Here is a 57,671-nt window from a genome sequence, read left to right on the forward strand (position 1 = left end):
TCTCAAATATTGTTTTGTTCATTCAATCTTCTGTTTTTGACATTAACCACAACTGGTTTTAACCCCAAGATATAAAATTAAAAACCATCCCCCCTCCGGGATAACAGCAGGTTTGAGGTAGTTTTATCGGGGGGCGGGGTTGCCTCGGGCAGGAGCAGGTCCAGGGGGCTCTGGATGTCCAAGAGGTCCTGGCGGGAGACATGGGTATAGACCATGGTGGTTTCCGGCCGGGCGTGGCCCAGGAGTTCCTGGATGTAGCGGATGTCCACCCCCTGTTCCAGCAGGTGGGTGGCGTAGGAATGTCGCAGCATGTGGGGGGTGACTTTTTTGAGGATGCCGGCCCGGCGGCTGTTGGCTTTTAAAAAGGCCCGGATGCTTGTAGCACTGTACGGCTGCCCGGGGCGGCCTTCGGCCAGGTAGCGCGACGGGGCGTAGGCCGTGAGGTAGTCTCCCAGCAGGGGGAGGAGCCGCTCGGGCAGGACCACGCGCCGGTCTTTGCGGCCCTTCCCGGCCCGGACCAGCAATTGCCGACGCGGGATGTCCACTTCGGCCAGTTGCAGGTTGATGAGTTCGCCCACCCGCAGGCCGCATCCGTAGAGCAGGGCAGTGAGTGTGCGGTGCTTCAGGTTCCGGGTTTGCTGCAGCAGGCGCATCACCTCGGCCTTCCCCAAAACGCCCGGGAGTTTCCGGTCCTTCCTGGGGCTCACAAGCCCCTTGGCCTCCAGGTGGCAGGCGGGCAGGAAAGCCTCCAGTTGTTTCAGGGCGCTGATGGCCTGCCGGTGGGTGCTGACGGAAACCTTCCGCTCGAGTACCAGCCACTGCAGGAAGGCCTCCGCGTCCGTCTGGTCTGCTTTTTCCGGCGGTTTTTCGCCCAGGAATTCCAAAAACTGGGCTGCCATGGTCCCGTAGGAGGCAATGGTGCTTTCGCTGTAGCGCCTTCCCCTCAGGAACTGCCGGTAGGTATCCAGCAGCGTAGGGTTCGCTTCCCGCGCCAGGCGTTCCCTGAATTTTTCCACTTCGCCCTGTCCGGAAACAATATGGCCCGCCTCCCTGAGGTGGCGGATCAGCCCCTTGGCGTGGTTCGGGTCCGGCAGGTGCCAGAAGCCCAGGGTGGGGTCCCAGCGGGTGCCCGGGAATTGTTTGATGCACTCTTTGGCCGCAAAGGAATACCGGAAGGTCACCCGCAGGTAGTCGCGCCCCTTAAACTGATAAGCGGAGAGTCGGAATCGCGTCGGCATGACGGGAAGGTACCTCCATTCCCTGCAGGTGGGTTGCAGTGGGGAAGGGGGCGCCCCGTTCATCCGAGGCTAAGAAGCCAGTTTTTCCCGGAAGTCGTTGATGATGCCCCCCTTGGTGAGGATTTCTACTTGCCGGGGGGTCATTTTATGCGTTAGCGGGAGGTCCACTTCGTTGTTTTTGTTCAGCACCCGCACGGTAATGGGGTTGCCGGACCGGACGCTTTCCTTCAGGTTGCTGAACCGGATGACTGCCCCTTCCTCAATTTGTTCGTAATCTTCCGGGTTGATGAATTCCAATGGGAGGATGCCAAAGTTGATGAGGTTCTGCCAGGCAATCCGCGCGTAGTCCTTGGCAATTACGGCCACCTGCCCGAGGTATTTCGGCCCGATGGCCGCGTGCTCGCGGCTGCTTCCCTGGGCGTAGTTCTCCCCGGCCACCACCACATGGCCCCCGTACTTCTCCTTGGCCTGTATGGCCCGCTTGTAAAAGGTATCGTCGATAACGGTAAAGCTGAATTTACTGATTTCCGGGATGTTGCTCCGGAAGGGGAGGACCTCGGCCCCGGCCTTCATAATCTCATCTGTGGAGATGTTGTCCCCCATTTTCAAGAGCACTGGCACCTCGTATTCCTCTTGCAGCTGGTCCATTTCCGGCAGCGACTGGATGTTGGGCCCTTTCTTGAGTTTGATCTCCGCCTTGTGCTCCGTGGGGGCCACCAGGAGTTCCTCATGGATCTTTTCGGTCTCCGGGGCCTCGTATTGCGGGTAGGACATGCCGTGGGATTCCTCCAGGGTCCGCGGGTCTGTAATTTTACCCGTCAGGGCCGAAGCGGCTGCGGTTTCCGGGCTGCAGAGATACACCTGGTCGTCCTTGGTACCCGAGCGGTCCGGGAAATTCCGGGGCATGGTCCTCAGGCTGATCGTATCGCTTGCGGGGGCCTGACCCATGCCGATGCACCCCATGCAACCGGATTGGTGGAAGCGCCCCCCGGCCTTGATCAGGTTGGCAAAGGCCCGGCTTTCGATCATGTTCTGGATGAGCTGTCGGGAGGTCGGGTTGATGTCGAAGGAGACCTCCGGGTGCACGAGCCGGTCTTTTACGATGGCCCCGGCAATCCAGAAATCCCGGTGCCCGGGGTTGGCCGAGGAACCGATCACCACCTGGCTGATGGGCTTTCCGGCCACTTCCTCCACAGGCACCACGTTGCCCGGGCTTGTGGGGCAGGCAATCAGCGGCACCAGTTCGTCCAGGACAATCTCGTCCTCCAGGTCGTAGGTGCAACCCGCATCGGCGGTGAGCTCCACCCAGTCGGATTCCCGCTCCTGGGATTTCAGGTAGCGCCGGGTTTCCCCGTCACTGGGGAAGACGGTGGTGGTGGCCCCGAGTTCGGCCCCCATATTGGCGATCACATGCCGGTCCATGGCGCTGAGGCCCTGGAGCCCGTCCCCGTGGTATTCGATAATTTTCCCCACGCCCCCCTTCACGCCGTGCCGGCGGAGCATTTCCAGTATTACGTCCTTGGCGCTCACCCAGTCCGGGAGTTTGCCCGTGAGGCGGACCCCCATGATTTTGGGCATCTTCACAAAGTAGGGTTGCCCGGCAATGGCCCCGGCCACGTCCAGGCCCCCGGTCCCGATGGCGAGCATGCCGAGCGCTCCCGCGGCGCAGGTGTGGGAATCCGACCCCACCATGGTAGCCCCGGGCACCCCAAACCGCTGCATGTGCACCGGGTGGCTCACCCCGTTTCCGGGCCGGCTGAACCACAGCCCGAATTTCTGGGCGGCCGAGTGCAGGAACAGGTGGTCGTCCGCATTGCGGAAATCCGTCTGCAACAGGTTGTGGTCCACGTACTGGACGGCTACTTTTGTCTTGGCCCGGTCCAGGCCCATGGCTTCGAGCTCCAGCTGCACGAGCGTCCCGGTGGCGTCCTGCAGGAGCGCCTGGTCGATTTTAAGGCCAATCTCCGAGCCGGGTTCCATTTCGCCCTCCAGCAGGTGGGCGTGAATCAGTTTCTGGGCGACGTTCATTTTTGACATGTTACTGGGATTTGAATATTGGGTTCTTCGGATTTCTTTGTGTTTCCCTCGGGCTTTGTGTTTCCCTCGGGTGATGTGTTTCCCTCGTGTGTTGTGTTTCCCACGGGTATTGTGTTTCTCTCGGGTGCTGTGTTTCCTGCAGGTTTTGTGTTTCCGGCGTATTCTGCAAGCAGACCGCCGGGACAGCGCATGCAGAGGTCCCTATAACTTACAAAATTCCCGGGGGATTTGTGCGCGGTTCCTGCCAATAGTGTGTCCGATTGCAAGGGAAAGTGCCTGCGGGATGATTTTTCCCCCGGGCCTTTGGTGGAATACCGCTATTTTGTTAACATAGGCACCGATTTATGAATGAACTACCCTCACATTCCCATTGGGCCCGGTTCAAGCGGCTTACCCGCCCGCTGTTTTCAGGCGACCTTTCCTACGGCCTGCTGATGGTGGGTGCCGTGGTGACTGCCCTGGTACTGGCCAATTCCCCCTGGGCACACGAATTCCACGCTTTCTGGGAGTACACCCTGGAGGTCCGCGTTGCCGGGGCCAACCTGGAGCTCACCTTCCACGAACTGGTCAACGACGGGCTGATGGCCATTTTCTTTTTTGTCATCGGCCTGGAGATCAAGCGGGAGCTGATTGCCGGGGAACTCTCCAACCTGCGCAAGGCGGCCCTGCCGATTATCTGCGCCCTGGGCGGGCTCCTCTTCCCGGCGCTCATTTTTTTTGGGCTCAACCAGGGCACGGATACCGCAGCGGGCTGGGGGATCCCCATCGCGACGGATATCGTCTTCGCCCTGGTGTTGCTGACGATTATCGGTAATAAAAAGGTACCCTTCGCCCTGAAAATATTCCTGACCGCCCTGGCCGTGGTAGACGACCTCTGTGCCGTGCTGATCATCGCCTTCTTTTATACGGACCAGATTGTCTTTGGCAGTTTGCTTTGGGCCTTTGTCTCGTTTTTCGTCCTGGTGATCGCCAACCGCATCGGGGTGCGGAACCCGTTCTTCTACGGGCTGGTGGGCGTGCTGGGCATTTGGACGGGGTTTTTCCTCTCGGGGGTACACGCCACCATTGCCGGGGTGATTACCGCCGCGGCCATCCCGGCCCGGGCGGGGATGGATGAGGAGCAGTTCGCCCACAATATCGAGAACCTGATCAAAACCTTCCGGGAACGCCGTGCCACTGATTCCGACTTTATCAAAAAGGAGAAGCTGGAATTGGTGCGGATCATCCAGAAGGCCGTCCGCAAGATTGTGCCGCCCCTGCAATCCGTGGAGAAGGCCCTGCAGCCCTTTGTGAATTTCGTGGTGCTCCCGCTGTTTGCCCTGGCCAATACGGGCCTGACCCTGGAAGCCGAAAACCTTGGCCGCCTCCTCGAGCCGCTGTCGCTGGGCATTATCCTGGGGTTGGTGGCGGGTAAATTCGCCGGCATCTCCTTGTTGGCGCGCCTGTCGGTAGCCCTGGGGATTGCCCGCCTCCCGGAACGGGTCACCTGGCCGCAGATCTACGGGGCCGCAGCTTTTGCGGGCATCGGCTTTACCATGTCGATCTTTATCGGGAACCTTGCCTTTAAAAATGCCGATTACCTGCAGCAGGCCAAACTGGCCATCCTGGTGGCCTTTGTGCTGGCCGTTTTGCTGGGTACGTTGATCTTTAGGGTGTTTGTGCGGGCGGAACCCCCCAGATAATCCTTGAGGTTTCCGTTCCCGGGTTCACCGGGCTTTACAAATCTTCAAATCGACAAATCTTCAAATTGCCGTTGGCTGGGGTTGGCTCACTGCGTTCGCCTGACCCGGGCCGAACGCCTGTCAATAGGTCCGGTGGACCTATTGCAGTGAGGAGCCAGCCGGAGCGCTGGCCACCTGCAAATGCAAAACCCCCGCAAGCTGCGCTTGCCGGAAGCTTTGCGATTCCATTTTCAAATCTTCAAATCGACAAATCTTCAAATTGCCAACAGCTGGGGTTGGCTCACTGCGTTCGCCTGACCCGGGCCGAACGCCCGTTAATAGGTCCTGCGGACCTATTGCAGTGAGGAGCCAGCTGGTGCGCTGGCGAACTGCAAATGCAAAACCCCCGCAAGCTGCGCTTGCCGGAAGCTTTGCGATTCCATTTTCAAATCTTCAAATCGACAAATCTTCAAATTGCCAACAGCTGAGGTTGGCTCACAACGTTCGCCTGACCCGGGCCGAACGCCCGTCAATAGGTCCGGTGGGCCAATTGCAGAGAGGAGCCAGCTGGTGCGCTGGCCGCCTGCAAATGCAAAACTGCCGCAAGCTACGCTTGCCGGAAGCGTTACGATTCCATTTTCAAATCTTCAAATCGGCAAATCTTCAAATTGCCAACAGCTGGGGTTGGCTCACTGCGTTCGCCTGACCCAGCCGCCCCGTCCTGCAAATGCAAAACCCTGCCAGGCTCCGCCTGGCGTGTTTTTTTTTCCATCGAAAAGCTCAAGCGAGCTTGGCTTTCCTCTGAAAACAAAAACCCCCGCCATTTCTGGCGGGGGTTTTGCGCTTGATCGTGACCCGGCTGGGGCTCGAACCCAGGACCCTCTCCTTAAAAGGGAGATGCTCTACCAACTGAGCTACCAGGTCGGTTTTATTAAAAAATGAACCGCTGTGAAGCGGTTTTGGGCTGCAAATATAATATCTATTATTCATTTTTCAAGTGAATGGGTAAAGAATTTCCGGTTTGTCCAAAAAGCCGGATATTTGGGGTTTTCACCCCGTGGAGGCACGGGAAAAACGCGGAATTGCATGCGCATTGCACTGGTTGGGTATATGGGAAGCGGGAAAAGTACCGTGGGCCGGCTGTTGGCGGAGAACCTGGGGGTTCCCTTCACGGACCTGGATGATTACATCGTGGCCCGGCTCGGGCAATCCATCCCGGAGGTCTTCCGGGAAAAGGGGGAAATCTATTTCCGGAAACAGGAACACCGGTTGCTGAAGGAGTGGCTGCAGTCCGGGGAGTCCGGGGTCTTGGCCCTGGGGGGCGGTACGCCCTGTTACGCGGGGAATATGGAATTGTTGCTCGCCCAGGCGGATGCTGTTTGCTATTTGCAGGTATCCGTGCCGGAACTGGCCCGCAGGTTGCGGCGGGGGCAGGAAAGCCGGCCGCTGATCGCCCACCTGGAACCGGCGGAGTTGCCGGAATTCATCGGGAAGCACCTGTTTGAACGGGCTCCCTTTTACGCCCGGGCCATGCATGTGTTGCCGGCCGACAAACACAGTCCGGAAGAGTTGGCGGCGCAGATCCTCGAAAAGATATCCTGAGCCTTTTAACAGAATCAATCCAGGAATACCCCGTTTTTGCGCGGGGTGAAATCTACCCGAACGTGCATCTGCAGGGAGGTAGACAGGGAAAGCCCTTTAAAGTCGGCCTTTACCGGGTAGCGCTTGTGGTTCCGGTTGATCAGGACAGCCGTTTTGAGCTGTCGCGTCGGGGTCTTTAAAAAGTGGTGTACCCCGTAGATAAGCGTACTGCCCGAATTCAGGACATCGTCTACCAGCACCACGGAGCGGTTTTCGTATTCCTCGGGTTTCAGGGAGGTGGTAACCCCGCTCTTCAGGGGGTTGGCCTTATCCATTTTTACCTTGCAGAGCAGGATTTCCGCCGGGGTGATCTCCTGGAGCACGGCCTGGATTTTCCGGGCAAAATCGAGCCCGCCTCCTTCAATCCCTGCCAGGACGATTTGTTTTTCTTCCACGTTGCTCTCGTAGATCTGGTAGGCAATCCTGCGGATCTTGTGGCGGATCTGCTCGTGGGTCAGGATCTGGTTTTCCATCGGCGGCTTATTTCTTCTCAAAGATAAAAAACAGTTCGGTACCGGCGCGGGGCGGGATGGAATTCCGGGCGCGCTCCAGTTTGCGGATATGGAACAGGGAGGAAAAGCGGTTGCGGTATTCGGTTTCCGACCCGCCGAACGGGGGGCCGTCTTCCGTGAGCGGGAAGTCAAAAAACAGGCCGGCCAGCCGTCCGCCGGGGACCAGGAGCCGGTGCATGGCCTGCACGTAATCCGGGCGACGGGCAGGGGGGAGGGCGCAGAAAAACGTGTGTTCCAAAATCAGGTCAAAAGGTCCTCCACGGAAGCTGAAAAAATCCGTTTGTTGCAGGGCAGCGGCCGGGAGTTCCGGCAGTCGGCGCCTGAGGTCGTCCAGGGGCCGGCGGGCCAGGTCCACAATCGTCAGGTTCTCAAAGCCCGCCCGGAAGAGGTACTCCGCCTCGTATCCCCGCCCGCCTCCGGGCACCAGGATTCGCAGGTCCTTGTCCGGGAGCCCGTCGATATAAGCCGCCAGGGGCGGGGAAGGTCCCCCGAGGTCCCATCGGTCTGTGCCTGCCCGGTAACGATCTTCCCAGAAATCCCTGTCCAAATCCGTCATATCGTCAGGGTGTCTTTGCGTCCGGGTCCCAGTCGTCATCCGGGTCGTCCCTGTAGGCCTCCAGGTCGCGTCGGTCCTTCTTGGTGGGGCGGCCCGTGCCTTTTTTGCGGTAATACTCTTTGGTGGCCCTGATGAGCTTGTGTTGCTCCAGGTCCTCGGCCGGGGTGGTGTCCTGCCGGTAAATCCCCACCCATTTGGCCCCCACGCGCTGTTGCGGGATGTCCAGCACGGTCAGTTGCATCTCCAGCTGGTTTTTGCGCAGCGTGATTTTATCCGAGGGAAGGACTTCCCGGGAGGGTTTGCACGTGTCCCCGTTTATGCGCACCAGGCCCTTCCGGCAGGCCTCGGTGGCCTTGTTCCGCGTCTTGAAATACCGGGTGCACCAGAGGTATTTATCGATGCGCATCGCTGAAAATCTTTGTTAAGGTTCCCGGCAAAAATAGGGGAAAATTGTATCTTGCGGGCTTTAAGAAAACGGCTATGACCTGGAAAAAATACGGGCTTTGCCTGCTGGCGGCAGCGGGATTGATCGGATGCAGCAATGATGATGACGGAGGGATTGTTGAAGTCCCGCCCCGCACCCTGGCCGAGGTGGCGCCGGAAGACCAGGCCGCCATCCAGGAGTTTTTACAAACGCATTTCTACAATTACGAGGAATTCCAGAACCCGCCGGCGGATTTCGACTACCGGGTTGTGATCGATACGATTGCCGGGGCGAATGCCGACAAGGAACCCCTGAGCGCCCAGGTTTCCAGCAAACAGATTTCGGTTTCTGCCGACGAATTTGGCCTGGAAGACCAGGCGGACGTCCTCCATACGTTTTACTACCTGGAGGCCCGCGTTGGCGGTGGCGGGCCTGAAGAAGCGCCTACCGTGGCCGATTCGGTCTTGCTTACCTATGAAGGCAGCCTGCTCAACGGGGAGTCCTTTGACGGCACCTTCGTGGAGCCCATCTGGTTTGACCTGGCCGGTTTGCAGGGCCCGCTTTCGGGTGCCCGCGGATTTACGGAAGGCATGCCGTTCTTTAAGCCGGCATCGTCCATTACTGCTAACCCGGACGGTACAGTCAGTGCCCAGGATGCCGGGGTAGGCCTGATCATCATGCCCTCCGGCCTGGGGTTTTTCAACAACAGCGCAGGCGGCATCCCCACTTACAGCCCGCTGATCTTTACGGTCCAGGTCTTTTCTGTGAAGCGAACGGACCACGACGGGGATGGGATCCCTTCCATCGACGAAGACCTGGACGGGGACGGTTACCTGTATAACGACAATACGGACGAGGAGGCCGAACGCAACGCATTCGGGGCGTTTCTGACGGTTAATTTCCTGGATTCGGACGATGACGGGGACGGAACGCCCACCCGGGAGGAAATTATCATCAATGCGGACGGCAGCATTACCTATCCGGACTCCAACAACAACGGCATCCCGGATTACCTGGACCCGGATACGAACTAAGGCCCGCTACCTGCCCGAGCCCGGTCCAGGGCCATTCACGCGGGCAGACAAAGCGGCCTGAAAAGTGCCATTAGTCCGGCCCTGAAAGAAGTATCCCCGCCAGTGGCGGGGATTTTCCTTTTTAAGAGATGCCTTGTCGCCGGCCTGAAGGCCGGTTATCCATGCGCTACAACTTAACGGAGAGGCCCAGGATAAACTGGCTGGGGCGCGTGTCGATACGCCCGGATTCCAGCCCTACGGCTTCCGCTTCGTTGCTGCTCAGGCCCCGTTCATACCGCAGGTCGATCCCGATATTCCCCAGGTTCACCCCGGCGCCGATATGCAGGCCAACCGTGAAATCGTTTTCCACGTCCCCCAGGGTGATTTCGTCAAAATCCGTATCCAGGATGTATTGCAGGTCCGGGCCGGCAAATATTTTGACTGGGCCGAGGATCCGGATTCCCACCAGCAGGGGCAGGTCCAGCTTGCTCATATCGAAGTCCGAGCCGTCGTATTCGGATTTTGTCTTGGTATAGATCAGCTCGGGGCGGAAAAAGACTTTATCCCCAAACTGGCCGAAAATCCCGAGGTGGTAACCCATCTTGGTGTCCGAACTCAGGTCGGGGGCCGAATCGAATTTGTAATCCCCGTTCGAGTTGAAGTTCAACCCGGCCTTGATTCCGAATCCGGGGTCTTTTTGTGCGAATGCCGACAGGGCGAAGAGCCCCAGCAGGCAGCTGAGAAGTGTGCGTTTCATAAGGTGTTCGTTTTTATGGCGTGAAGTTAGGCTTCCCTGTTCCCGCCGGTTTGTCGGATGGAAACAAAAAGGATACCAAACTTTCAGGCCTTGCGTTCTAACACCCTTAAAACGGCCTTTTCCACGGCTTTATTGTCAATCCCGTATTTCGCCATCAGGTCGTCCGGCGTTCCGCTTTCCCCAAACGTATCCTGTACGGCCACGAATTCCTGGGGCGTGGGATGCCTGCGCGCCAGCAGCCCGGCGACGCTTTCCCCGAGGCCGCCCAGGTAATTGTGCTCCTCGGCGGTGACCACGCAGCCCGTTTTGGCTACGGAGGCCAGGATGGCTTCCTCGTCCAGGGGCTTAATCGTGTGGATATTGATGACGTCCGCGGAGATGCCCTGCTCGTGGAGCCGCTGGGCGGCCTCCAGGGATTCCCAGACCAGGTGGCCTGTGGCGATAATGGTTACGTCCGAGCCTTCCTGCAGGTGTACGGCCTTCCCAATGTGGAATTCCTGGTCCACCGGGGTGAAGTTGGCTACTTTCGGCCGCCCGAAACGCAGGTACACCGGGCCTTCGTACTCGGCGATGGCCAGGGTGGCCGCCTTGGTCTGGTTAAAATCGCAGGGGTTGATCACCACCATGCCCGGGAGCATCTTCATCAGCCCGATGTCCTCGAGGATCTGGTGGGTGGCCCCGTCTTCCCCCAGGGTGATCCCGGCGTGGGAAGCGCAGATTTTAACGTTCTTGCCGGAATAGGCAATCGATTGGCGAATCTGGTCGTAGACCCGGCCGGTGGCGAAATTCGCAAACGTGCTGGCAAACGGGATGTAGCCGCCAATAGTCAGTCCGGCTGAAATCCCCATCATGTTTGCCTCGGCAATGCCCGTCTGGAAAAACCGCTCGGGGTTTTCCTCAATAAAGGTCTCGATCTTGAGCGACCCCACCAGGTCTGCGCAGAGGGCCACCACCCGGGGGTTTGTCCGCCCGAGCTCGGTCATTCCCGCGCCAAAGCCGCTTCGTGTATCCTGTTTTCCTTGATCCGTGTAAGTTTTCATGCGTGCGTCGGGTTGCTATTAGTAATCGCCCAGGGTTTCCGGGTTCTGCTCCAGGGCCGTGGCCAGTTGTTCGTCGTTGGGGGCTTTGCCGTGCCAGGCATGGGTGTGCATCATAAAATCCACCCCGTGGCCCATCACCGTGTCCATCACAATGGCCACGGGCTTGCCTTTTCCGGTCCGGGATTTGGCTTCCTTCAAGGTGGCGAGGACCGCTTCCAGGTCGTTGCCCTCCGGGAGTTCCAATACCTCCCAACCAAAGGCTTCGAGTTTGACGGAGACATCGCCCAGGGGCATCACCTCTTCGGTGGGCCCGTCAATCTGCTGGCCGTTCCGGTCGATGGTCGAAATCAGGTTGTCCACCCCCTTGCTGCCCGCGTACATGATGGCTTCCCAGTTCTGGCCCTCCTGCAGTTCCCCGTCTCCGTGGAGACTGTATACCAGGTGGTTGTCCTTGTTGAGTTTTTTGGCCAGGGCCGCGCCGATAGCCACGGACATGCCTTGCCCGAGCGACCCGGAGGCCACGCGGACGCCCGGGAGCCCCTCATGGGTGGTGGGGTGCCCCTGCAGGCGCGAATCGATCTTCCGGAAGGTGCCGAGTTCCTCCAGGGGGAAGTAGCCCCGCCGCGCCAGTACGCTGTACCAGACCGGGGAGATATGCCCGTTGGAGAGGAAGAAGAGGTCTTCGCCTTTCCCGTCCATGTCGAACCCGTCCTTCAGGTCCATGATTTCGTAGTAGAGGGCCACGAAAAATTCCGTGCAGCCCAGCGAGCCGCCCGGGTGGCCCGAGTTGACCTGGTGGACCATGCGGAGGATGTCCCGCCGCACCTGGGTCGCCAGCGCCTTTAATTCCTTGGTTTCAGCCATGTCGATCGATTTTCTGAGCCCAAAAATAATGGCATTCCCCCGGCTTCACAACTTCTTTTGCCATTACTTATGAACGGGATGCACGGGCTGGCGTATGCGGGAAGCCCATGCAAACGCCGGGATTGCCCGGCAGAACTTTATTTTTTTATTAAGGGGGAAAGCCGCAGGGGTTGTGTATTTTTGGCCCCAGAGAATCCAGGGCGATTCGCAGAACACAAAACCAGTGGCATTCACGCTTAAACATACCGACCCGGGGAGCAAGGCGCGCGCCGGGGTGCTTCAAACGGCCCACGGGGAAATCCGCACGCCCATCTTCATGCCCGTGGGGACGGCCGGCACCGTCAAGGGGGTCCACCAGCGCGAATTGCGCAACGACGTTGACCCGGATGTGATCCTGGGGAACACCTACCACCTGTTTTTACGTCCCGGGATGGAGATCCTGGAGGCGGCCGGCGGGCTCCACCCGTTTATGGGCTGGGACCGCCCGATCCTCACAGACAGCGGCGGCTACCAGGTGTATTCGCTCTCGGGCACCCGGAAAATTAAGGAGGAGGGCGTAAAGTTCCAGTCGCATATCGACGGGTCCCGCCACCTGTTTACCCCGGAACGCGTCATGGAATTGCAGCGGAGCATTGGGGCGGACATCATCATGGCCTTTGACGAATGTACCCCGTATCCCTGCGATTACCGCTACGCGAAGCGCTCCATGGACATGACGCACCGCTGGCTGGACCGCTGTATGGCCCACCTGGAGGAGGCGCCCCCCCTCTACGGCTTTGACCAGCTGTTTTTCCCGATCGTCCAGGGGTCCGTCTACAAAGACCTGCGGAAGGCTTCCGCCGAATACATCGCGAATGCGGGTGCCCCCGGGAACGCCATCGGGGGCCTCTCGGTAGGGGAGCCGGCCGAGGAACTCTACGGGATGGCCGAGGTGGTCTGCGATATCCTCCCGGCGGAAAAGCCCCGCTACCTGATGGGGGTGGGGACCCCGGCCAACCTGCTGGAATGCATCGCCCTGGGGGTGGATATGTTTGACTGCGTGATGCCCACGCGGAACGCCCGCAACGGGATGCTTTTTACCTCCGAAGGGACCATCAACATCAAGAACAAGAAATGGGAGGCGGATTTTTCGCCCCTGGACCCGATGGGCCACACCTTTGTGGATACCGAGTACACCCGGGCCTACCTGCGGCACCTCTTTGCGGCCAATGAGTATCTTGGCAAGCAAATCGCCACGCTGCACAACCTGGGGTTCTACCTCTGGCTCGTCCGGGAGGCGCGCCGGCGGATTCTGGACGGCACTTTTGCCGGGTGGAAAAGCGAGATGGTGCAAAAACTGGATAAACGCCTGTGATATGCTGACGATCATCGACCGGTACATCCTGAAAAAATACCTGTCCACCTTCGGGCTCATGCTGCTGTTATTCGTGCCCATCGGCATTATGCTGAACCTGGCCGAGCAGATCGGCAAGATGATCGACAACGAGGCCCCCCTGGTGGAAATCCTGATCTATTACGGGAATTTCACCATCTATATCGGCAGCCTGTTATTCCCGATATTCCTGTTCCTCTCCATCATCTTTTTTACCTCCAAGATGGCCAATAACACGGAGATCGTGGCGATTTTGAGCTCCGGGGTTTCCTTCGGGCGGTTTTTGAGGCCCTACTGGATCGGCGCCAGCATCATCGCGGTGCTGATGTTCCTCATGGGGATGTTCATCGTCCCCTCGGCTAGCAAGGGCTTTAACGAGTTCAAGTTCAAATACCTGAAAAAAGGCTCCAAGGACCGCGTAACCAGCAACATTTTCAACCAGCTTGGGGAGAGCGACTACATTTACGTGAGCAGCTTTGACCCGGCCCGGCAGATCGGCTACAATTTTACCTACGAGCACTTTGGGGAGGACGGGGAACTCGAGTACAAGATTTCTTCGGCAAATATCCGCTGGCTGGAAGAGGACAGCCTCTACCGGCTCACGAGCTACACGCGCCGGAACCTGCGGGGCGACACGGAGATCGTGGAGACCCGGCGCCGCCTGGACACGCTGTTCGCCTTCCAGATAGACGACCTCACCCCGGTATCCTATATCGCCGAAACTAAGAACCTCTTTGAACTGAACCAGTTTATCGCCGACCAGCGGCGCAAAGGAGCCTCGAATGTAAATACCTACGTGATGGTCAAATACAAGCGGTGGGCCCTGCCCGTCACTGCCTTTGTACTCACCATTATCGGGGTGGCCGTCTCCTCGATCAAGCGGCGCGGCGGGATGGGGGTGAACCTGGCCTTCGGGATCGGGGTGGCCTTTATCTATATTTTTATGGACAAGGTTTTCGGGACGCTGGCCGAGCAATCCGGGTTCCCGCCCCTGCTGGCAGTGGGGATCCCGAATATATTCTTCCTGGTCCTCGGGTATTTTATGCTGCAGAAGGCCAAGCGGTAAGGTTGATATGGCGCAAGCTCCAGGCCGGATGTGCTTTTTTGCGAATATCGTTTATCTTTGCCCCGGAGAACCCCCTAACGGAACACTACATGGAATACCTGGATTTTGAACTCCCGATCAAAGAGCTCGAAGAGCAACTCGAGAAGTGTCAGATCATCGGTGAGGAAAGCGACGTGGACGTCACCGAAACCTGCAAGCAGATTGAGAAAAAGCTCGATGAGACCCGGAAGGAGATCTTCAAAAACCTGTCCCCCTGGCAACGGGTACAGCTCTCCCGCCATCCCAACCGCCCGTATACCATGGATTACGTCCGCGCCATTTGCGGGGATACCTTCCTGGAACTCCACGGCGACCGCACCGTGCGGGACGACAAGGCGATGATCGGCGGCCTCGGCAAGATCGGGGACCAGAGCTTTATGTTCATCGGCCAGCAGAAGGGGTACAACACCAAGACCCGCCAGTACCGGAATTTCGGGATGGCCAACCCGGAAGGATACCGGAAGGCGCTCCGCCTGATGAAGTCTGCCGAAAAGTTTGGCCTGCCGGTGGTCTCCTTTATCGATACCCCCGGGGCCTACCCGGGCATCGAGGCAGAGGAGCGCGGACAGGGCGAAGCCATCGCCCGGAACATCCTGGAGATGACCCGCCTGAAAGTCCCGATCATCGTAGTGATCATCGGGGAAGGGGCCTCGGGAGGCGCCCTGGGCATCGGCGTGGGCGATCGGGTGCTCATGCTGGAAAACACCTGGTACTCCGTAATTTCCCCGGAATCCTGCTCGTCCATCCTCTGGCGCAGCTGGGAATACAAGGAACAGGCTGCTGACGCCCTGAAACTCACCGCGGCGGATATGAAGCGGCTGAAACTGATCGACGAAATTGTCCGGGAACCCGCCGGCGGCGCACACAGCAACCGGGAGAAGGCTTTTGACATCGTGAGCAACAAGATTGCAAAGCACTATCAGGAGCTCAAAAAGTTATCACCAAAAGAGCTGGTCGAAACGCGCATGGAGAAATACAGTTCCATGGGAGTTTTCAAAGGCTGACAGGTCGCATCCCGCAGTTTCCGGTAAACCGGTCCGCGCGCTTTCCCGAAATTTTCGGTTATCAACATAAAACCGTAACTTATTAACAGTCCGATTGTGGACAGGCGGTGAATATCCCAAAACGGAGCGCCCTGTTAACTTAAGGTTAATTCCCTACTTTTATCCTCATGGAAAAATCGAGCCCGCTTGCCGGACGAAAAATTGGAAAAGCTGCCATCATCCCGTTGGAGAAAGGGAAGATACCGCCACAAGCAGTTGATTTAGAGGAAGTTGTGCTCGGAGCCATGATGATTGACAAAAAAGGGGTGGACGAGGTGATCGACATCCTGCACCCGGATGTCTTCTACAAGGACGCCCACCGGTACATCTACGAGGCCATCTTCAAACTCTTCGAATCTTCCGAACCGGTAGATTTATTAACCGTTTCGGCCCAATTGAAGCAGGATGAGCGGCTTGAGCTCGCCGGGGGCGATTTTTACCTGATTACCCTCACCCAGAAAGTGGCCTCATCGGCCCACATTGAGTTTCACGCCCGGATTATCCTCCAGAAGTACATCCAGCGCCAGCTGATCAAGATCTCCAACGAGATCATCGAGGAGGCCTACGACGAGTCCACGGATGTCTTTGACCTGCTCGACAACGCGGAATCCCGTCTGTACGACGTTACCCAGGGCAACCTGAAGCGGTCGGCCGAGACGGCCCAGAACCTGGTGATGCAGGCCAAGAAAAAAATCGAGGAAATCTCCAACAAGGAGGGCCTCAGCGGTATCCCGTCCGGTTTTGACAAGGTGGACAAGCTCACCTCAGGGTGGCAGCCGAGCGACCTGATCATTATTGCGGCACGTCCCGGTATGGGTAAAACGGCCCTGACCCTGTCCATGGCCCGGAATATCGCCGTGAATTCGAATATACCCGTGGCGTTTTTCTCCCTGGAGATGTCTTCCGTTCAGCTGATTACCCGTCTGATCTCTTCGGAAACCGGGCTCTCCTCCGAAAAACTGCGGACGGGCCGGCTCGAAAAACACGAATGGGAACAGCTCAACGTCAAGGTGAAGGCCCTGGAGAAGGCGCCGCTATTTATAGACGACACGCCATCGCTGTCCATCTTTGACCTGCGGGCCAAGGCGCGGCGACTGGCTTCCCAGCACAAGATCCGCCTGATCGTCATCGACTACCTCCAGCTGATGACCGGGGGCGCCAGCCAGAAAGGCGGCAACCGGGAACAGGAAATTTCCACCATTTCGCGGAACCTCAAGGCGCTGGCCAAGGAACTGGACGTACCGGTGATTGCCCTCTCGCAGCTGTCCCGTGCCGTGGAAACGCGTGGCGGCAGCAAACGCCCCATCCTCTCCGACCTGCGGGAGTCCGGGGCCATTGAGCAGGATGCGGATATCGTGTCGTTTATTTACCGCCCCGAATACTACAAGATCGACGAGTGGGACGACGAGGAACGCACCCCCACCCAGGGGCAGGCCGAGTTTATCGTGGCCAAGCACCGGAATGGCGGCCTCGATAATATTAGGTTAAAGTTCATTGCGCAACTGGGTAAATTTGATAATTTGGATGACTTTGATTCTCCATTCGAGTTTCAATCCAAGATGAATGCCGAGGGGGAGAACCCGTTCCAGGCCAAAGAATTCCCGAGTGCCGACCAGGCGTTTGGCAGTTCCATGAACGATCCTTCCCAGGGCGGACACCCGGAAGACGATGACGTACCTTTTTAATAGAATTTCCCTTAATTCCCTCCCCAAACGTTTCAAGAACATTGCGCTGTTGCGGATAACCCGGCCGGTTCTGTTGCTGGCCCTGCTGTTTACCTGCCTGGCCTCCCGGGGCTCGATGATCCTGATCCCCATGGACGCGGAGAGCCAGGAGAACCACCTGAAGGCCTACGGGATTACCTACTGGGTGCTCAGCAAGCAGCAAAAAGTGCAATGGCTGCTCAATTACCGGGGCGGCTCCTTCCTGCTGCCGGATGGGGAGCCCATCCGCAACGAATGCCGGATCCGAGGGGTTTCGTTTGAGGTGCTCAGCGATGCCCAGGCCCAATCCGTGCTCGACGGGATTGCCAGCCCTTCCCAGAACCAGGAGGCGGTAATCCTGGAGAAAGCTCCGAAGATTGCCGTGTATTCCCCCAAGGACAATGCCCCCTGGGACGATGCGGTCACCATGGTGCTCACCTATGCGGAAATCCCCTATGTAACCGTCTACGACCAGGAAGTCCTGGAAGACAAACTCCCGCTCTACGACTGGCTCCACCTGCACCACGAGGATTTTACGGGACAATACGGGAAGTTCTACGGGGCGTACCGCGCTGCCCCCTGGTATATCGAGGGGAAGCAGCAGGCTGAAGCCCTGGCCCGGCGGCTGGGGTATGAGAAGGTCTCCGAGGAGAAAGGGGCGGTGGCCATGAAGATCCGCAACTACGTCATCGGAGGCGGCTTTATGTTTGCCATGTGTTCGGCCACGGACAGCTTCGACATCGCCCTGGCAGCCCAGGGAGTGGATATCTGCGAACCCATGTTCGACGGGGACCCCTCCGAACCCAATTACCAGCAGCAACTGGATTATTCCAACACCTTTGCCTTTACGAATTTTACCCTGGAGCGCAACCCGCTCCGCTACGAATTTTCCTCCATCGACATGACCAGCAAACGGGAAGATGTGCCCCGGGAATCCGACTATTTTTCCCTAATGGACTTCTCGGCCAAATGGGACCCGGTACCTACGATGCTCTGCCAGAACCACACGGCCCTGGTGAAAGGGTTTATGGGGCAGACCACGGCCTTTACCCGTTCTGAGGTGAAGCCCACGGTTCTGGTGCTCGGCGAGAACCGGCTGAATGGAGAGGCCCGCTATATCCACGGAATCAAGGGCAGGGGCTTCTTTACCTTCTACGGGGGCCACGACCCGGAAGACTACCAGCACCGGGTGGGCGACCCGAAAACCGAGTTGGAGCTGCACCCGAATTCCCCCGGGTACCGGCTCATCCTGAACAATGTATTGTTTCCCGCGGCGCGGAAGAAGAAGCAGAAGACCTGAGTTTTCGGGTTTTCAGAGCGGCCCGGCCTGTCTGGCCAGCGCCGGCAATGCAACGGGCACGAAGTACGGTCAGAGTTGCTCCGCCAGCTGCTCCAGCACGTGTTCCACACCCTGTTCCGAGTTGCTCAGCGTCCGGTAGCGGGCGCGCTTAAGCACGTTCGGGTGCGCATTGGCCATGGCAAAACTAAAGTCCGAGAGTTCGAGCATTTCCAGGTCGTTGTTGTAATCCCCGAATACCATAACCTGCCCGGCGTGCACCCCGGCATCCCGCATCACTTGTGATAATGCATACCCTTTGTGGGCATTCGGGTGGGAGACATCCACCCAATTGGAGCCGGAGACCTTCACCTGCAAATCGGATTCCAGGTCCTGCAGGGGGGGGTAGATGTACTTCTCCGAGTTCTCAAAATGGTAAATGGCCACCTTCATGGCCGGGTCGTCCACGGCTTCCAACTCATCCACCACAGAAAATTCGGCATAGTATTCGGCCAGGACGCGGAGGAATTCCCCGGAATGTCCCCGGACGTAAGCCTTTCCGGCCGCACAAAGCACCGGGTGCGCCCCGTCGATGCGCCCGGCCCGGCCCAGGATCTCCCGCTGGCGGTCTGCGGGCAGGGGAGTGCTGAGCAGCGTCTTGTCCCCATCCCGCACCAGGGCGCCGTTCTCGGCGATAAACAGGATGTCCCCGGCAATGCGCTCCAGTTTGTCCACCATGCTGTGGTATTGCCGCCCGCTGGCGGCTACAAAACGGATCCCTTTTCCTTGCAGGTGGTGGAAGAGTTCAAAGAACCGGTCGCTCACCTGGTGTTCGGGGTTGAGGAGCGTGCCGTCCATATCGGTGACGACCATCCGGATATCGCGTAAGTCCATGGCTTCGGAGTTTAAGCTGCAAAGGTATTTTTTATCCGTACATTTCGGGTGCGGAAAGCATTGTTTAATTGTTATATCATCAAAAAATGATCTATATCCAACGCGAAATCCGCCTGAGGGCGCGGCCCAGGGGCTTCCACCTGGTAACTTCAGAAATCCTGGAGGCCCTGCCCGAAATCCGCTCCGTACAGACCGGCCAGTTGCAGGTCTTTATCAAGCACACCTCGGCCAGCCTCACCCTCAACGAAAATGCGGACCCCACGGTGCGGGGCGATTTTGAGCGGCATTTCAATACGATGGTCCCGGAGAATGCCCCCTATTACCAGCATACCCTGGAAGGCCCCGACGATATGCCCGCCCACATCAAAGCCTCTTTGTTGGGGACCTCCGTACACATGCCGGTTACCGGCGGCCGCCCCAACCTGGGCACCTGGCAGGGGGTTTACCTCTGCGAGCACCGGGACGCCGCTTCGGGTCGTTGGCTGGTGCTTACCCTAAGCGGGGTTTAGGGCATTTTGCCGGCTAACCAGGAACCAGGTCATGGGCATAAAAAAACCCCATCGCTGAGCGACGGGGTTTCCAGTGAGAAAGTTTCCGTAAATCTATTTGACCTTATCGACAATGGCCTTAAAGGCATCCGGGTGGTTCATGGCGAGGTCCGCCAGGACTTTCCGGTTGAGTTCGATATTGTTCGCTTTTACCCGGCCCATAAACTGGGAATAGGACATCCCGTGCTGGCGTGCGCCGGCATTGATACGGGCAATCCACAGGGAGCGGAAGCTGCGTTTTTTGTTGCGGCGGTCGCGGTATGCATAAAGCATCGCCTTTTCCACTGCGTTCTTGGCAACGGTCCAGACGTTCTTACGCCGGCCGAAATACCCCTTGGCCTGCTTCATCACTTTTTTGCGACGGGCCCGTGAGGCAACTGAATTTACTGATCTTGGCATTTTTTTCTTGTTTTTTTGTAGCAGGCGCCCCGCAAATACGGGATCTTTTCAGGGCCTGACTCCATGGTTAAACGTACTACCTGTGCGGTGGGTTATTTCAACCGCAGTTGTTCTTTGATATTGTCCTCGTCGGCCGGGTGTACCAGCGTGGAATGCGTAAGCTTCAGCTTGCGCTTCTTGGACTTCTTGGTCAAGATGTGGCTCTTAAAAGCGTGCTTTCTCTTGATTTTCCCGGTGCCGGTCAGCTTAAACCGCTTCTTGGCACTGGACTTGGTCTTCATCTTGGGCATTGTCTCGCTTTGTTAACTATTAAGGTTACTTTCTCACATTATTTTTTGCCGCCTTTCGGGGCGATGAACATCGTCATCCGCTTGCCCTCGAGTTTCGGCATCTGTTCCACCTTCCCGTAATCTTCCAGATCCTGGGCCAGGCGGAGCAGCAATATCTCTCCTTTATCCTTGTACACGATGGAGCGGCCTTTAAAGAAAACATAGGCTTTCAGCTTGGCGCCGTCCTTGAGGAACTTCTCCGCGTGCTTCTTCTTAAAATCGTAATCGTGGTCGTCCGTATTGGGGCCGAACCGTATTTCCTTGACCACCACCTTACTGGCTTTGGCCTTCATTGCCTTTTCGCGCTTCTTCTGCTCGTAAAGGAATTTCTTGTAATCCATGATCTTGCAGACCGGTGGATCTGCAGTGGGGGAAATTTCCACCAGGTCGAGGCCGATCTCCTCTGCCTGGGCGCGGGCTTCCCGTATCGGGTATACGCCCATTTCGACATTGTCTCCCACAAGGCGTACTTCGGGCGCCTTGATCTTTTCATTGATATTGTGAGGGGTTTTGTTTTCCCTCTGCGGCCGGGGCCTGAATCTTCTGCGTATTGCTATGGCTATTAATTTTAGTTAAACGTAATTCAAAACGACTTTAAGGTACTATTTATTTCCTCTTTTACCAAGCCGGACAGGGCTTCCACCGTGATGGACCCGAGGTCCTCGCCCCCGTGCCGGCGTACGGAAATCGTACCGTCCGTCATTTCCTGATCCCCGACGATGATCATAAACGGGTATTTTCCCATTTCCGCTTCCCGTATTTTTTTGCCAACGGTCTCGCTGCGGGCGTCGAGGAGGGCGCGAATTTCGTGATTTTCCAGGGAATTTAAAACTTTTTGCGCATAATTTTCGTGCTTTTCGCTGACAGGCAGTACGATAGCCTGCTGGGGGGTGAGCCAGAGGGGGAAATTCCCGCCTGTGTGCTCCAGGAGCAGTGCTACAAAGCGTTCCATGCTGCCAAAGGGGGCCCGGTGGATCATAACGGGGCGGTGTAATTCGTTGTCGCTCCCCTTGTAGGTCAGGTCGAAGCGTTCCGGCAGCGTGTAGTCTACCTGGATGGTGCCGAGCTGCCACTGGCGACCCAGGGCATCCTTGACCATAAAATCCAGTTTGGGCCCGTAAAAAGCCGCCTCCCCGGGTTCGATGACAAAATCCAGGCCTTTTTCCGTGGCGGCATTGATGATGGCGGCTTCCGCCTTTTCCCAATTTTCGACCTCCCCGATGTATTTCTCGGGTTTTTCGGGGTCCCGGATGGATACCTGGGCGGTAAAATTCTCAAAGCCCAGGGAGCCGAGGACGTAGAGCGACAGGTCGATGACGTTCTTGAACTCCTCGTCCAGCTGGTCGTGGGTGCAGAAAATATGGGCGTCGTCCTGGGTAAAGCCCCGGACCCGCGTAAGCCCGTGCAATTCCCCGCTTTGTTCGTAGCGGTATACCGTCCCGAATTCCGCAAACCGCTTGGGGAGATCCCGGTAGGAAACCGGCGTGGCATTGAATATCTCGCAGTGGTGCGGGCAGTTCATGGGCTTGAGCAGGAATTCCTCGTCTTCCCTGGGCGTGTGGATGGGCTGGAAGCTGTCCTCCCCGTATTTGGCATAGTGCCCGGAGGTGACGTACAGTTCCTTTTGGCCGATATGCGGGGTGACCACCATCTCGTACCCGGCTTTTTTCTGGGCCTTCTTCAGGAATTGCTCGAGTCGCTCCCGCAGGGCAGCCCCCTTGGGCAACCAGAGCGGCAGGCCCTGCCCCACTTTGTGGGAAAAGGTGAAGAGTTCCAGTTCCTTCCCCAGCTTGCGGTGGTCCCTTTTTTTGGCTTCCTCCAGCATGTGGAGGTACTCGGTGAGTTCTTTCTGCTTCGGAAAGGAAATTCCGTAGACCCGGGTAAGCTGCGGGCGGTTTTCGTCCCCCCGCCAGTAAGCCCCGGCCACATTGAGCACCTTGAAGGCCTTGATCAGGCCCGTATTCGGGATGTGCCCGCCCCGGCACAGGTCGGTAAACGTATCGTGGTCGCAAAAGGTGATGTCGCCGTCCTCGAGGTTTTCGATAAGTTCCAGCTTGTAGGGGTTCCCCTCGTCTTTGTAGTAGGCCAGGGCATCCTTTTTGGAGACTTCCCGCATCCGGAAATCGTGTTTGCCGCGGGCGATTTCCAGGGCTTTTTTCTCGATGGCCGGAAAGTCCTTTTCGGAAATGGTGTGCTCACCCAGGTCCACGTCGTAGTAAAACCCATTGTCGATAGCCGGGCCGATGGTCAGTTTGATGCCGGGGTACAATTCCTCCAGGGCCTGGGCCAGGACATGGGAAGAGGAGTGCCAGAAGGCTTTTTTCCCCTCTTCGTCCCGCCAGGTGTACAGGATGAGTTTCCCGTCTTCTTCCAGGGGGGTAGCGGCTTCCACCTTCCGGTTGTTGAAGCGGGCGCTGATTACGTTGCGCGCCAGCCCTTCGCTGATGCCCCGGGCGACGTCCAGGGGGGTGGATCCTTTGGGATGCTCGACGGTTTTCCCGTCTGGGAGCGTAATTTCAATCATAGTGCGGGTACTCTGAGAGCGCAAAGATACTACCTCCCCGGCATCTGGGCAACCGGGATTCCCGGCCCCCGGGCAGGCCCCCGGATGTGTCGGGTATCAGGGTTTTTTACCGCCGAACAGGGCGTCCAGGAGGGTTTTGATACTGAAGAACCCCATGGCCACGGCCCCGACGGCCAGGATGGCCCCCACCACGAGTACCGGGATATAGAAGGGGTGGTCTTCGTTCTTAAAGGCCTGGTAGAGGACAATCGGGCCGGCGAACATCAGGCCCAGGGTGTAGGCGAGCCGTTGCAGGCCTTTCATCAATAAGCGTTTATCGGTGGGCATGGGTTGGTTTTCTCAGTTGCCGGCCGCCGCTGCACTTGCCGGAGGGCGGTCGGGAATGCCCGGGGGAAACGTTTCCCCCGGGAATTGCGCATTTACAGGCCCTAAAATAACCAGAATAGTTATATTCCGGGAACAGACAGCGCGTAAAATAAAACGCCTCGCTTATTATGAACCTCGTACTGATCCCGGATAAGTTTAAGGGCTCCCTGAGTGCCGACGAAGTTTGCGACGCCATTGCCGAAGGCCTGGGGCAGCACCAACCCGCTGCCCGATTCCGACGGTTTGCCGCCTCGGACGGGGGCGACGGATTTTTGGACGCAGTCCGGGCAACCCGGGAGGTATCCCTGCATACCGAGGTCGTTTCCGGCCCCCTGGGCCGGGAAATCCGGGCGGAATACCTCTTGGATCCGGCGTCCGGGGAGGCCTTTGTGGAAATGGCCCTCGCCTCCGGGATGGTATTGTTGGAAGAAGGGGAGCGCGACCCGCTGCAAACCAGCACCCTTGGAACCGGCCAGCTCATCCGGTCGGCTGTCGGTCAGGGTGCCCGACGCGTTTATGTCGGGCTGGGGGGCAGTGCCACCAACGATGCCGGGATGGGTATCGCTGCCGCTTTCGGATTTGAATTCCTCGGTGCGGATGGCCGGCTGCTCCGGCCTGTGGGCGCAAGCCTCGGGGAGGTATCCCGGGTGGTCGCGCCCCGGGAAGTCCTTCCGAAAGGGGTGGAAGTAGTTGCCGTGAACGACGTGTCCAACCCGTTGTGGGGCCCCAACGGGGCGGCCTGTGTGTACGCTCCCCAAAAAGGGGCGGGCCCGGAAGCCGTCGAACAGCTGGACCGCGGTTTGCGCCGCCTGGACCAGGTGGTTGCGCGCCAACTGGGGCTGGAGGCAGGGACGGAGGCCGGGGCCGGGGCAGCCGGGGGGACGGCCTACGGCCTGAAGGTATTTCTCGGGGCCCGGTTTATAGGGGGTACCGATTTTGTCTTCCGGTTAAACGGTATCGCCGAATATCTCGAAGAAGCTGCGGTGGATGGCATCTTTACCGGGGAAGGCCGGATTGATTCCCAGAGCCTGCAGGGCAAACTCATCCAGGGTGTAACGGCCCTGGGTGCCGAACACGGCATCCCGGTGTATGCGGTTTGCGGCACCTGTACGGCCAACCGGGAAGCCCTCAGGGATGCGGGCCTGACAGCGGTAATCGAGGCGGCTAACCCGGGGCGGGATCTGCAGTGGAACATGGCACATGCGGGGGAATTGGTACGGGAGGCAGTGGCCCGGTATTTTGCCGATCACCCAATCAGCGGATCGTAAGGGTGCGGGTATGTTCCTGTACGACGGCAAAATACCCCAGGGGAAAGATATCGGGCCGGTCGGTGTTGTCAAATCGGTCCTGGTTGTCCAGGTCCGTGGCGTCTAGAACATTGCCCCGGACGGTGGCGGCGGGCGCCTGGAACGGCCCCGTCAGGTCGCTCTGATCAATTAACAAACCCATGTAGTTGTAGAATTGCTGGTCGGCCCCCATTAGGTGCACTTCGAGCTCGGTCCCTGCCGGGAGCGGGTCCTCGTAGAAATAGGAAAATTGGAAAAACTGGCCCTGGTAAAAGGTGTCCTCGGTGACCAGGTAACGGGCCTCCCCAAATTCAAACAGGTAATAATTTTCCCGTTCAGCAGGGTCGGTGAAGGATACGATGATTTCGGTTTCGTCCCCGCCGTCCAGGGTCCGGTTTCCCTGCAACAGGAAATCGATGGGCGGAGCGGGTTGGTACCAGGTTTCCGCCAGGTATTGCCGCCCCTGATGACGAACCTGGAGTATGAATTGGACTTCCTCATTCAGGAAAATGGTCGGGATCCGCTGGTCGAATAGCGCATCGGGGTCCGGGATATAGATGCCGGTTCCGGGGGCCTCCTCGGCCAGGTTTGAATTGAAGGTCTCCACGAGGGTCTCCCCGTCGTACCGGTTGACGGTAATGATTGCCGCATCGGCCCGGGTAACGGGCCGCGAGCCAAAAAAACCGCTCGTTTCCGTCAGCCGGATCCGCACCGGGATAAAGGCTTCTTCCATATCCACCCGCAGCAGCCCGCCCACCACCAGCCGGGGCGGTTCCTCCGGGGTTTCGAGTTCCACCACCTCTTCGCACCCGCCAACCCAACCGGCCAGAAACAGCAGGAAGGCCAGGCGACATGCCGCCCGGAAATAATTGGGGAAGGGGTAGGAGGGGACGGGGTGTTTCATCATATTCTTAATGGAGGGATTTCCAATTATTCAATCGTAACCGTGGCTTTGAATTCCTGAACGATGGCAAAAAAGCCCAGGGGAAATACATCGGGCCGGCCCGTATTGTCCGCGTTGTCGATATTGTCCAGGTCGGTGACATCAAAGACATTCCCGCGGACGGTGGCCACGGGGGTCTGGAACGGGTTGCCACTGTCCCCGGCCTGTTCCACCAACAGGAGCATGTAGTTGTAGAATACCTGGTCGGCCCCCAGGATGGAAATATCGATTTCCGTCCCCGGATCGAATGACTGGTCGTAGAAAAAGGAAAATTCGAGCTGTTCCCCATCCGAAAACGAGTCCTCCGAGGGCAGGAACTCCCCGAAGCCAAAATCGAAGATATAGTAGTCCCCTTCCCCGGGCGTATCGGTAAAGGCCACTACCACCTCGGTCTCGTCCTCGTCAAACAGCGTGCGATTGCCCGGTTCGGCCCGGTCGATGGGTACCGAAGGCACGTATTCCGTCACTGCCGCATAGCGGCGCCCCTGCCAGGTGAGGATCAGCGTATACACGTAGTCGGCAGCGAGAACCGTGGAAACCCGCAGCCGCTGGTCGGCGTCAAAAGTGGGGTCGGGGACATACACGCCGCTTCCCGGGTCCACCTCCGCCAGGGCTCTGGAAAAGGTATTCCCTGTGGGTGCCCCGTCCCGGATTTCCTGCAAGAGGATCACTACGTCCGTGGCATCGCTGACAGGCTGTACCGTATCGAAAAAACCGGCCGTCTGGGTGAGGCGGATTTCCACCGGGACAAACTCCTGGGTGGTATCCACGCGGATCAGGCCTTCTACCACTAGGCGCGGGTCCTCCACGGGCGTCTCCACTTCGATGACGTCCTCGCAGGCCGAAAAGCTCGCCAATAGCAACCCCAGCAGCAATACCTGGGGGAACGCCGGGAGGAGCCAGGTCTGCAGGAAGGGGATGCGGAAGGAGCAGGGTGTGATCATCTCAGAAACGGAAATTATAGGTTACCGACGGCACAATGCCGAAAATGGACGTGCGGATGGCCTCGTTCCGGCCGGTATCCTGGTTTTGGCGGAAGTTGATGGACGCGGCATTCATCCGGTTGTACACATTGTAAATGCTGAAGACCCATTCGCCCCGGACTTTCTTGTCCGGATTAACACGCGGGCGCAGGGTGGCCGAGAGGTCCAGCCGGTGGTAATCCGGCAGGCGTTCCTGGTTCCGCAGCCCGTAATAGGGCACCACGAGCCCTTCAAATTCAAACTGGCCCACCGGGTAATTCGTGGGCTGGCCCGTCTGGTAGATAAAATTGGCATTCAGGCTCCAGCGGTCGTCAATTTCGTAACTGCCAAAAACCGCTACATCGTGCCGCTTGTCATAGGGCGTACTGTACCACTCCCCAAAATTGATCCCCGGCTCGTCCACGGTCCGGTTCATAAAGGTGACCTGCTCCCGCCCAGGGGTGCGCTGCTCGGATTTGGCCAGCGTATAGGCAACCCACCCCGTGAGGGCCCCCGTGTTCTTCCGCAGCAGGAATTCCCAGCCGTAGGCCCGGGCCTCCCCGTTGAGGATGACCTGTTCGATGGCATCGTTGGCAATCAGGTTTGCCCCGTCTATATAATCGATCCGGTTTTGCACTTTCTTGTAAAACGCCTCGGTTTCCAGGCTGTATTCCCCATCGGCAAAATTGCGGAAATACCCCAGCCCCACCTGGTCGGCAATCTGTGGACGCGTGTAGGGGCCGCTGGGGGTCCAGACATCCAGGGGAGTAGGGGAATTCGTGTTGGAGAGCAGGTGGAGGTATTGGGCCATGCGCATATAGCTCGCCTTGACGGAGCTCTTCTCGTTGAGCGTATAGGCCACGGACACCCGGGGTTCCAGGTTCAGGAATTTGTCCAGGGTTTCAAACCGGTCGGCCGACACCGTATCGATCGGGATATTTTCCCGGTACACCAGCGTAAACGGGTCAAAGAAAACGGGGTTGTCGTCCTCGTAAACGTAGAATTCGTCCTGGCCCAACCGGTTGAACTGGCTGACGCGCAACCCGTACCCCAGGCTGAGGCGCTGGGAAATATCGTGGGAAACGTCCACGTACAACGCGTTTTCGTTCGCGTATTTTTTGGTGAGTTGTTCCTCCACGATCCCGGACTCCTCGCTATTGGGGGAAATCTTGCCGGGGTTGAACACGTAGTAGGTGTTGTGCAGGCCGTAATTGATTTGCAACCGGTCGCTCACATAGTGCTTCAGGTCGTATTTGACATTGAAGTTGCGGATGCCCGAATTCCATTCAAAGCCCACAAAGTCGAGTTCCAGGCCGTAATAGTAATCCGAGTAGATCAGCGAGAGGTTTGCAAAAAGCTTGTCCGAAAACAGGTGGTTCCACCGGAAATTTACCACGGCATTCCCGTAGGTGTTGACAAACAAGTCGTTGATGCTGAACAGGTCGCGCCCGAAATACCCGGAGAGATACAGGCTGTTCCGGTCGTTCAGCCGATAGTTTAACTTGGTATTCAGGTCGTAGAAATACGCTTTGTTGTTGATGTCGAAGAGCGGCAGGAACAGGTGGGCATAAGAAGCCCGTCCCCCGGCCAGGAAGGCGGCCCGGTCTTTGACTATGGGTCCCTCCGCCAGCAGCCGGCTGGCCACGGCGCCGATGCCCCCGTTCATATGGAATTCCTTGCTGTTCCCTTCTTTCTGGTAGATTTCCAGGACGGAGGATACCCGCCCACCATACCGGGCCGGGATACCCCCTTTGAATAATTTGATATCCTTGATGGCATCCGGGTTGAATACCGAGAAAAAGCCGAAAAGGTGGGAGGAATTGAAGATGGTGGCCTCGTCGAGCAGGATCAGGTTCTGGTCGGCTGCCCCGCCGCGCACGTTGAAGCCGGATGAGGACTCCCCTGCGTTGGTTACCCCGGGGAGCAACAGGATGGATTTGATGACGTCCGCCTCCCCGAGGACCACGGGGATCTTCTTGATGGTCTCCGTCTTCAGGGTAGCCACGCTCATCTGCGGCTCGCGGATGTCGAGGCGTTCCGCCTGTTCGGTCACCACCACCTCGTCCAGTTCTTCGGCCTCCTCGGACATGCTGAAATCCAGGCGCCTGTCGGCCAGCAGGTCCACAGATTGCCGGATATCGGCAAAGCCCAGGTAGCGTACGACGATATCGTACGTGCCGGCGGGGAGGGTCAGGGAGTAAAAGCCGTATTCATTGGTGGTGGCTCCGGTCTGTAATTCAGGCACCAGGATGCTTACGCCGATGAGCGTTTCGTTGGAGCCCGCCTCGGAAATCGTACCGCTGAGGGTGTAACGCTCCTGGGCGAATAACTGGCATGTCGCAAAGAAAAGGAGGACACATACCGGCGGGAGCCGGAATCTGGGATTCATGCAATTTTTATTTTCCTAAAAATACGGAAAATTAGCTACCAACCCCACTGCGGCCCGGTATTAACCCAAAATTAAAGCTGTTCCAAAATGGCGTTAAAGGAACAGCTCGGACGCATGGCGCGACGTACTTTTTCAGCGTCGGGCAGGTAGTAGCCCCCAATGTCCTGCGGTTGCCCCTGGGCGTCGAGCAACTCCTGCAGAATGGTGTCGGTTTGGGCCTCCAGGTCGCTGGCAACCTTTTGGAACGCCCCGGCCAATGCGGGTTCCTCCTCCTGTTTTGCCAGGGCCCTGGCCCAATAGAGCGCCAGGTAAAAGTGGCTGCCGCGCGTATCGAGTTCGTTGACCTTCCGGGAGGGAGATCGGTTCTCCTCCAGGAATTTTTCGGTGGCTTCATCCAGGGACCGCCCCAGGATGCCGGCCTTCTTGCTGTTGTTCTTTTGTCCGTAGTGCTCCAGGGATACGGCCAAAGCCATGAATTCCCCCAGGGAATCCCAGCGCAGGTGTCCTTCCTCCAGGAATTGCTCCACGTGCTTGGGAGCGGATCCGCCGGCGCCGGTTTCAAACAGTCCCCCGCCATTCATCAGCGGGACAATCGACAGCATCTTTGCACTGGTCCCCACTTCGAGGATGGGGAAAAGGTCGGTCAGGTAATCGCGAAGGACATTACCCGTTACGGAAATCGTATCCTTGCCCTCCCGGATGCGCCTGAGCGTATAGCGGGTGGCCTCCACAGGGGAAAGTACCCGGATATTCAACTCCTCCCGGGTTTCCTGCGGCAGGTAGGCGTCTACCTTGGTAATCAGTTCCCGGTCGTGGGCGCGTTGGGGATCCAGCCAGAATACGGCCGGGGTGTTTGACAGGCGGGCCCGCTCTACGGCGAGTTCCACCCAGTTGCGCACGGGTTTGTCTTTAACCTGGCACATCCGCCAGATGTCCCCGGCACTGACCGCGTGCTCCATCAAAACTTCCCCGCTGTGCTGGTCAACCACGCGCACGGTGCCCGGATCGGCAATTTCAAAGGTTTTGTCGTGGGAACCGTACTCTTCGGCCTTCTGGGCCATCAACCCGACATTCGGGACAGTCCCCATGGTTTTCGGGTCCAGGGCCCCGTTTTCCTTGCAATCGTCAATGGTGGCCTGGTACACGCCGGCATAGCTGCTGTCCGGGATGACCGCCTTGGTGTCCTGGGGCTTGCCTTGGGCATTCCACATCCTGCCGGAATTCCGGATCATGGCGGGCATGGAAGCGTCGATGATGATATCGCTGGGCACGTGGAGGTTGGTAATCCCCTTGTCGGAATTGACCATGGCCAGGGACGGGCCCTGTTCCATGGCAGTTTCAATTTCCTTGCGGATGGATGCCGCCTGGTCTTCCGGCAGTTGCTCCAGATCCCCGAGCAGGTTTTCCAGCCCGTCGTTGGCGTCGATACCCAGGGATTCAAAGGTGGCATCGTGCCGTTGGAATACCTCCTGGAAGTAGGTGCGCAGGACATGCCCGAAAATAATCGGGTCGGAGACCTTCATCATGGTGGCTTTCAGGTGGACGGAAAACAACACACCCGATTTTTTGGCGTCGGCTACCTGCTCCTCCAAAAATTGCAGGAGCGCTTTCTTTTCCATGACGGTCCCGTCTACGATCTCCCCGTCCAGGGTCGGGATATCTTCTTTTAATACCCGGGTCTCGCCGCCGGCGCCTACCCATTCAATGCGAAGGCGCGTCCCCTGGCCCAGGGTCACCGATTTCTCATTGGATTTGAAATCGCCGGAAGACATGGTGGCGACATGGCTTTTGGAATCTGCACTCCAGGCGCCCATGCTGTGTGGGTTTTTGCGGGCGAAATTTTTGACCGGCCTCGGGGCGCGACGGTCCGAATTACCTTCCCGGAGCACCGGGTTTACCGCACTTCCTTTAATCTTGTCATAACGGGCTTTGATGGCTTTTTCCTCGTCTGAGGATGCTTCGGCCGGATAGTCGGGGATGGCGTATCCCTGCCCTTGCAATTCGGTAATCGCCTCCTCCAGTTGGGGGATGGACGCGCTGATATTCGGCAGTTTGATGATATTGGCTTCGGGTTGTTTGGCCAATTCGCCCAGGAATTCCAGGTCATTCGGGATGCGTTGGGCTTCCGAAAGGAACTCGGGGAAAGCGGCCAGTATCCGACCGGCGAGGGAAATGTCCTTGGTGGTGATATCGATTCCTGCAGTACGGGAAAATGCCTGTACGATAGGGAGTAAGGATGCAGTTGCCAGGGCCGGGGCCTCGTCGGTTTTGGTATAGTGAATGGTCGCCATGTATATTCGATCGTTTTAAAGCGGAGCAAATATACAATTTTAACTCGGCAAAGCAGACCGGGCGGGCCAATTCTGCCAGCTGCGGCCCATGTGGGCGGGTCCGCCACCCGCAAAAGCCGGAAATAACAAAAGCCATATCACTGTAACGGGTACAATTGATATGGCTTTCTAAAACAGCTAACAACTTTCTCTGTCAGGCGTTTCGCCTTCCAAAACAACACTTGGTTGCCGTTGTGCCGTTTGACGTTTGAAACATCGCTGGTGTGTTGATCCGAAAATCGCAACCCGCCAGATGTTTCTTCTTGTTGCTTAGTCCTTTTGACTTACAGGGTAAACCTGAGTTTTCCATGTAACGCATAAGGTCCCACCAACCCCGGAAGCAACAGCCTCCTTAGAGTGGCTCACCGTTTCGCTTCGGGCACTGAGGCCCTGTGTGCGATGGGTTATTCAACAATATAAAGAACGCTGACTTTATAATGATCTTTCACCGTTACCATGGACTGATAACCCCTACTTGATCACCTAGTAAATATAGGTGCAAACCTTCTCATTTCCAAAAAATTAACACTTAAAATAGTTTACAGCTTATCAACCGCGGATATTAACAATTGTTCATATCCGAAGGGGTTGGTCAATCATCGCGATCCCGGGTAATTTCCGGCTGAGTTTCCGGCTCGGTTCCGCCCTGCCCCCGGATCGTTTCAGGGGGTTAGACCCGGGCTGCTGCGTTCTTCCCGCCGCAATTGCCGCTGGATTTTACGTATGGCCGATTCGATAGACTTATCGGGCTCGATGATATTGTATTCCCCCCAGAAATCCGGATCGGAAAACCCGATGGCCTCGTCGCTCAGGATGATCGAGGTTTTAACCCGCTCCCGGTTTCGGGGCAGGCTGCCCGACTCATTGGCTTCCCAGTCCGTAACAGCCATTTCGCAACTCAGGCTGTAGACGGAATTGAATATTTTCCGGTCCCAGTTGATCTTGAATTCCAACAGGGCATTGCTGTATCCGTAATACCAGCGCCCGTTCTTCTCCCGGTAATCCACCCGGTAGGATACCTCCGTGGGGGTCACCTCGGCATTTGAGGGCTTGCGCCTGACAAACATCCGGCTCGCCATTTGTTCATCCGTAATATTCAGCGAAAATATGGCGCTGGTCAGGATCTTCTTTTCCCCGTCTATGTAGAGCTTCCCCCGATACAGTGGGTCGGCAATATGCTTTTTCTGCTCAAATCCGATAACAAAAATCAACCGGTCGTCAATCCGGGTGTTGCGTTCAAAGTAGAAATTGTAATATTCAATATACTCCTCCGAAAAAATGTATTCCGGGTATTTCATCACGTCCACAAAAAGCGCGTTGAACGGACCGCCCTGCAATTTGAGGGCTACGGTGTCCAGTTTGTCGTAATCCGTGCTCTTCCGGGCCTTGTACAACTCCATGGCGTCCTGGCGCAGGGAGGTATAGGGGGTTTTGTAGATGGTGACCACCGCCTCGGAGAGGGACACATTGCGCCGCCTCTTTTTGATGGTCTCCCGGTAAAATGCCGTCATCCGGGTGTGGTTGTCAAAATAGTTTTCCCCCTTTTTTCGGAGGGTTTCCTTTACGAGGGTCATTGCGTCCCGCGGCACTACCACGTCCACTTCCGGCAGGGTGGTGACGGAAACCTCAAGCCGGATTTCATTGTCCTCCGGGGTGAATTGCAGCAAAGGGATCCTGCGGGTCTCATAGCCCAGGAAAGCGACTTCCACAACGGCCTCGGAAATCTCCTCGGGGACCTTCAGAAGGAAACCGCCCTCGGAATTGGTCACCGTACTGATATTGTACTGGCTGAGCGACAGGGTGGCAAAAACGAGCGGGTCATTGGTTTCCGCGTCCAGCACCTCGCCCCGGTATTGCCGGAAACCGGATTCCTCCCCGGCAATTTCCTCCCCGGTACTTTCCTGTCCGAGAACAGCCGGGGCCGCCAGGAAGATAAACCATCCAAGCACCCCGATTAGATAGCGATTTTTCATACTCTAAGATACTATTTTTAGGGTAAATACGGAAGGTCAAAATCCCCGGGAAGGCAAAAGTAAATACAAAGATTTCTTAACTTGAAACACTAACCAAAACTTCCTCCCGTGGAAAAACGAACCTTCCTCAAGCGCCTGGGGCAGCTTACGGCGGCCTCTCCTTTTATCTTCCTGCCAGACGGTGCACTGGCGGGGCGCCATTCGCCCTCCGGGAGACCGCGTGAAATACCCGGACAGCAGGGTGCCGGGGCACCGATTCAGGCCCGTACAGTTTCCGGAGGCGGGGAGAACGGGTTCTGGGAAAGGGTCCGGTCGGACTACGACCTGAAACCGGACTACATCAACCTGGAAAGCGGGTATTACAACATCATTCCCCGGCCCACCCTGGAGGCCTACCTGGAAAATATCCGCATGGTCAACCGGGAAGGGGCGTATTATATGCGCACCGTGCAATGGGAAAACAAAGCGCGGGTGGCGGCCCGGTTGGCCGGGATGCTCGGTTGCACCCCAGGAGAACTCATCCTGACGCGGAATACCACGGAGTCCCTGGACATGGTAATCGGCGGGTACCCCTGGCAACCCGGGGACGAGGCAGTGTTCGCCGAACAGGATTACGGGGCCATGCAGATGCAGTTCGGCCTGGTGGCAGAACGGTTCGGCGTGATAAACCGCGTCCTGTCCCTGCCCATGCACCCGGCCTCGGACGAGGAAATCGTCGCCCTTTACGAATCGGCCATCACCCCCCGCACGCGCCTGCTAATGGTGTGCCACATGGTCAATATCACCGGGCAGATCCTGCCGGTGCGGAAAATTTGCGACATGGCGCACCGCCACGGCGTGGAAGTACTGGTAGACGGGGCGCACTGCGTGGGGCATTTCCCGGTGGACATCCCGGCCCTGGGATGCGATTATTACGGCTCGAGCCTCCACAAATGGCTGGCGGCCCCGCTGGGCGCCGGCATGCTCTATATCCGCCGGGAACACATCCCGAAAATCTGGCCCCTGCTCGCCGAGCACCCCAGGGAACCCGATGATATATCCCGGTTGAACCATACGGGGACGCACCCGGTGCATACCGACCTGGCCATCGATGCGGCCATGGACTACCTGGAGCATATAGGGATCAAGCGGAAAGCGGCGCGACTCCGGGAATTGCAACGCGCCTGGACCGAGCCTCTGCGGGCTGTTCGCGGCGTCCGGGTCAATACGCCGGAATCCCCGGAACGCAGCTGTGCCATTGCAAATGTCGGGGTGGAGGGACTCCCGCCGGCCGGGCTTGCAACTGCGCTTCTGGAAGATTTCGGGATTTATACGGTAGCCATCGACGGGGCGGGGGTTCAGGGCTGCCGGATTACCCCAAACGTCTTCAATACCCCGGAGGAGATGGCGCATTTGGTGGCCGCTGTCTCCGAAATTGCCCGGCGGGCGCGATAATCTGAGATGCGGAAAACCGGGATGCGGGAAAGCTGATATGTATCATAGTTTGCACTCTACCATAGCAGTAGCTTTAAACCCCGTCCTGGCGTTATTCCGTAAAAGGCCCAACCATAAACCACATTAACCATAAAAAACAGATAGAATCATGGAAAAATTTCAAAACAGCAGGAGGCTGGCCGGAGGGCTGGTGGTGCTCCGGATCCTGATCGGATGGCATTTCCTGTACGAGGGAGTGATCAAACTCTACAACCCGGAATGGACCAGTTTCGGGTACCTGGCCACCGCCCAGGGCCCGCTGAAACCGGTTTTTACCTCTCTGGCCTCAGAATCCCTGCTCCCCTGGGTAGACACCCTGAATTGGGTAGCCCTGATCCTGGTGGGTGTTACGCTGATCCTCGGGGTATTTGAGAAAGCCGGGGCCCTGGCGGGAATCGGCATGCTCCTGTTGTACTACCTGGCGCACCCGGCGCTTCCCGGCAGCCCCCAGCTCAATACGGAGGGCAGTTACTGGCTGGTCAACAAAAACCTGATCGAGGCCGCTGCCTGCTACCTGCTCTTCCTGCAACCGACCGGCTCGCTATTTGGCCTGCCCCGGTTGTGGTCGAAAAACACACAGAATGAACCTAAAACGCGCATATCATGAAATGGACACGCAGAGAAGCACTGATGGGCCTGGGCGGAATCCCGATCCTCGGAGCCGTATGGTGGGCTGGTGCCGCGAGTACTGTCGGCCGCAAAAAAGAACGCAATGCTATCCTGGAGAGCCTCAATATCCAGCCGAGCCTGCCCCCAGCGGTTCAGGGAATCGGCGGGGAGCCTGTGAAAATCGGCATCATTGGTTTTGGTATCCGGGGGGAACAGCTCTGCCGGTCGCTCGGCTTTGCCACAGACGAATGGATCGCGGAGATGGAGGAGGCGGAAGCCCTGGCCCGGGAAGCCGGGGAGGCCTTTACCGCCCTGGAGGATTTTAAGAACCAGGAGCCGCTGAATGTGCGGATTACCGGGGTTTGCGATATATTCGATGTCCGGGCCGAGAAAGCTGTACGCTCCTTCTCGGACGAAACCCATACGGTACGGCGCTACCGCACCTACCAGGAGATGATTTCCAGCGGGGAGGTGGAAGCCGTGGTGATTGCCACCCCGGACCACTGGCATGCCCCCATGGCCATGGAGGCGCTCCGTCGGGGGGTTCACGTTTATGTGGAGAAACCGATGACCCATACGCTTTCGGAAACCTACGAACTCCGGGATGTAGCCAGGAATTCCCAGGCCGTCCTGCAGGTGGGGCACCAACACCGGCAAACCCTGAGTTTCCGGACGGCCCGCGACATCGTGGAAAAGGGCATCCTGGGCCATGTTTCGCTGATCACCACCAACACCAACCGGAATGACGACAACGGAGCCTGGAATTACGACATCCACCCGGAAGCGGGGCCCGATACCATCGATTGGGCGCAATTCCTTGGAAGTGCACCGGAAATACCCTTTAACAAGAACCATTTCTTTCGCTGGCGCAAATGGTGGGCCTACGGCTCCGGGCTGTCCGGCGACCTGCTCACCCACGACTACGACCGGCTCAATTGTGTACTTGGGATGGGCATCCCCCGTTCCGTCATGGCTTCCGGCGGCATCTATACGCACCGGGACGGGCGAAATGTCCCGGACGTGCTTCAGGCTTCCATGGAATTCCCGGATTTCAGCACAGGCAGCAGCCAGCAAAAAGGGAAGGAGCAGGGGATGACCTTTGTCTACAGCGCCACCCTGGGCAACGGCCTGAGCAGGCCCACCATGCTGATGGGCCACGACGGGAGTATGGAACTCGGCAACCAGCTCACCATCTGGCCGGACGGCCGCTCCACGCGTTATGCAGACTACCTGGAGACCGGCAAAATGCAGCCGCAATCCCCGATATACCGCTATAACCCGGCAGCAACCGCCCTGGACGGGGTCTCTTCGGCCACCTCCCAGTATTTTGCAGACAAGGGGCTCATGTGGACCTATATCGATGGGAAGCGCGTCGATTCCACCTTCCTCCATATGCGGGAATGGCTGAGCGCCCTGCGCAATGGGGGAGCTGTGAGTTGCGGCATACAGGAAGGGTTTGAGGAGGCCATCTCGGCGCATATGGCGGGGCTCTCCTGGAAACTCGGGCGCCGGATTCAGTGGGATCCGGAAGCGCAGCGCGTGGTCCCGGTGGACGGGGTGGACCTGGATGAGGTCCTGCTCAACAGCCCTCCGGGGATCGGGGAATTTCCACCGGACATTGTGGGCTGACCCAATAAAAAAACCCGGCTTTAAAGGCCGGGTTTTTTCGTGGATTTATTTATTTAATTCCCCATAAAGAGGGCGTTGGCAAAGAATAGTTTCCCATTCTCCCAAAAGCCGCGGAACAACGGGTTGTCCACCATATAGACCACCTGGCCCCGCCCGTGGTTTTCCACCCCGAATACCAGGCTGTTGGGCAACTTTTTCAAAGCCTCACTCCCTGCAAACCCCGCTACGGGTACCGGCTGGCCCATCAGGTAGGAGACATTGCCGGAATCTAAAAGTTCGTAGGAACTGCTGCCGAGTTTCAGGCTGAAGTAAGAATCCCCGTAGCCAAAAGCCATCGGGTGAGTCGGGTCTACCCGGGTTTTGAAAATGGCCCCGGTGATGGCACTTCGGATCCGTTCGCGCTGTCCCGCTTCAAAAGACAACGGGTCCGTTCCCGGCGCCGCCTCTTCCCCGGCGGCTTCATCCGATTTTTTTGGTTCGATGGAGAATCCCGAGTCTCCTCCCAGGGCATCCAGGGCACCGCCCATGGCAATCAGCCGGCCGCCTGCGGCCACCCAAGCTTTCAGGCCTTTCACCCGTTTTTCGTTTAAGAAGCGCCGGTAGCCCCTGCCGTCCGGCAGGACCAGCACGTCATAGGCGTCCAGGTCTACCCGGTCAAAATAATCGGTGTCCAGAACGGTGAGCGGATAGTGCAATTGCTGTTCAAAAAAGTGCCATACCTCCCCGAAGTCCAGGGTGGATGTCGGTTCGCCGGAAAGGACAGCCACACGCACGTTGCTGACCACATCCACATAGCGCGAACCGAAGTCCTTGCCGGAATCCACCAGTCCGGTGCCGGCAGGTGTCAATTCCCGGCCGTGTGCCTTACGCAAGGCCTCCAGCCGGGCGGAAAAGTCCGCGTGGTGCCGGTTGTCCCCGGCCGTGATGATCAGCGTTCCGGCAGCCCAGTTCCTGCCCTCCAGTTGAAAGGGCCTGGAAGCCCTTCGCACGCGGAAGCCTTCCTTCAGCAGGGCGGCCAGGAACCGGGCGTCATCCATGCTGTCCCAGTCGGTCAGGTAGGCGTAGGCCCAGGATTCTGGGGCAGGTGCTGCTGCATCCCCGAAATCGGCCGGGCTGTCATAGGCAACAGCCGACTCCGAGGCGATGGCCTGGAGCCCGTAGGCGTAAGGCAGGGACCAAGCGGTGATATCGTACGTCAGGGAATCGCTCAGGCGCGCATCCGGCTCAAAAAGCACTTTAACCAGCGTGCCTTTCGGCTGGTCGGTGGGAACTACCAGCGCCTCGGGACCCGCCTGCATACTGCCGCTGCGGCCGGTATCGTAGCGGAACCCGCGTACGGAGCCGCCGCGTGCCCTCCCGGTGCGGACCTGGTGCTGTTCCAGCAAATCGCGGAGGGCGGCGAGTTTGTCCCGGTCTCCCTTGAGTACGTAACTCTTGTATTTGAAATTCTTCGGGCTGCCGTAAAACTTGCGGAACTCGCTGCCCAGCATCCCGGCATGGCGGGAGGCTACTTCCACCGTGCTCAGGCCGGTTGTCAGGTGGTGCGCAATCCGGTCTTTCAGGGTCAGCGTATCGCCGATGGAGGTGCGAATGGCCAGGCCGGCGCGGCCGCTGCCGCCCTGTTCATAGGTCATCCCGATGGCGCCGTTGTAGGTGGGGTAGGTATCCCCATAGCTCGGGTAAAACAGGTCAAAGACCTCCCGGGTAAAGTAAAACCAGCCGTTGGCATCAAAGTACCGGGCGTGGTTCCGCCCGATGGTATCCTGGAATCGGCGCTGGAATTCGGTAATCACCTCGTGGTAAGGTTCTGCCGCCGGGGCGAAGTAATAGGGGGCATCCACCCCCTGTTCGTGAAAATCCACATGTACATGGGGCATCCAGCGATTGTAGGCCACCAGGCGCTCCCGGCTTTCCTTCTGGGTAAGCCAGGCCCAGTCGCGGTTCAGGTCAAACATATAATGGTTCCCGCGGCCGCTGAGCCAGCCCTCGTGGTGTTCCTTGCTGTTCGGGTCTGCCTGGTAAGGGGTGTTTTTGAACTGGTTGTACCAGTTCACATACCGGTCGCGTCCGTCCGGGTTAATGCACGGGTCCATGATCACGACGGTATTCTCCAGGTAGCTGCTCCGCGTGGTGAGTAAATCGTACAGGGTCTGCATGGATGCTTCCGTACTGACGCTTTCGTTCCCGTGCACATTGTAGCTCAGCCAGACAATGGCCGGCCCCTGAGAGCCCTGCCCTTCCAGCGCCTCCAGGTGCGCCTCCCGGATGGCACCGAGGCGCAGCATGTTCGCGGCGGAAGACAGGGTGGCCGTAATCAGCGGTCGCCGCTCATTGGTTTCCCCGTATTGTTCCAGGAGTACCTGCTCACTGCGGGCGTCGGCTACATAGCGGAAATATTCAACCACGCGGTGGTGGCGCGTAAACTGGGTCCCCAATTCGTAACCGAGGAACTCGGAAGGGGATTGCAATTCCTGCCCAAAGGCGATGGCGGTAAAAAACGACAGGAAAAGCGCAAAACAATGCTTCATAAATTCAGGTTTGGGACCGGGGTTTGCCGGCGGACCAAATCTACGGAAACTTCCACAATACGTCACCCCTGGTTACGCCCCGGGGTGCTGCCGCCCCGGGTTTCTTAACGTATTTTTAGGAATTGCAAGGCACGGGAGCGTTATCTTTGGGGTTGTTCAAACCAACGCATGCGCAAGGAAGGCATTCCCTTTAAGGATACGGGTTTCTTTTCAAAACTGATCACGGATTACCTGGACGCAGTCCCGGGGTTGGAGCCGTTTTACGGCCGATCCCCGGATTTGGGCGCATTCCGGGAGCAGCTGCTGGAGAAACTCGCAACCTATCCGGAATCACACAGAAGTACCCTCTGTACGGTGTTGGAAGACCAGTACCGGGGGCTCAGCGCCTCCCCTGCCACCAAAAGCCATATCGCCGCCCTGGCGGATTCCGCAACGGTGACCGTGGTAACCGGGCACCAGCTGAACCTGTTCACCGGACCGCTCTATTTCCACTACAAGATCCTCGGGACCATCGCGCTTTGCCGCAAATTACAGGCGGCCTACCCGGACCATATCTTCGTGCCCGTCTACTGGATGGCCACGGAGGACCACGATTTTGACGAGATCAACCACTTTAATTTCAAAGGGAAGGAATTCCGGTGGAACCGGGAAGCCGGGGGGCCTGTCGGCCGTATGGAAACCGACGGCCTCGAGGTGCTGGCCGAACAGTTTATGCAGGACCTGGGGCCCGGGGATCGCGCCCGGGAACTCAAGGAGCTGTTTGAAGCGGCCTATTTGGAACATCCGAACCTGGCAGCTGCCACCCGCTATCTGGCGAATCGCCTGTTCGGCGAAGAAGGCCTGGTGGTGCTGGACGGGGACGATCCCCGGTTGAAAGCCCTCTTTGCCCCCCATATGGAAACCGACATGCTGGAAGGGCTGGCCCACCGGCAGGTATCCGACCAGGCTGCAGGCCTGCAGGCCGCGGACCCGGACTACCCGATACAGGTCACTCCCCGGGAGATCAATTTATTTTACATGCGGGACGGACTTCGGGAGCGGATTGTGGAAGAGGACGGCGTATACGGCGTGCTGGAAACTGATATCCGGATGGATCGGGAGGCCCTGAAAAAGGAACTCCGGGAACACCCCGGCCGATTTTCTCCCAACGTCATCACGCGCCCGCTCTACCAGGAGGTCATCCTGCCCAATATCGCCTATATCGGCGGGGGAGGCGAGATTGCCTACTGGCTGGAACTCAAATCGTATTTTGAGGCTTCAGAAATCCCTTTTCCGATCCTGATGCTGCGCAATTCCGCCCTGGTCCTTTCCGACAAGCAGGCCCGAAAAGCGGAAAAACTCGGGGTCTCCCTCCAGGAGCTCTTCCTGGACCAAAACGAGCTGATCAACCGGAAAGTCCGGGCCATTTCCGGGATCGACATCGATTTTACCCCGCAGCGGGAGCACCTCCGGAAGCAATTCCGCGACCTCTATGCCCTGGCCGAAAAAACGGATGCCTCCTTCCTGGGGGCTGTTAAGGCCCAGGAAACCAAACAGATCAACGGGCTCAACCACCTGGAGAAACGCCTGCTCAAAGCCCAGAAACGCAAGCTCCGGGACCACGTAAACCGACTGGTGGCCCTGCAGGGCGAACTCTTCCCCAACGGCAGCCTGCAGGAACGGACGCGAAACTTCGCCGCCTGCTACCTCGAACTCGGAAGCCAGTGGGTCCCCTCCGTACTCGGGGCGTTTGACCCCCTGCATCCCGAATTCTCCATCCTGATTTACGAGCGCTGACCCCTTACGGCCCCGATCGGGTGCCGTATCTTTGCATTAAAATTCCGAAACATGCACACGCTGGATATCGATACGGTCGAAATGACCCTGGACGTCATGAAATTCGCCATCAACAGGATCACGGTCCGGGACCCGGAACTGGGAATCCCCAAAAAAGAGGAGGATTTAAAGCAACTTGTGGGAGAGACCGTAACGGCCAAAGGGATCGGGGGCGAACAGGCCTTCCGGCTTTTCCGGGACGTGCTCGTTAAGGCTACTGTCCCTATCGACCATCCCCGCCACCTCGCATTTGTGCCGGCCGCCCCCACCCGGGCGGCCATCATGTTTGACCTGGTCACATCGGCCTCCTCCATACACGGGGCCTACTGGATGGAAGGCGCCGGGGGGATTTTCTGCGAGAACCGGGCGATGGATTGGCTGGTTTCCCTGACCGGGATGCCCGAGGGTGCCTTTGGCGTATTTACCAGCGGGGGGACGGCTGCAAACCTGTCGGCCATGGTTACCGCCCGGGAAGTCTGGCGGGAAGGGGGTGGAACGCAACATGGCAAGGGGATCATCGTGGCCTCCATAGGCGCCCACAGTTCCATTAAGGCCATGGCCAAGGTAATTGACGCGGACATTCGCCTGGTGGATACCGAAGACCGGATGAGCGGGGAAGCCCTGGAAAAGGCAATTGCGGCATTGTCCGATGCGGAACGCGAAAGGCTTTTTGGCGTGGTGGCTACCGGGGGTACCACCAATGCGGGAATCGTAGACGATTTGCAAGGGATTGCCCGGGTTTGCCGGGACCGGGGCCTCTGGTTCCACGTGGATGCCGCCTATGGGGGCGGAGCCCTTGCCGCCGATTCCGTCCGCCACCTCTTCCGGGGGATTGAGCAGGCGGACAGTGTGACCATCGATCCGCACAAGTGGTTGTTCACCCCCTACGATTGCGGTGCCATCATTTACCGGGACCCCGAACAGGCGCGGCGGGTCCACTCCCAGGAGGGTTCCTACCTGGATATTTTTAAAGACGAAGGGGCCCACGGCTTTAACCCGGCCGACTACCAGATACAACTCACCCGGCGGCTCCGCGGGCTGCCGCTGTGGTTTTCCCTGGCAACCCACGGAACCGACAGGTACAAAGAGGCCGTTGAGGAAGGCATCCGGCTTGCTGTTCGCGCCGGGGAACTTATCGGGGAGTACCCGGACCTGGAATTGGTCCGCGCCCCCAGCCTGTCCTGCGTGCTGTTTCGCCGCAAGGGCTGGAACCCGGACGACTACAACCAGTGGACCTACCGGAACCACCGGGCCGGAATCTCCCTGGTAACCCCCACCAAATGGCGGGGGACCGGGGGCATGGAGACGGTCCTGCGATTTTGTTTTATCAACCCGGATACCACCGAGGAGGATATCCGGATTATCCTCGATACGCTAGGGGACCAGGAAATCACCTGACCAACTATCCTCGGTTCGGGAAAACCGAACGCGAATGTGGTTGGGGCGCCGGAGTTGCAGGTATTCAATCCGAAAAGGTTGGATACGGACAACCGCGAAGTTTTCGCTGCCCTGCATGTAATCTACCTGGTCCGGGCCCTTGATTTCGGCTCCCGGCCGCTCTTCCGTGGTGTAATCTTTTCTCGAGGCTTCCCTGATCCCTTCCCAATAGGCCGACAGCAGGGCGTCGTCCTTTTCCCTGTACGCAATGCCCTCGATACGCAGTTGCAGCAACTTTTCGGGATGGTAATACAGCAGGCTTACCTTGTTATTTTCCTTGATGTGCAACATTTTTTTGGAACGGGCATCCGTAAAAAAAGTCAATCGCATCTGTTCGGGGTCGAATTCCCGTACGACGATTGTCCGAAGTCGGGGAACCTTTTCAAGCCCAACCGTGGCAAGGGTTGCATAGCGAAACGGGTGATCGGAAAGCCGGGTTCCGGCATCGATCTCGTCGCAGATTTCAGTCCAGTACTGCTGGGTCATGGGAAGGGTATTTTGTTAAAATTAAAAAAAATACCCATGCGGGGTAGGGTAAAATGTTCGCTGGTTGTTTATATACCAAAGTTGCCATGAAAAAGGAATCAATCGCTTCCCGGGGCAGCAGACTGCAACGGGAGCGATTTCCTCAGCGCAAGGCGCTTTTGATGAATAATTTTTGTGTCATAATTAGTTCATGTGTTTAGGTTGGTTTTGTCCCGGGAGACCGGGAGAACGAAAACCCCGGCGGATCCCGCCGGGGTTTTTCGTTTCAATAACCTTCCCGGAAACGGGGCCGGGGGGGTCAATTGCATTCGGAGGGAACATCCCGTGCCACGGTTTGCGTATCGATGAGCTCGTCGATCGTATTGGTGCCCCGTACGGTAACTTCGATGTAATCGGCGCCTTTTTCCGTGATCACCCCGGAGAACTGGTTGAAGGCGAACTGCGTGATGATTTCGTCTCCCGTGAGGGGGGAATTGTCGCCCTGGTAGGCTCCCTTGATCCGGAAACGCTGGACAAAAGGCACGCGTACGTTTTCATAGGATTGGTACATGTCGGACACCAGGGTGGCTTTTTTGGCCGGCACAGTCAGGCTCCGCCTCGTAGACAGCTCAATGGATTCCGTTGTTTCAAACGCCGCGGATTGCGTACTCGTATTCGTCTGGGAACGCGTGGTGGTGTAGCTTTCGGATACCGAGGAGCTCACCGAAGACCCGACCCCGTAAAATTCCGCTGAAATCGTCGACTCCATGGACACGTCTACCGAAAACTCCTGGCTGCTGCTCAGGGAAAAACTCTCCTCCCATCCGAATACCGATTTGGTCTCCCGGGTTTGGTTGACGCCGACTTCCTGTACAAGCTCCCCGCTGCTGCAATTCACCAGCGTGCTATTGTAGGCAAAGGAAGTGCCTGCAGGCGGCAGTATGGGTTGCAGGTGCTTGTATTCCAGGGACTGGATTTCCCAGTCAATATCGAAAGCCAGGATCCGAAAATAGGCCGGCGTCTCGTTTTCGCTGCCCGGGGCGCAATGCAGGTATAACCCGTTTTCGCTCAATACGAGCGGCCGGTTTTGTTCGGTGGGGGTGATCGTGAACAGGCCGTTCGGCGTTTTCTCAATCCGGAACGCGTAATTCGGGGGTTGGGTGGGGTCGGTATTGTCGCCGTTCCGGGCCCGGTTTGCCCGGCTTTGTATATTTAATACGCGGGAATTGTCGACCTTGATATACATGTAGAGGAGGTTGTCCGGGGTGTCTTTATCCCGGAGACCGATGGAGTACACCCCGGGCTGCCCGGGCATCTCGGTAAAAAGGAACCGGGTATACAGGTCCACGTATTCCGAATTGTAGTCCAGTTCATCCGCCTGCCGCACATTGATCCGTGTGGAGAGGTTGGTGCCGTTGGTGTAGGAATCCGATGCCGGGGCCCCGTATATTTCTGTTCCGTCCTCATCCACCAGTTGGAGGTAGTAGTACACGCCGGGCCGCAGGGTTACCGTGCGGAATTTATCCGGCAGCGCCTCATTGTCAATGGGCGTCAGGGACGGGGAGGAGGTAAACGAAATTTTCGAAAAAGTTTTGGTAGCCAGGACGCTGTCGTTTGCGTTGCGGATTTCCACGGTCAGCGGCACCCCGTCGCTCAGGTCCTTCCTTTCGGATTCGCTCAGGTCCTCGTTTTCAAAAGACAGGGCACCGATCTGGGTATCCGCATCGATGACTACCTCGGCGCTCAACGCGCTATGCGTCCCTTGGATCCGGATGGCCGCCAATTCCGGGTGATATCCTTTCCGCGCCAGGGAACGGGCACTCACGCTTAACCCGATTGCCCCGGGGTCGGCGGCCACCTCCGACTCATCGAGACCGTTGCGTTGCTCGAGTCCGTTGCCCCCGTTGCCATCCCCGTTTCCGGGGTCGTCTTTGCTGCATGACAGGCCGAGTGTACCGGCCAAAAGCACGAGAATCAGCCACCTGGAATTTTTGATTGTTTTCATTGGAATTTGTTTTGTGGTTTGCATTTGATTTTCTTTTGTGGACCCTGTCCGGAGGGTTCTGCAGCACGCTCCGGGACAAGACCACAAAACAAGTTGTCATTAGGTGTTTCCTGGATGACGATCAAACATAGGGCTTCGGTTTCCCGGTTAAAAATGTGGAGGGGGTACAAAGGGGGTACAGGCCACAAGGCCAATAGTCACGGGGGGTTGCCCGGATGGTGCTCCCAGTTGCCTACAGGGCGTTTACCGAAGCTTCCAGGGATTCCTCCGGGGCGAGTTGCATTTTTTTGCGCAATCGCTGCCGGGCTTTTTTAACCCCGTCCGGCGAGATATTGAGGATGGTGGCGATTTCCTTGGACGACAGGTTCATCTTCATCAATGCCATAAACCGGAGTTCGTTTTTGGTCACATCCGGGAAACGGTCCCGGACATTCCTGCTGAAGTCTTTGTGCACATTTTCGAAGTAGCGGGTGAAGTGTTCCCAGTGCGCATCGTCCCTCTGGTCAAAATTGATGGTCCGGATCAGTTCCCGGTAGCCCCCGGACCGGTTGGATTCCTGTAATTCCCGGGCCTTGGATTTTAAGCTCTCCAGGAGTTCGTTCTTGCGGGCAAGGTGCAGGGCGTGTGTGGTCAGTTCCCGTTGGCGGAATGCGAGTTCGGCGTCCACTTTCGATTTTTCCGCCCGGGTTCGCTTCCATTTTTGCCGTACACCATAGAACCCGATCAGGGACAACAGCAACCCGGACCCGAGCAGTATCCGCTGCAGGTTCCCCACCCGGGCCTCGGCCTCCAGCAAATCGATTTCGCGCTCCTGAATGGCAATTTGCTGCTCTTTCTTCTCTGTTTCAAACCGGGTACGCAATTCCTCTACCTGCTGGACCCGTTCCCGCTGCAGGGCGCTGTCCCGCAGCTGGCTGAATTCCTTTTCCGCCCGAAGGGCATCCGGGTACCTGCCCAACTGGGCCAGGGCATCCGAGCGGCTTTTGAACAAATCATACCAATGGGGCCGGGCCCCGAGCGTATCCACCATCCGGATGGCCTCATCCAGGTAGTCGAGCGCCCGGACCGGCCGCCCCGCCTCCGTATACGCGTCGGAAGCGTAACCCAGGGATCGGACCAGGGCGATGGGCCGGCCCGCACGTCGGTGTACGGCAATGGCCGAATCCAGCAGTTCCAGCCCGGAATTTCCCCGACCGAGTGCGATGTAGGCGCGCCCCAAATTCCGCAAGGCTGCGCCTTCAATGACGGGGACTTGCATCTCCCTGCTCAGGGTAATGCTTTCTTCCAGAAACGGGATGGCTTCCCGGTATTCCTCCAGGAGGATATGGCTCTGACCGATTGCGTTGGCGGCCACCCCCTGGAACAGCCTGTCGTCCTGCTGACGGTATATTTCTAAAGCCTGCCCGCTGTATTCCAGGGATTTTCGGTAGTTTTTCATGGTGGATTCCAGCGACCCAAGGCTATTGAGGGCATCCGCCATTCGCAACGGGTTGTCCAGGTGCTCGTAGAGCCTTACTGCCTGCAGGATATCTTCATAGGCCAGGTTGAAATACCCTTTGTTCTCGTAGATCCCGCCGCGGAATACCCGCTCAATGGCCATCCCCAGGGTGTCCCCGAGCTCCTGCCGCTTAACCATATTCCGGTTGCTGATGGCCAGGGCCGAATCGTAGCGCCCCAGCTCCATTTCCAGGATTGCCCGGGTATGGTCTATTCGGATGAGCATCACGGTGTCGTCCAGCGACTCATAAAGCTCCCGGGCATCGGCAAGCCGGGCCATGGCGGAATCGTTTTGTCCGGTATTTTTAAAATAGCCTCCCAGATCGTAGAACCCGGCGGCGAGGCCCTCGGTATATTCCAGTTTCCTGGATAAGGCAATCCTTTCCCTGGCGTATTGGGCGGCCCGGTCGACATCCCTGTACACGTAGGCCTGGTAGAGTTCCCCCAGCAGGCGGACCCGGGCGGTATCCTCGGGCATGGAACGATAGACGCGCTGCAGGCTGTCCAGCTGCAGGGAATCCTGGGCAACGAGCTGCCCGTTGCCAATTGGAATCAACAGCAGGAATACAAACGAAATACACTTCATGATTTTCTCTGTAGTGGATTAAAAGTAGTATTTTTTGCCAACAGGAAAATTTTGAGGAAGAGGCCGGCCCGTCCGCCCCGGTCAGCACACCAATCCTAAGGATATTTCAGGAATATTAAATTTGTAGGAAAGCACTTTATATGTTGTTAATCAGGATATAAATACCAATTACATCTACCGATTGTTTAATTGTATGAAATCTGGCATTCGCTGGCAGTTAGACGGTATAAACCCCCTGGGAGAACCTTTAAATTGTCGATAACCTTGGGAAAACTCTCCTGAAAAAACGGCAGGAGTCCTTGCGGGTTTTTGCTATTTTTGCCCATGCAAAATAACGTTCTCATCCTGGATTTCGGTTCCCAGTACACCCAGCTGATCGCAAGGCGGGTCCGCGAACTGAATATATTCTGCGAAATCAAACCCTACAACAACCTGCCCGGCGACCTCGACGGCTACAAAGCGGTGATCCTTTCCGGCTCCCCCTTTTCCACCCGGTCCGACGACGCCCCCCACCCGGACCTGAGCCGGATCAAAGGCCATAAACCCATCCTGGCCATCTGCTATGGCGCCCAGTACATTGCCCATTTTAACGGGGGCAATGTGGCCCCGTCGAAAACGCGGGAGTACGGCCGGGCTAAACTTGCCCACGTGGCCCAGGACCCTTTCCTGAAGGATGTTCCGGTGGGTAGCCAGGTATGGATGAGCCACAGCGATACGATTCAGCAACTGCCGGACGGGGCGGTGCTTCTGGCCAGCACCCACGACGTGCCGAATGCCGCATTCAAGATGCCGGACGAAAGGATCTACGGGATCCAGTTCCACCCTGAAGTCTACCACACCACGGCCGGAAGCCTGATCCTGAGGAATTTCCTGGTGGATATCGCCGGCCTGGAACAAACCTGGACGCCCGCAGCCTTTGTGGAGACCACTGTGGCGGAACTCAAGGAGAAGATCGGGACCGAAAAAGTTATTCTCGGCCTTTCCGGGGGTGTCGATTCCACGGTGGCGGCCATGTTGCTCCACCGCGCCATTGGGAAACACCTGCACTGCATCTTTGTGAACAACGGGCTGCTGCGCAAGAATGAATTTGAAGAAGTGCTTCACCAGTATAAGGATATGGGGTTGAACATTAAGGGCGTTGACGCTTCGGCACGCTTTTTGGATGCCCTGGAAGGGGAATCGGACCCCGAGAAGAAACGAAAGATCATCGGCCGGGTGTTTATCGAGGTGTTTGACGACGAGGCCCACCTGGTGGAAGATGCAAAATGGTTGGGGCAGGGAACTATCTATCCGGATGTTATCGAGTCGGTATCGGCTACCGGGGGGCCCTCTGCAACCATCAAGAGTCACCACAATGTGGGTGGCCTGCCGGACTTTATGAAGCTGAAGGTGGTAGAACCACTGAAGATGCTTTTTAAGGATGAGGTGCGACGCGTGGGCGCCAGCCTGGATATCCCGGCTGAGCGTTTGGGGAGGCACCCCTTCCCGGGTCCGGGACTGGCAATCCGCATCCTTGGGGACATTACCCGGGAAAAGGTCGCCATCCTCCAGGAAGTGGACCATATATTTATCAACGGACTCCGCGAATGGGGCCTGTACGACAAGATCTGGCAGGCGGGGGCCATGCTCCTCCCGGTCAACAGCGTGGGGGTGATGGGGGACGAAAGGACTTATGAAAAATGCGTAGCTTTACGGGCAGTGGAAAGTACGGATGGAATGACGGCCGACTGGGTCAACCTGCCGTACGAATTTCTGCAGAAGACCTCAAATGACATTATCAATAAGGTGCCCGGGGTGAATCGGGTGGTTTACGACATCAGTTCCAAGCCCCCGGCTACCATAGAATGGGAATAACATGAACGTTGTGTGTAAGTACCTGCTGTTGCTGCTTTGCGCCCTGTCCATCGGCTGCAAGGCAAAAGCCCAGCAATTCAGCACCCATGCCGTGAAGCGGGGGGAAACCCTCTATTCCATTGCGCGGCAATACCAGGTGAGCCCCCAGGAGCTCCTGAAATACAACAAGGAAGTAGACCCGGACGGGACGCTCCGCCCGAATACCATCCTGGTGATCCCCGGGCGTGCCGGCAATACCGTTTTAAACCGCCCAACCGTATCCGACCCGGATTCTACGGCCCGGGAACAGGTCACCTTCCGTACCCACCGGGTGAGGCGAAAGGAAACCCTGTTCAGTATTACCCAACGCTACCAGGTGAGCGAGGAGGAGGTCAAACGCTATAATCCGGACCTGTATTCCCGTCCCCTCCAACGCGGGATGGTCCTCAGGATCCCCCAGTTTTCAGAGAGTTACCGGGAGGCCGAAGCCCTGGAGGAACTCCTGACAACCTATACCGTCCAGGCCAAGGAAACCCGGTGGAGTATTGCGCATAAATACGGGATTACCATCGACAGCCTGCTGCAGCTCAACCCGGGCCTCCCCCGCAGCACGAGCTACCTGGCAGAAGGCCAGGAATTGCAGGTACCCCGCCTACCGGGTTCCGGAATCGAGAAGCAGGAATCCCAGGTGTACCGCTCCTATACGGTACCCCCCAGGAAAACACTTTTCAGCCTGAGCCAGGAATTCGGGATCAGCCGGGAGGAAATCATCCGGCTCAACCCGGAAATCCTGGAACGCGGCAACCTCCAGGAGGGCATGAAGCTGCGACTCCCCGAGAAAAAGGCGGATACCACGGCAGTGAATGCCTCCAATTATATTTTTTACGAGGTAAAACCCAAACAGACCGAGTTTTCCCTGACCCGCAAATTAGGGATCGGGTACCCGGAACTCCGTGCCCTCAACCCGGAACTCGCCACCGGGCTGAAAGCCGGGATGGTGCTGAAACTCCCCCGGGACCGGGCAGAAGGCCTGGAGGTGAAAAATGCACTGGTCATCGACGAATTTGACCTGCGGGACAGCATCGATACGGGCAACCGGCCGCGGCTTTTGGTGCTTTTCCCTTTCCGCCTGGACCGCCTGGACCTGTCCGATCCGGAGAAGACACAGGAACGGATCCGGAACAACAATGCCCTGAAGTACAGCCTGGGCCTGTATTCCGGTTTTCTGGTCGCTCTGGATTCCGTAGCGGACATGGGAATTTCGGTAGAAGTAAAGACCTTTGACACGCAGCTCAGTGCCAACCGGGTCCGCAATTTGCTTTTGCAGGAAGACCTGGAGAACCTCAGCGCGATTGTGGGGCCCCTGGAGCCCAACTCCATCCGGGAAGTGGCAGCCAGGGCTTCGGAGCTGGATGTTCCCGTAATTGCCCCGGTCCCGATCAACGGGGAGTTCCCCCTGCAGAATATCTTCCACACCTATACGGAGGAAGCAGAGCTCAGGCGCCGGATGCTCGACTACATGAAGGAACAAGTTACCGACCAGAACATTTTGGTGATCTCCGATCAGGCCCACCGGGAAGTGGAATCGGAGATTCTGGAAGCATTCCCCGCAGCGGAACTCGTGCCGCTCCGGGAAGAGGAGGAAAATATTTCCCTGGACCGGGAGGCATTCATGGAGGCCCTGTCTGAAGAACGTGAGAACTGGGTCTTTTTGGAAACCGACAACTACCGGATCGCCTCCAGTGTAAGTTCCATCCTGAACTCGGCCAATACGGAGGAAACCCGGGTGCGGATGTTTACCACAAACCGGGGCCGGGCATTCGACCACAAAGAGCTTTCGGCAACGCACCTGGCGAACCTGAGGTTTACCTTTCCTTCGGTCTACCGGGATGTCTCCCCGTCTTCCTTTACACGCCGCTACCGCGAGCGGTTCGGAGGGGAACCGGACCGGTACGCCGTCCGGGGTTTTGACCTGGGGATGGACTTGCTGCTCCGGCTGGCTTATAAGCTGGACCTCTTTGAGGCTGCGGACCAGATCGGGGCCACCCGGTACAGCGGGAACACCTTCAACTATATCAAAAAACTGCAATCCGGATATTACAACACCGCGTCGTACATCCTGATGTACGACGGCCTGCAAATCCGCGAAATCCAGGGGCCATGACATCGAAAGTAGTATATATGGGCGGCCTGCGCACCGAGTGTACCCACCTGCGCTCCGGAAGTGTCTACCTCACGGACGCCCCCACGGACAATCACGGCAAGGGGGAGGCGTTCAGCCCCACGGATACCGTGGCTACGGGCCTGGCAAATTGCATGCTCACGGTGATGGGGATTAAAGCGCGGGATATGGACGTGGCCCTCGAGGGTTCCCTGGCTGAAGTTACCAAGCATATGTCGGCTGCCCCCCGCAGAATTTCGCGCATTGAAGTGGATTTGTACCTGCCCAAAGGCGTGGGGGAAAAGGACCGAAAAATCCTGGAACGCACGGGGCGTACCTGCCCGGTGATGCTGAGCCTGCACGAAGACATCGAAAAGGATATCCGGTTCCATTGGACGCAATAAAACAGCTCCGCCTCGTATTCCTTTTGGGTTTTTGCCAACTTGCATCGGCCCAGGGGGAGGGGAGCGCCCGGGGGGAAGACGCCATCCTCTGGCACCCGCAAACCCGGCTGGCCTGGAGTGATTTCCGGGCGGAACCGCCGGAAAGCAGACGGATAGCTGCCACCACGGCTAGCGGGATCACCTACAGCTACAACGCCACAGGTTCCGGGGAGCGATACTCCCTGGATTTTCGGGTGGACACCTATTTCTACCCGGATAAATCCTGGTACCATTCGGAAAGTTGCGATGAGGTGGTGCTCAGCCACGAACAATTGCACTTCGACATCTCGGAACTATTTGCTCGGAAATTCAGGAAGCGCTTGAAAGAAGGGGTCTTTACCGGGAACGTCAAAGCCGAAGTACGACGAATCTTCACGGATATCAACCGGGAGTTGTCAGAATTCCAGAACCGCTACGACCGGGAAACGGACTATTCGCGGAACCGCGCGGCCCAATTCCGGTGGAACGAAGACATTGCCGGGATGCTCGCCGGCCCCGACACTCCTTAAAGTAGCCCGGGAGAACACCCTGTTTCCCGTTATCCTACCCGGAACCTCCCCGGGCCTAGATATCGCAGATTTCGATGCCCTGCTTCAGCGCGGCAAGTTTGTCTTCCCAGGACGGGATGAATTCCTGTGCCACGTGGCCCGTAAAACCGGTGGCAGCAATGGCCCGCATAATTGCCGGGTAATACAGCTCCTGGGTTTCGTCAATTTCGTGCCGGCCGGGGTTCCCGCCCGTGTGGTAGTGTCCGAAGTACGGATGGTATTCGCGGATGTTGCGGATGACATCGCCCTCCATTATCTGCATGTGGTAGATGTCGTATAGCAGTTTGAAGTGGTCCGTACCCAGGCGACGGCAAAGTTCCACCCCCCAGAGCGTATTGTCGCACATATAGTCCTTGTGGTCCACTTTGGAATTGAGGAGTTCCATCTGCAGGACAACGCCGTACTTTTCGGCTGTGGGCATAATTTTACTCAGGCCCTCCACGCAATTCTGCAACCCAACCAAATCGTTCATCCCGTTGCGGTTGCCGCTAAAGCAAATCAGGTTTGTATATCCGGCCTCCGCGATGATCGGGATTTTTTCATTGTAGTCGGCAACCAGTTCGTCGTGGAGCCGGGGGTCGTTCCAGCCTTCGACAATCCCTTTGCCGGCGCCCCAGCACATCGAGGCGTGGATCCCGTGTTTTTTCAGCAGGGGGAATTCTTCGGGCCCCACCAGGTCGATGGCCCCGATGCCCAATTCCGCGATATTCCCCAGGAACGTATCCAGGGGGATGCTGCCGTAGCACCAATAACACACGCTGTGATTGATAACTCCTTCGGTGGGTTTCGGTTTGAATGCACCGGTTTCGGACTTCCCGGATTCGGGTTGCGGGGACGCCTCCCGTAAGTGCTGTCCGGCAACCGGCGTAAATAAAGCTGCTGAGGCCGCTGCACTGCGGCCAATAAATTTTCTGCGTTCCATTTGGTCGGGTTTCTCTGTGATTTAAAGATACTATATTTGCCCGGATACGGGGTATCAGGCCCTGAAATTAGGCCTTACGGCTATCGGAACCCGCTGCAAATGGACCACTCCACCCCCTCCCGGAAAGAACTCATCGAGCTCGCCCACTACAGGATGCCTTTTGGCAAATACAAAGGGAGGCTGCTGTACGAGCTGCCGTTGCCCTACCTGGTCTGGTTCCGCGGGAAGGGATTTCCGCCCGGGAAACTCGGGCGGAACCTGCAGATTGTCTTCGGGATGAAGGAAAACGGCCTGGAGGGGATGCTGGCCCGGATCCGGAAAGAATTTCCCCGGCAGAACCCCTGATTTCCTCAGGTAATTTGTAACTTTGAATCCCGTAACATACATTCCGCCAATGGCAGCTACTAAATACATCTTCGTTACGGGGGGAGTCTCCTCTTCATTGGGTAAAGGCATCATCGCAGCCTCCCTGGCCAAACTCCTGCAGGCCCGCGGCCTGAGAACCACCATCCAGAAACTCGACCCGTACATCAACGTAGACCCGGGTACGCTCAACCCCTATGAACACGGAGAGTGTTACGTCACCGACGATGGGGCGGAAACGGACCTGGACCTGGGGCATTACGAGCGGTTCCTGAATGTGCGGACCTCCCAGGCCAACAACGTAACCACGGGCAGGATTTACCAAAGCGTCATCGAAAAGGAACGGAGGGGGGAATTCCTCGGGAAAACCGTCCAGGTGGTGCCGCACATTACGAATGAAATCAAGGAGCGGATCCAGATCCTGGGCAACAGCGGGGATTACGACGTGGTCATCACCGAAATCGGCGGGACCGTGGGGGATATCGAATCCCTGCCCTATATCGAAGCGGTTCGCCAATTGCTCTGGGAACTGGGGGAGAATAATGCCATAGTGGTCCATCTGACCCTGGTGCCCTATCTGTCGGCTGCAGGGGAACTCAAGACCAAACCTACCCAGCACTCGGTAAAAACGCTCATGGAGAGCGGGATCAAGGCGGATATCCTGGTTTGCCGGACGGAACACGAACTCTCGGAAGAAATCAAGCAGAAACTCGCCCTGTTCTGCAATGTAAAAAAGGAAGCGGTCATCCAGTCGATCGATGCGAATACGATTTACGACGTACCCGTGCTGATGCACGAGGAAGGTCTGGATAAGGTTGCCCTCCAGAAACTCGCCCTTCCTGTCAGCCCGGAGCCCAACCTGACGCAGTGGATGGAATTCCTGAAGCAACTCAAGAACCCCCGGGGCGTGGTGCGGGTGGGCCTGATTGGCAAGTACGTGGAATTGCAGGATTCCTATAAAAGCATCCAGGAAGCCCTGATCCACGCCGGGGCCATCAACGGGGTGGAAGTGGATGTGGTCTCCATCCATTCCGAGCACATCAGCACAAACAACCTGGAAAAGAAAATGCAGGAGCTCGACGGCATCCTGGTGGCCCCGGGATTCGGGGAGCGGGGTATTGAGGGCAAGGTCAAAGCAGTGCAGTACGCCCGGGAGCAAGACATCCCGTTTTTGGGAATCTGCCTGGGGATGCAGATGGCCGTGATCGAATTTGCCCGGAATGTCCTGGGGCTGGACGATGCGAATTCCACAGAGATGAATGCCCGGACCCCCCACCCGGTCATCGATCTGATGGAAGCCCAGAAGACAATTGTCAATAAGGGGGGGACCATGCGGCTGGGAGCCTGGGACTGTGAACTGACGGAAGACACCCTGGTGCACAAAATGTACAGCGGGGCCTCCACGATTTCCGAACGCCACCGCCACCGCTATGAATTCAACAACGACTACAAGGAGCAGATGGAAGCGGCCGGCCTGGTATTCTCCGGGATCAATGCGGAGACAGGGCTTGTTGAAATTGTAGAACTGCCGTCCCATCCCTGGTTTATCGGGGTGCAGTACCACCCGGAGTACAAAAGTACCGTGGCCAACCCGCATCCGCTTTTCGTGGGATTTGTCCAGGCGGTCCGCCAATATAAAATGCAACGAACCAATGCCAGTATGGCATAAACTTCCCGATTGGCCGTATATTTGCACCCCCCCCGGCACAATCCGGGGGTGTTGCGGCCACCGCGTCCTGACAAAAGAATTACATGGAAGAAAAAAAACTGGATATCAATTCCATCATCGGATTCGTACTCATATTCGGAATCCTGATTTATTGGTTTTACACGAACCAGCCGACACCGGAAGAGGTGGAGGCCCAGAAACAGGCTACCGAACAGGTGCAGGATTCCATCCGGAGGGCCGAGGCAGCGGCGGCCCCGCAGCAGGCGGCAACCCCCGCAGCTACTGTTCCGGAGGGGAACGACTCCCTTGCCCGGGCGGCCTATGCCTCCCGGATCGGGGCTTTCTCATATACCCCGGCCGTGGAGGGTACCACCCTGCTGGAAAACGACGTACTCTCCCTGGAAATTTCCAACAAGGGAGGGGAAATTGTCGAAGCCCGCATGAAGCAATTCGTCAACCACGATTCCCTGCCCGTCTACCTGGTTCGGGAGGGTAATGCACAATTTTCCCTTGAAATCACGACCTCGGATAACCGGGTGCTCAATACGCGGGACCTCTTTTTTGAACCCACCCTGAGCCGGGAAGGGGAGAACAGCGTGCTCTCCATGAAGGCGATGGCAGGCCCCCGGCAATTCCTGGAATACCGCTATACGATCCGTCCGGGGGAATACCTCCTGGATTTTGACATCCGCTCCCAGGGGTTGTCCTTGTCCGCGTCAAAAGGCGTCCCGCTCCGGTGGAGCCTGCGCGCCATCCGCCACGACCCGAGCGTCATGTACGAAAACCGGTATACCCGCCTGACGTATCGGCACGAAGGGGACGATATCAGCAAATTATCCGCCAGCGGGGAGGATGATGAAACTGAATCCGAGGTACGCTGGATGTCCTTCCGGCAGCACTTTTTCAGTTCCATCCTGGCAGTAGACGAGCCGCTGGATACCGTAACGCTCACATCCAACGACCTGGTAGAGGAGGAAAGCAGCGAAACGGCATTTACCAAAGAGTTCTCCATCGCATCCGAACTCCCCGTAACGGGAGGAGAACTAAGCCGTTCCATGCAGTGGTATTTCGGGCCGACGGATATCGATGTGCTGGAGCAGTACGAAGACCTGGCCCTGGCGGATTCCATCCCCTTTGGATGGGGGATCTTTGGTTGGATCAACCGGTATATATTTACCCCGTTCTACGGTTTTCTGGCATCCTTCCTGCCGTTCGGGATCGCTATCGTGGTCATGACCATCATCGTGCGGATCCTGATGTCGCCGGTCACCTACAAGTCCTATCTTTCTCAGGCCAAGATGCGCGTGCTGAAACCGGAGATTACCGAGATCAACGAGAAGTACAAGGACAACGCGATGAAAAAACAACAGGCCACCATGAAGCTTTACAACAAGGCCGGGGTGAGTCCGCTCAGCGGCTGTATCCCCGCACTGCTGCAGTTGCCTATTTTTTACGCGCTCTTCATGTTCTTCCCAACGAGCTTTGCCCTGAGGCAGAAGTCGTTCCTGTGGGCGGAAGACCTGTCTTCCTATGACACCATTGCGCAGCTGCCCTTCAGCATCCCGTTTTACGGGGACCATGTGAGTCTGTTCCCGATCCTGGCATCCGTGGCGATTTTCTTTTACATGATGATGACAACCGGCCAGCAGATGCAAACGCAGCCCGGGATGCCCAATATGAAGTTCATCATGTACCTGTCACCACTGATGATGCTGTTCTTCTTCAACAACTACGCCAGCGGCCTGAGTTTGTATTATTTTGTTTCCAACCTGATTACCATCGGCATTATGCTGGTGATCAAAAACGTGATCCTGGACGAGGAGAAAATCCACGCCCAGATCCAGGAGCAGAAAAAGAAACCCCGGAAGGAGAACCGATTCCAGCGGAAGATGCGGGAAATGATGGAGGAAGCTGAGAAGCAGAAGAAAAAGTAAGCCCCTTTCCCCGGATTCAATTTCAACAAGTTGTATAATAATAATTCCCGGCCGGCTGGCCGGGTTTTTTTTTGCCGGCTGGTTAGGAATTTTTATCGCCAGCCGGCCGCGGTTCATTGCGGACTATCCCGAAATAAATGTGCATTTCATCGAATTGTAAGGGGGCGGATTAATCCCCGGGTTGTTTTGAAAGTCCAATTTCCAATAATCCAAAAGATAATCGCTATGAAAACTTTCCATGTTTCAGTTGCCATGATCCTGGCACTCCTCCTGTGGACACCTGCCGAAACGGCAGCCCAATCGAGCCGAACCGTTGCCGTGGTAGAGGTAGACCGCCCGGCCAAACGCAAGATTCGCCGCAAGAAGCGGCGCGCGGTACGACGGACCCTTCGGAAACTACCCCGGGGCACCCGGACTATCGTCTGGCGCAACGTAAACTATTACCCGGTTCGGGGGCGTTATTACCTGGCGCGTCGCGGCGTTTATGTGCGCGCCTTCCCGCCCGTGGGATTCCGCATTCGCCGTCTGGCCGTAAAACCGATCCGCCTCGTGGTCAGGAGCCGGACTTT

47 protein-coding genes and 1 tRNA gene (1 of these 48 running past the window's edge) are annotated in these 57,671 nt (G+C 57.5%); 23 read left to right on the top strand and 25 right to left on the bottom strand.

The features are described from left to right. Positions 1-77: 77 nt before the first annotated feature. Positions 78-1,238, bottom strand: coding sequence for a tyrosine-type recombinase/integrase (locus tag AC3DKS_RS00005; protein ID WP_272608069.1), 1,161 nt, complete (start codon positions 1,236-1,238; stop codon positions 78-80). Between the two features lie 69 nt (positions 1,239-1,307). Continuing rightward, entirely contained in the window at positions 1,308-3,275 is a 1,968-nt protein-coding gene (locus tag AC3DKS_RS00010) for an aconitate hydratase (RefSeq protein ID WP_272608070.1), read from the bottom strand. A 344-nt stretch (positions 3,276-3,619) separates the two neighbouring features. Between AC3DKS_RS00010 and nhaA the strand changes: the two genes are divergently transcribed. Beyond that, entirely contained in the window at positions 3,620-4,957 is a 1,338-nt protein-coding gene (nhaA, locus tag AC3DKS_RS00015) for a Na+/H+ antiporter NhaA (protein ID WP_272608071.1), read from the top strand. A gap of 830 nt (positions 4,958-5,787) precedes the next feature. Here the strand turns inward: nhaA and AC3DKS_RS00020 are convergent. Next, a tRNA-Lys gene (locus AC3DKS_RS00020) sits at positions 5,788-5,860 on the bottom strand. A 162-nt stretch (positions 5,861-6,022) separates the two neighbouring features. On the opposite strand from AC3DKS_RS00020, the gene AC3DKS_RS00025 reads away from it, so the two are divergent. After that, positions 6,023-6,538 carry a shikimate kinase gene (locus tag AC3DKS_RS00025; protein WP_272608072.1) on the top strand — a complete coding sequence of 172 codons (516 nt, stop codon included), beginning with the start codon at positions 6,023-6,025 and terminating at the stop codon, positions 6,536-6,538. A gap of 14 nt (positions 6,539-6,552) precedes the next feature. Here AC3DKS_RS00025 and AC3DKS_RS00030 read toward each other — a convergent pair whose 3' ends face one another. The 3 genes from AC3DKS_RS00030 to AC3DKS_RS00040 are packed head-to-tail and all read right to left on the bottom strand — an operon-like array spanning position 6,553 to position 8,051. Then, positions 6,553-7,050 carry a phosphoribosyltransferase domain-containing protein gene (locus AC3DKS_RS00030; protein ID WP_015754433.1) on the bottom strand — a complete coding sequence of 166 codons (498 nt, stop codon included), beginning with the start codon at positions 7,048-7,050 and terminating at the stop codon, positions 6,553-6,555. A 7-nt stretch (positions 7,051-7,057) separates the two neighbouring features. Then, complete coding sequence (locus tag AC3DKS_RS00035; protein WP_272608073.1) at positions 7,058-7,645, bottom strand: methyltransferase domain-containing protein; 588 nt, start codon at positions 7,643-7,645, stop codon at positions 7,058-7,060. Positions 7,646-7,649: 4 nt separating this feature from the next. Beyond that, entirely contained in the window at positions 7,650-8,051 is a 402-nt protein-coding gene (locus tag AC3DKS_RS00040; RefSeq protein WP_474731759.1) for an RNA-binding S4 domain-containing protein, read from the bottom strand. A 74-nt stretch (positions 8,052-8,125) separates the two neighbouring features. Here AC3DKS_RS00040 and AC3DKS_RS00045 point away from each other — a divergent pair, with 74 nt between their 5' ends. Then, positions 8,126-9,103 carry an FKBP-type peptidyl-prolyl cis-trans isomerase gene (locus tag AC3DKS_RS00045; protein WP_015754436.1) on the top strand — a complete coding sequence of 326 codons (978 nt, stop codon included), beginning with the start codon at positions 8,126-8,128 and terminating at the stop codon, positions 9,101-9,103. Positions 9,104-9,269: 166 nt separating this feature from the next. On the opposite strand, the gene AC3DKS_RS00050 is transcribed toward AC3DKS_RS00045, so the two are convergent. The 3 genes from AC3DKS_RS00050 to AC3DKS_RS00060 all read right to left on the bottom strand — a co-directional run bounded on the left by AC3DKS_RS00050 (position 9,270) and on the right by AC3DKS_RS00060 (position 11,743). Then, positions 9,270-9,839 carry a porin family protein gene (locus tag AC3DKS_RS00050; protein ID WP_015754437.1) on the bottom strand — a complete coding sequence of 190 codons (570 nt, stop codon included), beginning with the start codon at positions 9,837-9,839 and terminating at the stop codon, positions 9,270-9,272. 83 nt (positions 9,840-9,922) lie between these two features. Then, entirely contained in the window at positions 9,923-10,879 is a 957-nt protein-coding gene (locus AC3DKS_RS00055) for a transketolase family protein (RefSeq protein ID WP_015754438.1), read from the bottom strand. Positions 10,880-10,897: 18 nt separating this feature from the next. Further along, on the bottom strand, positions 10,898-11,743 hold the full coding sequence (locus AC3DKS_RS00060; protein ID WP_015754439.1) for a transketolase: 846 nt from the start codon (positions 11,741-11,743) through the stop codon (positions 10,898-10,900). 223 nt (positions 11,744-11,966) lie between these two features. On the opposite strand from AC3DKS_RS00060, the gene tgt reads away from it, so the two are divergent. The 5 genes from tgt to AC3DKS_RS00085 all read left to right on the top strand — a co-directional run bounded on the left by tgt (position 11,967) and on the right by AC3DKS_RS00085 (position 18,266). Beyond that, entirely contained in the window at positions 11,967-13,097 is a 1,131-nt protein-coding gene (gene tgt, locus AC3DKS_RS00065; protein ID WP_272608075.1) for a tRNA guanosine(34) transglycosylase Tgt, read from the top strand. 1 nt (position 13,098) lies between these two features. Then, positions 13,099-14,181, top strand: coding sequence for an LptF/LptG family permease (locus tag AC3DKS_RS00070; RefSeq protein WP_015754441.1), 1,083 nt, complete (start codon positions 13,099-13,101; stop codon positions 14,179-14,181). Positions 14,182-14,270: 89 nt separating this feature from the next. Continuing rightward, a complete protein-coding gene (locus AC3DKS_RS00075; RefSeq protein WP_041327681.1) occupies positions 14,271-15,224 on the top strand; it encodes an acetyl-CoA carboxylase carboxyltransferase subunit alpha in 954 nt (317 codons plus the stop codon). 167 nt (positions 15,225-15,391) lie between these two features. Continuing rightward, entirely contained in the window at positions 15,392-16,948 is a 1,557-nt protein-coding gene (gene dnaB / locus AC3DKS_RS00080) for a replicative DNA helicase (RefSeq protein ID WP_015754443.1), read from the top strand. A gap of 115 nt (positions 16,949-17,063) precedes the next feature. Beyond that, positions 17,064-18,266 carry an asparagine synthetase B gene (locus AC3DKS_RS00085; protein WP_238528117.1) on the top strand — a complete coding sequence of 401 codons (1,203 nt, stop codon included), beginning with the start codon at positions 17,064-17,066 and terminating at the stop codon, positions 18,264-18,266. A gap of 69 nt (positions 18,267-18,335) precedes the next feature. Here the strand turns inward: AC3DKS_RS00085 and AC3DKS_RS00090 are convergent, their stop codons facing one another. Continuing rightward, positions 18,336-19,136, bottom strand: coding sequence for an HAD family hydrolase (locus tag AC3DKS_RS00090; protein WP_015754445.1), 801 nt, complete (start codon positions 19,134-19,136; stop codon positions 18,336-18,338). A gap of 86 nt (positions 19,137-19,222) precedes the next feature. Between AC3DKS_RS00090 and AC3DKS_RS00095 the strand changes: the two genes are divergently transcribed. Next, positions 19,223-19,645 carry a secondary thiamine-phosphate synthase enzyme YjbQ gene (locus AC3DKS_RS00095; protein ID WP_015754446.1) on the top strand — a complete coding sequence of 141 codons (423 nt, stop codon included), beginning with the start codon at positions 19,223-19,225 and terminating at the stop codon, positions 19,643-19,645. A 93-nt stretch (positions 19,646-19,738) separates the two neighbouring features. Here the strand turns inward: AC3DKS_RS00095 and rplT are convergent, their stop codons facing one another. The 5 genes from rplT to AC3DKS_RS00120 all read right to left on the bottom strand — a co-directional run bounded on the left by rplT (position 19,739) and on the right by AC3DKS_RS00120 (position 23,263). After that, on the bottom strand, positions 19,739-20,083 hold the full coding sequence (gene rplT, locus AC3DKS_RS00100; protein WP_015754447.1) for a 50S ribosomal protein L20: 345 nt from the start codon (positions 20,081-20,083) through the stop codon (positions 19,739-19,741). Between the two features lie 92 nt (positions 20,084-20,175). After that, entirely contained in the window at positions 20,176-20,373 is a 198-nt protein-coding gene (gene rpmI, locus AC3DKS_RS00105; RefSeq protein WP_015754448.1) for a 50S ribosomal protein L35, read from the bottom strand. 38 nt (positions 20,374-20,411) lie between these two features. Beyond that, complete coding sequence (infC, locus tag AC3DKS_RS00110) at positions 20,412-20,909, bottom strand: translation initiation factor IF-3 (RefSeq protein ID WP_238528118.1); 498 nt, start codon at positions 20,907-20,909, stop codon at positions 20,412-20,414. 86 nt (positions 20,910-20,995) lie between these two features. Further along, positions 20,996-22,936: a threonine--tRNA ligase gene (gene thrS, locus AC3DKS_RS00115; RefSeq protein ID WP_272608076.1), complete on the bottom strand. Its 1,941-nt coding sequence runs from the start codon at positions 22,934-22,936 to the stop codon at positions 20,996-20,998. Positions 22,937-23,032: 96 nt separating this feature from the next. Then, entirely contained in the window at positions 23,033-23,263 is a 231-nt protein-coding gene (locus AC3DKS_RS00120) for a DUF6095 family protein (RefSeq protein WP_041327136.1), read from the bottom strand. A gap of 167 nt (positions 23,264-23,430) precedes the next feature. Here AC3DKS_RS00120 and AC3DKS_RS00125 point away from each other — a divergent pair, with 167 nt between their 5' ends. Next, a complete protein-coding gene (locus AC3DKS_RS00125; RefSeq protein ID WP_272608077.1) occupies positions 23,431-24,570 on the top strand; it encodes a glycerate kinase in 1,140 nt (379 codons plus the stop codon). Here the strand turns inward: AC3DKS_RS00125 and AC3DKS_RS00130 are convergent. The 5 genes from AC3DKS_RS00130 to AC3DKS_RS00150 all read right to left on the bottom strand — a co-directional run bounded on the left by AC3DKS_RS00130 (position 24,557) and on the right by AC3DKS_RS00150 (position 33,185). After that, the gene (locus AC3DKS_RS00130; protein ID WP_272608078.1) at positions 24,557-25,495 is read right to left on the bottom strand and encodes a DUF4249 family protein; all 939 of its coding nucleotides are present in this window, start codon (positions 25,493-25,495) and stop codon (positions 24,557-24,559) included. The genes AC3DKS_RS00125 and AC3DKS_RS00130 overlap by 14 nt on opposite strands. A 23-nt stretch (positions 25,496-25,518) precedes the next feature. Beyond that, the gene (locus tag AC3DKS_RS00135; protein ID WP_272608079.1) at positions 25,519-26,475 is read right to left on the bottom strand and encodes a DUF4249 family protein; all 957 of its coding nucleotides are present in this window, start codon (positions 26,473-26,475) and stop codon (positions 25,519-25,521) included. 1 nt (position 26,476) lies between these two features. Further along, positions 26,477-28,882: a TonB-dependent receptor gene (locus AC3DKS_RS00140; protein ID WP_272608080.1), complete on the bottom strand. Its 2,406-nt coding sequence runs from the start codon at positions 28,880-28,882 to the stop codon at positions 26,477-26,479. Between the two features lie 71 nt (positions 28,883-28,953). Beyond that, positions 28,954-31,173 (bottom strand): NADP-dependent isocitrate dehydrogenase, encoded by a 2,220-nt coding sequence (locus tag AC3DKS_RS00145; protein WP_272608081.1) that lies wholly within the window; start codon positions 31,171-31,173, stop codon positions 28,954-28,956. Positions 31,174-31,874: 701 nt separating this feature from the next. Beyond that, positions 31,875-33,185: a carboxypeptidase-like regulatory domain-containing protein gene (locus tag AC3DKS_RS00150; RefSeq protein WP_272608082.1), complete on the bottom strand. Its 1,311-nt coding sequence runs from the start codon at positions 33,183-33,185 to the stop codon at positions 31,875-31,877. 108 nt (positions 33,186-33,293) lie between these two features. Here AC3DKS_RS00150 and AC3DKS_RS00155 point away from each other — a divergent pair, with 108 nt between their 5' ends. The 3 genes from AC3DKS_RS00155 (at position 33,294) to AC3DKS_RS00165 (ending at position 36,896) form a co-directional block, all read left to right on the top strand. After that, positions 33,294-34,619: an aminotransferase class V-fold PLP-dependent enzyme gene (locus AC3DKS_RS00155; RefSeq protein ID WP_272608083.1), complete on the top strand. Its 1,326-nt coding sequence runs from the start codon at positions 33,294-33,296 to the stop codon at positions 34,617-34,619. Positions 34,620-34,767: 148 nt separating this feature from the next. Then, positions 34,768-35,265 carry a DoxX family membrane protein gene (locus AC3DKS_RS00160; protein WP_015754460.1) on the top strand — a complete coding sequence of 166 codons (498 nt, stop codon included), beginning with the start codon at positions 34,768-34,770 and terminating at the stop codon, positions 35,263-35,265. Further along, on the top strand, positions 35,262-36,896 hold the full coding sequence (locus AC3DKS_RS00165) for a Gfo/Idh/MocA family protein (RefSeq protein WP_272608084.1): 1,635 nt from the start codon (positions 35,262-35,264) through the stop codon (positions 36,894-36,896). The genes AC3DKS_RS00160 and AC3DKS_RS00165 overlap by 4 nt, the downstream gene beginning before the upstream one ends. Before the next feature lie 53 nt (positions 36,897-36,949). Here AC3DKS_RS00165 and AC3DKS_RS00170 read toward each other — a convergent pair whose 3' ends face one another. Further along, entirely contained in the window at positions 36,950-39,424 is a 2,475-nt protein-coding gene (locus AC3DKS_RS00170; RefSeq protein ID WP_474731753.1) for a M14 family metallopeptidase, read from the bottom strand. Between the two features lie 168 nt (positions 39,425-39,592). On the opposite strand from AC3DKS_RS00170, the gene bshC reads away from it, so the two are divergent. Beyond that, on the top strand, positions 39,593-41,200 hold the full coding sequence (bshC, locus tag AC3DKS_RS00175; RefSeq protein ID WP_272608086.1) for a bacillithiol biosynthesis cysteine-adding enzyme BshC: 1,608 nt from the start codon (positions 39,593-39,595) through the stop codon (positions 41,198-41,200). 51 nt (positions 41,201-41,251) lie between these two features. Continuing rightward, on the top strand, positions 41,252-42,637 hold the full coding sequence (locus tag AC3DKS_RS00180) for a pyridoxal phosphate-dependent decarboxylase family protein (protein WP_015754464.1): 1,386 nt from the start codon (positions 41,252-41,254) through the stop codon (positions 42,635-42,637). Here AC3DKS_RS00180 and AC3DKS_RS00185 read toward each other — a convergent pair. From AC3DKS_RS00185 to AC3DKS_RS00195, 3 genes are all read right to left on the bottom strand, one after another. After that, positions 42,614-43,162 (bottom strand): pyridoxamine 5'-phosphate oxidase family protein, encoded by a 549-nt coding sequence (locus AC3DKS_RS00185; RefSeq protein ID WP_272608087.1) that lies wholly within the window; start codon positions 43,160-43,162, stop codon positions 42,614-42,616. The genes AC3DKS_RS00180 and AC3DKS_RS00185 overlap by 24 nt on opposite strands. Before the next feature lie 298 nt (positions 43,163-43,460). Continuing rightward, on the bottom strand, positions 43,461-45,146 hold the full coding sequence (locus tag AC3DKS_RS00190) for a hypothetical protein (protein WP_272608088.1): 1,686 nt from the start codon (positions 45,144-45,146) through the stop codon (positions 43,461-43,463). 232 nt (positions 45,147-45,378) lie between these two features. Beyond that, positions 45,379-47,229 (bottom strand): tetratricopeptide repeat protein, encoded by a 1,851-nt coding sequence (locus tag AC3DKS_RS00195; protein ID WP_015754467.1) that lies wholly within the window; start codon positions 47,227-47,229, stop codon positions 45,379-45,381. 324 nt (positions 47,230-47,553) lie between these two features. Between AC3DKS_RS00195 and guaA the strand changes: the two genes are divergently transcribed. From guaA to AC3DKS_RS00215, 4 genes are read left to right on the top strand one after another with little or no spacing between them, the layout of a single operon-like run. Next, complete coding sequence (gene guaA / locus AC3DKS_RS00200) at positions 47,554-49,083, top strand: glutamine-hydrolyzing GMP synthase (RefSeq protein WP_015754469.1); 1,530 nt, start codon at positions 47,554-47,556, stop codon at positions 49,081-49,083. A gap of 1 nt (position 49,084) precedes the next feature. Beyond that, positions 49,085-51,226 carry a LysM peptidoglycan-binding domain-containing protein gene (locus tag AC3DKS_RS00205; protein ID WP_474731750.1) on the top strand — a complete coding sequence of 714 codons (2,142 nt, stop codon included), beginning with the start codon at positions 49,085-49,087 and terminating at the stop codon, positions 51,224-51,226. Continuing rightward, complete coding sequence (locus tag AC3DKS_RS00210) at positions 51,223-51,627, top strand: OsmC family protein (protein ID WP_041327141.1); 405 nt, start codon at positions 51,223-51,225, stop codon at positions 51,625-51,627. Before AC3DKS_RS00205 ends, AC3DKS_RS00210 begins: the two co-directional genes overlap by 4 nt. After that, the gene (locus AC3DKS_RS00215; protein ID WP_015754472.1) at positions 51,615-52,175 is read left to right on the top strand and encodes a DUF922 domain-containing protein; all 561 of its coding nucleotides are present in this window, start codon (positions 51,615-51,617) and stop codon (positions 52,173-52,175) included. Before AC3DKS_RS00210 ends, AC3DKS_RS00215 begins: the two co-directional genes overlap by 13 nt. A gap of 55 nt (positions 52,176-52,230) precedes the next feature. On the opposite strand, the gene AC3DKS_RS00220 is transcribed toward AC3DKS_RS00215, so the two are convergent. Further along, complete coding sequence (locus tag AC3DKS_RS00220) at positions 52,231-53,136, bottom strand: hydroxypyruvate isomerase family protein (protein ID WP_015754473.1); 906 nt, start codon at positions 53,134-53,136, stop codon at positions 52,231-52,233. A gap of 99 nt (positions 53,137-53,235) precedes the next feature. Between AC3DKS_RS00220 and AC3DKS_RS00225 the strand changes: the two genes are divergently transcribed. The 4 genes from AC3DKS_RS00225 to AC3DKS_RS00240 all read left to right on the top strand — a co-directional run. Next, complete coding sequence (locus AC3DKS_RS00225; protein WP_015754474.1) at positions 53,236-53,481, top strand: DUF3820 family protein; 246 nt, start codon at positions 53,236-53,238, stop codon at positions 53,479-53,481. 49 nt (positions 53,482-53,530) lie between these two features. Further along, positions 53,531-55,168: a CTP synthase gene (gene pyrG / locus AC3DKS_RS00230; protein ID WP_015754475.1), complete on the top strand. Its 1,638-nt coding sequence runs from the start codon at positions 53,531-53,533 to the stop codon at positions 55,166-55,168. A gap of 83 nt (positions 55,169-55,251) precedes the next feature. Next, a complete protein-coding gene (yidC, locus tag AC3DKS_RS00235; RefSeq protein WP_015754476.1) occupies positions 55,252-57,102 on the top strand; it encodes a membrane protein insertase YidC in 1,851 nt (616 codons plus the stop codon). Positions 57,103-57,327: 225 nt separating this feature from the next. Further along, positions 57,328-57,671, top strand: partial view of a DUF6515 family protein gene (locus AC3DKS_RS00240; protein ID WP_015754477.1) — the 5' portion only. Its footprint extends 202 nt past the window's final position; 344 of the gene's 546 nt are visible here — the first part of the coding sequence; the start codon lies at positions 57,328-57,330; its stop codon lies beyond the right edge, outside the window.

The sequence above is a fragment of the Robiginitalea sp. genome, assembly GCF_982776155.1.

Excerpts from the sequence above, each read along its gene's own strand:
- AC3DKS_RS00150 (WP_272608082.1), bottom strand. The coding sequence starts at position 33,185 with ATGAAAAATCGCTATCTAATCGGGGTGCTTGGATGGTTTATCTTCCTG.
- AC3DKS_RS00120 (WP_041327136.1), bottom strand. The coding sequence starts at position 23,263 with ATGCCCACCGATAAACGCTTATTGATGAAAGGCCTGCAACGGCTCGCC.
- AC3DKS_RS00070 (WP_015754441.1), top strand. The coding sequence starts at position 13,099 with ATGCTGACGATCATCGACCGGTACATCCTGAAAAAATACCTGTCCACC.
- AC3DKS_RS00185 (WP_272608087.1), bottom strand. The coding sequence starts at position 43,162 with ATGACCCAGCAGTACTGGACTGAAATCTGCGACGAGATCGATGCCGGA.
- AC3DKS_RS00095 (WP_015754446.1), top strand. The coding sequence starts at position 19,223 with ATGATCTATATCCAACGCGAAATCCGCCTGAGGGCGCGGCCCAGGGGC.
- AC3DKS_RS00090 (WP_015754445.1), bottom strand. The coding sequence starts at position 19,136 with ATGGACTTACGCGATATCCGGATGGTCGTCACCGATATGGACGGCACG.
- AC3DKS_RS00160 (WP_015754460.1), top strand. The coding sequence starts at position 34,768 with ATGGAAAAATTTCAAAACAGCAGGAGGCTGGCCGGAGGGCTGGTGGTG.
- guaA (WP_015754469.1), top strand. The coding sequence starts at position 47,554 with ATGCAAAATAACGTTCTCATCCTGGATTTCGGTTCCCAGTACACCCAG.
- AC3DKS_RS00025 (WP_272608072.1), top strand. The coding sequence starts at position 6,023 with ATGCGCATTGCACTGGTTGGGTATATGGGAAGCGGGAAAAGTACCGTG.
- thrS (WP_272608076.1), bottom strand. The coding sequence starts at position 22,936 with ATGATTGAAATTACGCTCCCAGACGGGAAAACCGTCGAGCATCCCAAA.
- AC3DKS_RS00140 (WP_272608080.1), bottom strand. The coding sequence starts at position 28,882 with ATGAATCCCAGATTCCGGCTCCCGCCGGTATGTGTCCTCCTTTTCTTT.
- AC3DKS_RS00030 (WP_015754433.1), bottom strand. The coding sequence starts at position 7,050 with ATGGAAAACCAGATCCTGACCCACGAGCAGATCCGCCACAAGATCCGC.
- AC3DKS_RS00180 (WP_015754464.1), top strand. The coding sequence starts at position 41,252 with ATGCACACGCTGGATATCGATACGGTCGAAATGACCCTGGACGTCATG.
- dnaB (WP_015754443.1), top strand. The coding sequence starts at position 15,392 with ATGGAAAAATCGAGCCCGCTTGCCGGACGAAAAATTGGAAAAGCTGCC.
- AC3DKS_RS00130 (WP_272608078.1), bottom strand. The coding sequence starts at position 25,495 with ATGATGAAACACCCCGTCCCCTCCTACCCCTTCCCCAATTATTTCCGG.
- AC3DKS_RS00005 (WP_272608069.1), bottom strand. The coding sequence starts at position 1,238 with ATGCCGACGCGATTCCGACTCTCCGCTTATCAGTTTAAGGGGCGCGAC.
- AC3DKS_RS00075 (WP_041327681.1), top strand. The coding sequence starts at position 14,271 with ATGGAATACCTGGATTTTGAACTCCCGATCAAAGAGCTCGAAGAGCAA.
- bshC (WP_272608086.1), top strand. The coding sequence starts at position 39,593 with ATGCGCAAGGAAGGCATTCCCTTTAAGGATACGGGTTTCTTTTCAAAA.
- AC3DKS_RS00125 (WP_272608077.1), top strand. The coding sequence starts at position 23,431 with ATGAACCTCGTACTGATCCCGGATAAGTTTAAGGGCTCCCTGAGTGCC.
- AC3DKS_RS00040 (WP_474731759.1), bottom strand. The coding sequence starts at position 8,051 with ATGCGCATCGATAAATACCTCTGGTGCACCCGGTATTTCAAGACGCGG.
- AC3DKS_RS00085 (WP_238528117.1), top strand. The coding sequence starts at position 17,064 with ATGATCCTGATCCCCATGGACGCGGAGAGCCAGGAGAACCACCTGAAG.
- AC3DKS_RS00135 (WP_272608079.1), bottom strand. The coding sequence starts at position 26,475 with ATGATCACACCCTGCTCCTTCCGCATCCCCTTCCTGCAGACCTGGCTC.
- AC3DKS_RS00170 (WP_474731753.1), bottom strand. The coding sequence starts at position 39,424 with ATGAAGCATTGTTTTGCGCTTTTCCTGTCGTTTTTTACCGCCATCGCC.
- yidC (WP_015754476.1), top strand. The coding sequence starts at position 55,252 with ATGGAAGAAAAAAAACTGGATATCAATTCCATCATCGGATTCGTACTC.
- AC3DKS_RS00210 (WP_041327141.1), top strand. The coding sequence starts at position 51,223 with ATGACATCGAAAGTAGTATATATGGGCGGCCTGCGCACCGAGTGTACC.
- AC3DKS_RS00035 (WP_272608073.1), bottom strand. The coding sequence starts at position 7,645 with ATGACGGATTTGGACAGGGATTTCTGGGAAGATCGTTACCGGGCAGGC.
- AC3DKS_RS00050 (WP_015754437.1), bottom strand. The coding sequence starts at position 9,839 with ATGAAACGCACACTTCTCAGCTGCCTGCTGGGGCTCTTCGCCCTGTCG.
- AC3DKS_RS00225 (WP_015754474.1), top strand. The coding sequence starts at position 53,236 with ATGGACCACTCCACCCCCTCCCGGAAAGAACTCATCGAGCTCGCCCAC.
- AC3DKS_RS00165 (WP_272608084.1), top strand. The coding sequence starts at position 35,262 with ATGAAATGGACACGCAGAGAAGCACTGATGGGCCTGGGCGGAATCCCG.
- AC3DKS_RS00195 (WP_015754467.1), bottom strand. The coding sequence starts at position 47,229 with ATGAAGTGTATTTCGTTTGTATTCCTGCTGTTGATTCCAATTGGCAAC.
- nhaA (WP_272608071.1), top strand. The coding sequence starts at position 3,620 with ATGAATGAACTACCCTCACATTCCCATTGGGCCCGGTTCAAGCGGCTT.
- AC3DKS_RS00220 (WP_015754473.1), bottom strand. The coding sequence starts at position 53,136 with ATGGAACGCAGAAAATTTATTGGCCGCAGTGCAGCGGCCTCAGCAGCT.
- AC3DKS_RS00060 (WP_015754439.1), bottom strand. The coding sequence starts at position 11,743 with ATGGCTGAAACCAAGGAATTAAAGGCGCTGGCGACCCAGGTGCGGCGG.
- rplT (WP_015754447.1), bottom strand. The coding sequence starts at position 20,083 with ATGCCAAGATCAGTAAATTCAGTTGCCTCACGGGCCCGTCGCAAAAAA.
- AC3DKS_RS00055 (WP_015754438.1), bottom strand. The coding sequence starts at position 10,879 with ATGAAAACTTACACGGATCAAGGAAAACAGGATACACGAAGCGGCTTT.
- AC3DKS_RS00190 (WP_272608088.1), bottom strand. The coding sequence starts at position 45,146 with ATGAAAACAATCAAAAATTCCAGGTGGCTGATTCTCGTGCTTTTGGCC.
- AC3DKS_RS00010 (WP_272608070.1), bottom strand. The coding sequence starts at position 3,275 with ATGTCAAAAATGAACGTCGCCCAGAAACTGATTCACGCCCACCTGCTG.
- AC3DKS_RS00205 (WP_474731750.1), top strand. The coding sequence starts at position 49,085 with ATGAACGTTGTGTGTAAGTACCTGCTGTTGCTGCTTTGCGCCCTGTCC.
- pyrG (WP_015754475.1), top strand. The coding sequence starts at position 53,531 with ATGGCAGCTACTAAATACATCTTCGTTACGGGGGGAGTCTCCTCTTCA.
- rpmI (WP_015754448.1), bottom strand. The coding sequence starts at position 20,373 with ATGCCCAAGATGAAGACCAAGTCCAGTGCCAAGAAGCGGTTTAAGCTG.
- AC3DKS_RS00045 (WP_015754436.1), top strand. The coding sequence starts at position 8,126 with ATGACCTGGAAAAAATACGGGCTTTGCCTGCTGGCGGCAGCGGGATTG.
- AC3DKS_RS00145 (WP_272608081.1), bottom strand. The coding sequence starts at position 31,173 with ATGGCGACCATTCACTATACCAAAACCGACGAGGCCCCGGCCCTGGCA.